The sequence below is a fragment of the Geomicrobium halophilum genome (assembly GCF_014207655.1).
Taxonomy (GTDB): Bacteria; Bacillota; Bacilli; order Bacillales; family Marinococcaceae; genus Geomicrobium; species Geomicrobium halophilum.
In genome coordinates, this window is record NZ_JACHHJ010000004.1 from 173014 (window position 1) to 230684 (window position 57671).

The 57671-nt window shown below is 43.1% G+C and carries 58 protein-coding genes, 1 tRNA gene and 1 riboswitch (2 of these 60 only partly in view); of the genes, 12 read left to right on the forward strand and 47 right to left on the reverse strand.

Going from position 1 to position 57671, the window contains the following annotated elements; translation table 11 throughout:
• A protein-coding gene (locus tag HNR44_RS13645; protein WP_343069513.1) for an adenine deaminase C-terminal domain-containing protein crosses the window boundary here: on the reverse strand, nucleotides 1-784 show its 5' portion. 881 nt of this gene lie to the left of the window's left edge; only the first 784 of its 1665 coding nucleotides appear in the window; it begins with the start codon at nucleotides 782-784; its stop codon lies beyond the left edge, outside the window.
• Nucleotides 785-1184: 400 nt separating this feature from the next.
• Between HNR44_RS13645 and HNR44_RS13650 the strand changes: the two genes are divergently transcribed.
• The 4 genes from HNR44_RS13650 to HNR44_RS13665 all read left to right on the forward strand — a co-directional run bounded on the left by HNR44_RS13650 (nucleotide 1185) and on the right by HNR44_RS13665 (nucleotide 5699).
• Complete coding sequence (locus HNR44_RS13650) at nucleotides 1185-1388, forward strand: YgaP-like transmembrane domain (protein ID WP_281381425.1); 204 nt, start codon at nucleotides 1185-1187, stop codon at nucleotides 1386-1388.
• A 65-nt stretch (nucleotides 1389-1453) separates the two neighbouring features.
• Entirely contained in the window at nucleotides 1454-2248 is a 795-nt protein-coding gene (locus HNR44_RS13655; RefSeq protein WP_343069514.1) for an ABC transporter ATP-binding protein, read from the forward strand.
• Entirely contained in the window at nucleotides 2248-3933 is a 1686-nt protein-coding gene (locus HNR44_RS13660; protein ID WP_184404877.1) for a putative ABC transporter permease subunit, read from the forward strand. Before HNR44_RS13655 ends, HNR44_RS13660 begins: the two co-directional genes overlap by 1 nt.
• Nucleotides 3934-4286: 353 nt before the next feature.
• Nucleotides 4287-5699, forward strand: coding sequence for a hypothetical protein (locus tag HNR44_RS13665; protein ID WP_221434311.1), 1413 nt, complete (start codon nucleotides 4287-4289; stop codon nucleotides 5697-5699).
• A gap of 32 nt (nucleotides 5700-5731) precedes the next feature.
• Here the strand turns inward: HNR44_RS13665 and HNR44_RS13670 are convergent, their stop codons facing one another.
• The 10 genes from HNR44_RS13670 to HNR44_RS13710 form a co-directional block, all read right to left on the reverse strand.
• Nucleotides 5732-6175, reverse strand: coding sequence for a pyridoxamine 5'-phosphate oxidase family protein (locus tag HNR44_RS13670; protein ID WP_184404880.1), 444 nt, complete (start codon nucleotides 6173-6175; stop codon nucleotides 5732-5734).
• 90 nt (nucleotides 6176-6265) lie between these two features.
• Nucleotides 6266-7627, reverse strand: a complete 1362-nt coding sequence (locus HNR44_RS13675; RefSeq protein WP_184404881.1) for an amidohydrolase family protein — start codon at nucleotides 7625-7627, stop codon at nucleotides 6266-6268.
• Nucleotides 7628-7959: 332 nt separating this feature from the next.
• Nucleotides 7960-8595, reverse strand: coding sequence for an HD domain-containing protein (locus HNR44_RS13680; protein WP_184404882.1), 636 nt, complete (start codon nucleotides 8593-8595; stop codon nucleotides 7960-7962).
• Nucleotides 8596-8883: 288 nt separating this feature from the next.
• Entirely contained in the window at nucleotides 8884-9033 is a 150-nt protein-coding gene (locus tag HNR44_RS17860; protein WP_281381436.1) for a tyrosine-type recombinase/integrase, read from the reverse strand.
• 43 nt (nucleotides 9034-9076) lie between these two features.
• A complete protein-coding gene (locus HNR44_RS13685) occupies nucleotides 9077-9886 on the reverse strand; it encodes a tyrosine-type recombinase/integrase (protein ID WP_281381426.1) in 810 nt (269 codons plus the stop codon).
• 352 nt (nucleotides 9887-10238) lie between these two features.
• The gene (locus HNR44_RS13690) at nucleotides 10239-10745 is read right to left on the reverse strand and encodes a replication initiation factor domain-containing protein (protein WP_184404883.1); all 507 of its coding nucleotides are present in this window, start codon (nucleotides 10743-10745) and stop codon (nucleotides 10239-10241) included.
• A complete protein-coding gene (locus HNR44_RS13695; RefSeq protein WP_075037435.1) occupies nucleotides 10742-10936 on the reverse strand; it encodes a hypothetical protein in 195 nt (64 codons plus the stop codon). Before HNR44_RS13695 ends, HNR44_RS13690 begins: the two co-directional genes overlap by 4 nt.
• Nucleotides 10923-11414 (reverse strand): hypothetical protein, encoded by a 492-nt coding sequence (locus HNR44_RS13700; RefSeq protein ID WP_184404884.1) that lies wholly within the window; start codon nucleotides 11412-11414, stop codon nucleotides 10923-10925. Before HNR44_RS13700 ends, HNR44_RS13695 begins: the two co-directional genes overlap by 14 nt.
• Nucleotides 11415-11640: 226 nt before the next feature.
• Nucleotides 11641-12945 carry an FtsK/SpoIIIE domain-containing protein gene (locus HNR44_RS13705; protein ID WP_184404886.1) on the reverse strand — a complete coding sequence of 435 codons (1305 nt, stop codon included), beginning with the start codon at nucleotides 12943-12945 and terminating at the stop codon, nucleotides 11641-11643.
• Nucleotides 12946-13051: 106 nt separating this feature from the next.
• Nucleotides 13052-13402: a hypothetical protein gene (locus HNR44_RS13710; protein ID WP_221434312.1), complete on the reverse strand. Its 351-nt coding sequence runs from the start codon at nucleotides 13400-13402 to the stop codon at nucleotides 13052-13054.
• A gap of 182 nt (nucleotides 13403-13584) precedes the next feature.
• On the opposite strand from HNR44_RS13710, the gene HNR44_RS13715 reads away from it, so the two are divergent.
• The 3 genes from HNR44_RS13715 (at nucleotide 13585) to HNR44_RS13725 (ending at nucleotide 16589) form a co-directional block, all read left to right on the forward strand.
• Nucleotides 13585-14175 carry a hypothetical protein gene (locus HNR44_RS13715; RefSeq protein WP_184404887.1) on the forward strand — a complete coding sequence of 197 codons (591 nt, stop codon included), beginning with the start codon at nucleotides 13585-13587 and terminating at the stop codon, nucleotides 14173-14175.
• Between the two features lie 233 nt (nucleotides 14176-14408).
• A complete protein-coding gene (locus HNR44_RS13720; protein WP_184404888.1) occupies nucleotides 14409-16271 on the forward strand; it encodes a DEAD/DEAH box helicase in 1863 nt (620 codons plus the stop codon).
• A gap of 6 nt (nucleotides 16272-16277) precedes the next feature.
• On the forward strand, nucleotides 16278-16589 hold the full coding sequence (locus HNR44_RS13725; protein ID WP_184404889.1) for a hypothetical protein: 312 nt from the start codon (nucleotides 16278-16280) through the stop codon (nucleotides 16587-16589).
• 515 nt (nucleotides 16590-17104) lie between these two features.
• Here the strand turns inward: HNR44_RS13725 and HNR44_RS13730 are convergent.
• From HNR44_RS13730 to HNR44_RS13815, 18 genes are all read right to left on the reverse strand, one after another.
• Nucleotides 17105-17500, reverse strand: a complete 396-nt coding sequence (locus tag HNR44_RS13730) for a VOC family protein (RefSeq protein WP_184404890.1) — start codon at nucleotides 17498-17500, stop codon at nucleotides 17105-17107.
• Nucleotides 17501-17673: 173 nt separating this feature from the next.
• Complete coding sequence (locus tag HNR44_RS13735; protein WP_184404891.1) at nucleotides 17674-19146, reverse strand: protein adenylyltransferase SelO; 1473 nt, start codon at nucleotides 19144-19146, stop codon at nucleotides 17674-17676.
• A 1188-nt stretch (nucleotides 19147-20334) separates the two neighbouring features.
• Nucleotides 20335-20829 (reverse strand): CBO0543 family protein, encoded by a 495-nt coding sequence (locus tag HNR44_RS13740; RefSeq protein WP_184404893.1) that lies wholly within the window; start codon nucleotides 20827-20829, stop codon nucleotides 20335-20337.
• 469 nt (nucleotides 20830-21298) lie between these two features.
• Entirely contained in the window at nucleotides 21299-22558 is a 1260-nt protein-coding gene (gene purD, locus HNR44_RS13745) for a phosphoribosylamine--glycine ligase (protein WP_184404894.1), read from the reverse strand.
• A 24-nt stretch (nucleotides 22559-22582) separates the two neighbouring features.
• Nucleotides 22583-24121, reverse strand: coding sequence for a bifunctional phosphoribosylaminoimidazolecarboxamide formyltransferase/IMP cyclohydrolase (gene purH / locus HNR44_RS13750; protein WP_246407493.1), 1539 nt, complete (start codon nucleotides 24119-24121; stop codon nucleotides 22583-22585).
• A gap of 344 nt (nucleotides 24122-24465) precedes the next feature.
• Nucleotides 24466-25041, reverse strand: a complete 576-nt coding sequence (purN, locus tag HNR44_RS13755; RefSeq protein WP_184404896.1) for a phosphoribosylglycinamide formyltransferase — start codon at nucleotides 25039-25041, stop codon at nucleotides 24466-24468.
• On the reverse strand, nucleotides 25038-26060 hold the full coding sequence (gene purM, locus HNR44_RS13760; RefSeq protein WP_184404897.1) for a phosphoribosylformylglycinamidine cyclo-ligase: 1023 nt from the start codon (nucleotides 26058-26060) through the stop codon (nucleotides 25038-25040). The genes purN and purM overlap by 4 nt, the downstream gene beginning before the upstream one ends.
• Before the next feature lie 11 nt (nucleotides 26061-26071).
• Nucleotides 26072-27490: an amidophosphoribosyltransferase gene (gene purF, locus HNR44_RS13765; protein ID WP_184404898.1), complete on the reverse strand. Its 1419-nt coding sequence runs from the start codon at nucleotides 27488-27490 to the stop codon at nucleotides 26072-26074.
• Nucleotides 27466-29691 (reverse strand): phosphoribosylformylglycinamidine synthase subunit PurL, encoded by a 2226-nt coding sequence (gene purL, locus HNR44_RS13770; RefSeq protein ID WP_184404899.1) that lies wholly within the window; start codon nucleotides 29689-29691, stop codon nucleotides 27466-27468. Before purL ends, purF begins: the two co-directional genes overlap by 25 nt.
• Nucleotides 29675-30361 (reverse strand): phosphoribosylformylglycinamidine synthase subunit PurQ, encoded by a 687-nt coding sequence (purQ, locus tag HNR44_RS13775; protein WP_184404900.1) that lies wholly within the window; start codon nucleotides 30359-30361, stop codon nucleotides 29675-29677. The genes purL and purQ overlap by 17 nt, the downstream gene beginning before the upstream one ends.
• On the reverse strand, nucleotides 30358-30609 hold the full coding sequence (gene purS / locus HNR44_RS13780; RefSeq protein WP_184404901.1) for a phosphoribosylformylglycinamidine synthase subunit PurS: 252 nt from the start codon (nucleotides 30607-30609) through the stop codon (nucleotides 30358-30360). The genes purQ and purS overlap by 4 nt, the downstream gene beginning before the upstream one ends.
• Nucleotides 30602-31312, reverse strand: coding sequence for a phosphoribosylaminoimidazolesuccinocarboxamide synthase (gene purC, locus HNR44_RS13785; protein ID WP_184404902.1), 711 nt, complete (start codon nucleotides 31310-31312; stop codon nucleotides 30602-30604). The genes purS and purC overlap by 8 nt, the downstream gene beginning before the upstream one ends.
• 19 nt (nucleotides 31313-31331) lie before the next feature.
• Complete coding sequence (purB, locus tag HNR44_RS13790) at nucleotides 31332-32630, reverse strand: adenylosuccinate lyase (RefSeq protein ID WP_184405086.1); 1299 nt, start codon at nucleotides 32628-32630, stop codon at nucleotides 31332-31334.
• Between the two features lie 18 nt (nucleotides 32631-32648).
• Complete coding sequence (purK, locus tag HNR44_RS13795; protein WP_184404903.1) at nucleotides 32649-33764, reverse strand: 5-(carboxyamino)imidazole ribonucleotide synthase; 1116 nt, start codon at nucleotides 33762-33764, stop codon at nucleotides 32649-32651.
• Complete coding sequence (purE, locus tag HNR44_RS13800) at nucleotides 33761-34252, reverse strand: 5-(carboxyamino)imidazole ribonucleotide mutase (RefSeq protein WP_184404904.1); 492 nt, start codon at nucleotides 34250-34252, stop codon at nucleotides 33761-33763. Before purE ends, purK begins: the two co-directional genes overlap by 4 nt.
• Nucleotides 34253-34340: 88 nt before the next feature.
• Nucleotides 34341-34442, reverse strand: a riboswitch (purine riboswitch).
• A gap of 173 nt (nucleotides 34443-34615) precedes the next feature.
• A complete protein-coding gene (locus HNR44_RS13805; RefSeq protein WP_184404906.1) occupies nucleotides 34616-35254 on the reverse strand; it encodes a class D sortase in 639 nt (212 codons plus the stop codon).
• A gap of 60 nt (nucleotides 35255-35314) precedes the next feature.
• Complete coding sequence (locus HNR44_RS13810) at nucleotides 35315-36259, reverse strand: DUF6612 family protein (RefSeq protein ID WP_184404907.1); 945 nt, start codon at nucleotides 36257-36259, stop codon at nucleotides 35315-35317.
• Nucleotides 36260-36837: 578 nt separating this feature from the next.
• The gene (locus HNR44_RS13815; protein ID WP_184404908.1) at nucleotides 36838-37269 is read right to left on the reverse strand and encodes an Rrf2 family transcriptional regulator; all 432 of its coding nucleotides are present in this window, start codon (nucleotides 37267-37269) and stop codon (nucleotides 36838-36840) included.
• A gap of 125 nt (nucleotides 37270-37394) precedes the next feature.
• Between HNR44_RS13815 and hmpA the strand changes: the two genes are divergently transcribed.
• Nucleotides 37395-38570 (forward strand): NO-inducible flavohemoprotein, encoded by a 1176-nt coding sequence (hmpA, locus tag HNR44_RS13820; protein ID WP_184404909.1) that lies wholly within the window; start codon nucleotides 37395-37397, stop codon nucleotides 38568-38570.
• A gap of 53 nt (nucleotides 38571-38623) precedes the next feature.
• Here hmpA and HNR44_RS13825 read toward each other — a convergent pair whose 3' ends face one another.
• The 6 genes from HNR44_RS13825 to HNR44_RS13850 form a co-directional block, all read right to left on the reverse strand.
• Entirely contained in the window at nucleotides 38624-38803 is a 180-nt protein-coding gene (locus HNR44_RS13825) for an NETI motif-containing protein (protein WP_184404910.1), read from the reverse strand.
• Entirely contained in the window at nucleotides 38804-39343 is a 540-nt protein-coding gene (locus HNR44_RS13830) for a DUF2179 domain-containing protein (protein ID WP_184404911.1), read from the reverse strand. It lies immediately after the preceding gene.
• 99 nt (nucleotides 39344-39442) lie between these two features.
• On the reverse strand, nucleotides 39443-39961 hold the full coding sequence (locus HNR44_RS13835; RefSeq protein ID WP_184404913.1) for an isoprenylcysteine carboxyl methyltransferase family protein: 519 nt from the start codon (nucleotides 39959-39961) through the stop codon (nucleotides 39443-39445).
• 4 nt (nucleotides 39962-39965) lie between these two features.
• A complete protein-coding gene (locus tag HNR44_RS13840) occupies nucleotides 39966-41027 on the reverse strand; it encodes a type III polyketide synthase (RefSeq protein ID WP_184404914.1) in 1062 nt (353 codons plus the stop codon).
• 308 nt (nucleotides 41028-41335) lie between these two features.
• Nucleotides 41336-42862, reverse strand: coding sequence for a BCCT family transporter (locus tag HNR44_RS13845; protein WP_221434314.1), 1527 nt, complete (start codon nucleotides 42860-42862; stop codon nucleotides 41336-41338).
• A 237-nt stretch (nucleotides 42863-43099) separates the two neighbouring features.
• Complete coding sequence (locus HNR44_RS13850) at nucleotides 43100-43876, reverse strand: putative hydro-lyase (protein ID WP_184404915.1); 777 nt, start codon at nucleotides 43874-43876, stop codon at nucleotides 43100-43102.
• Nucleotides 43877-44140: 264 nt separating this feature from the next.
• Between HNR44_RS13850 and HNR44_RS13855 the strand changes: the two genes are divergently transcribed.
• Nucleotides 44141-45124 (forward strand): aldo/keto reductase, encoded by a 984-nt coding sequence (locus HNR44_RS13855; protein WP_184404916.1) that lies wholly within the window; start codon nucleotides 44141-44143, stop codon nucleotides 45122-45124.
• A gap of 549 nt (nucleotides 45125-45673) precedes the next feature.
• A complete protein-coding gene (locus HNR44_RS13860) occupies nucleotides 45674-46207 on the forward strand; it encodes a GNAT family N-acetyltransferase (protein WP_184404917.1) in 534 nt (177 codons plus the stop codon).
• A 62-nt stretch (nucleotides 46208-46269) separates the two neighbouring features.
• Here the strand turns inward: HNR44_RS13860 and queF are convergent, their stop codons facing one another.
• The 6 genes from queF to HNR44_RS13890 all read right to left on the reverse strand — a co-directional run bounded on the left by queF (nucleotide 46270) and on the right by HNR44_RS13890 (nucleotide 49952).
• Complete coding sequence (gene queF / locus HNR44_RS13865) at nucleotides 46270-46758, reverse strand: preQ(1) synthase (protein ID WP_184404918.1); 489 nt, start codon at nucleotides 46756-46758, stop codon at nucleotides 46270-46272.
• Nucleotides 46759-46770: 12 nt separating this feature from the next.
• Complete coding sequence (queE, locus tag HNR44_RS13870; RefSeq protein WP_184404919.1) at nucleotides 46771-47493, reverse strand: 7-carboxy-7-deazaguanine synthase QueE; 723 nt, start codon at nucleotides 47491-47493, stop codon at nucleotides 46771-46773.
• Nucleotides 47490-47915, reverse strand: a complete 426-nt coding sequence (gene queD / locus HNR44_RS13875) for a 6-carboxytetrahydropterin synthase QueD (protein ID WP_184404920.1) — start codon at nucleotides 47913-47915, stop codon at nucleotides 47490-47492. The genes queE and queD overlap by 4 nt, the downstream gene beginning before the upstream one ends.
• Nucleotides 47915-48577, reverse strand: a complete 663-nt coding sequence (gene queC / locus HNR44_RS13880; protein WP_184404922.1) for a 7-cyano-7-deazaguanine synthase QueC — start codon at nucleotides 48575-48577, stop codon at nucleotides 47915-47917. Before queC ends, queD begins: the two co-directional genes overlap by 1 nt.
• A 179-nt stretch (nucleotides 48578-48756) precedes the next feature.
• Complete coding sequence (locus HNR44_RS13885; protein ID WP_184404923.1) at nucleotides 48757-49143, reverse strand: hypothetical protein; 387 nt, start codon at nucleotides 49141-49143, stop codon at nucleotides 48757-48759.
• 221 nt (nucleotides 49144-49364) lie between these two features.
• The gene (locus HNR44_RS13890) at nucleotides 49365-49952 is read right to left on the reverse strand and encodes an LOG family protein (RefSeq protein ID WP_184404924.1); all 588 of its coding nucleotides are present in this window, start codon (nucleotides 49950-49952) and stop codon (nucleotides 49365-49367) included.
• A 103-nt stretch (nucleotides 49953-50055) separates the two neighbouring features.
• On the opposite strand from HNR44_RS13890, the gene HNR44_RS13895 reads away from it, so the two are divergent.
• A complete protein-coding gene (locus HNR44_RS13895) occupies nucleotides 50056-50841 on the forward strand; it encodes a class I SAM-dependent methyltransferase (RefSeq protein WP_184404925.1) in 786 nt (261 codons plus the stop codon).
• Nucleotides 50842-51115: 274 nt separating this feature from the next.
• Nucleotides 51116-51191, forward strand: a tRNA-Ala gene (locus HNR44_RS13900).
• A 330-nt stretch (nucleotides 51192-51521) separates the two neighbouring features.
• On the opposite strand, the gene HNR44_RS13905 is transcribed toward HNR44_RS13900, so the two are convergent.
• The 6 genes from HNR44_RS13905 to HNR44_RS13930 form a co-directional block, all read right to left on the reverse strand.
• Nucleotides 51522-53162 (reverse strand): sigma-54 interaction domain-containing protein, encoded by a 1641-nt coding sequence (locus HNR44_RS13905; RefSeq protein WP_184404926.1) that lies wholly within the window; start codon nucleotides 53160-53162, stop codon nucleotides 51522-51524.
• Between the two features lie 439 nt (nucleotides 53163-53601).
• Nucleotides 53602-54669 (reverse strand): dual-specificity RNA methyltransferase RlmN, encoded by a 1068-nt coding sequence (gene rlmN / locus HNR44_RS13910; protein ID WP_184404928.1) that lies wholly within the window; start codon nucleotides 54667-54669, stop codon nucleotides 53602-53604.
• Nucleotides 54670-54798: 129 nt separating this feature from the next.
• Complete coding sequence (locus tag HNR44_RS13915; protein WP_184404929.1) at nucleotides 54799-55785, reverse strand: NADPH:quinone oxidoreductase family protein; 987 nt, start codon at nucleotides 55783-55785, stop codon at nucleotides 54799-54801.
• A 17-nt stretch (nucleotides 55786-55802) separates the two neighbouring features.
• Nucleotides 55803-56558, reverse strand: coding sequence for a glucose 1-dehydrogenase (locus tag HNR44_RS13920; protein WP_184404931.1), 756 nt, complete (start codon nucleotides 56556-56558; stop codon nucleotides 55803-55805).
• Between the two features lie 12 nt (nucleotides 56559-56570).
• Nucleotides 56571-57314 (reverse strand): 2-phosphosulfolactate phosphatase, encoded by a 744-nt coding sequence (locus HNR44_RS13925; protein ID WP_184404932.1) that lies wholly within the window; start codon nucleotides 57312-57314, stop codon nucleotides 56571-56573.
• Between the two features lie 248 nt (nucleotides 57315-57562).
• Nucleotides 57563-57671: the 3' portion of a MaoC/PaaZ C-terminal domain-containing protein gene (locus HNR44_RS13930; RefSeq protein WP_184404933.1), read on the reverse strand. Its footprint extends 296 nt past the window's final position; the window shows 109 of its 405 coding nt (coding positions 297-405); its start codon lies off the right edge, out of view — the gene reads right to left on this strand; the stop codon is at nucleotides 57563-57565.

Consider the following 57671-nt stretch of genomic DNA (forward strand, 5'->3'; position numbering starts at 1 on the left):
AAAAGCCTGGATTTCCTCCGTCGGTCGTAAGCAAGAATCGGCTGTAATCTTCAATGCCGGCCTCTTTCAGCTCCTTGATCAGGTATGGCAAGTCAGGCCGTAATGATGAATGCCGCAAGGTGGTCGTATACCCGGCATCGAGTCTGCGCACAATTTCCTCACCAGTAATCGCTTCGTGATCGCTTGTTACCCCGATTAAAGCGAGTTGCGCCAATGTCTTTTCCGATGCCCCCGGCAAGTGCCCTTCAATCGGTTTATTCGCCTTTTGCACCTTTTCCATCCAATGTAACATGGAATCATCACCGGCAATAACCTTCGGCCAGCCGCTTAATTCGCCCCCCTGAACTACGAGCGGATGATTGATCCAATCATTGATCGATTGCGGAGTGAATAAACGATTTTCTTCCTTCGTCTCCGTTTGAGCATCTAATCGGCTTGCCCAATACATGGATGAAGGGCCTTTGTTTAAGTCTTCAATTAATGACAGCGCTTTCTTTTTTTTCAAATGCATGAGGAAAATCAGATTATCATTGAAGATGGTACTTGTTCCTCGTTTCAACGCATAATCCGAAAATGCACGGGGATGATATAACATGAATGGATGGGCATGATGTTCGATATATCCAGGTACGACATATTGATCTTTAGCATCATACCACTTCGTCCCTGTCGTCTCTGTTGGCAAGCTCTCCCCCACGTACACAATTCGGTCGTTATAAATCCAAATGTTCGCTTTCGTCCATTGTTTACGTCCACTATTCAAGTACGTCGCATTTGTGATCACAAGAGTCGGAGCCTGTTCACCACGTACAACACTGATTTGGTTCCGTTTCGTATCTTTATTCCATAATGACAATGAAGGATGGATGATGGATCACCTGCTTTTCAAATTGTTTTAAGAGGTTGTTCAAAAGACCCGGGAAAAATAGCTTTCGTTTCTCTTCGTCGTCTTGCTTCTGCGCTCCTCACGTATAAAATCATACGCTCCGGTGCTCGAAGCTACGTCTTCTCGGCCTACTCGTCTCTTATTGTCCTCCTTTTTGAACACCCACTTTAACGCTTTCCGATTCCTTTTAATACTATCGTAACATATGTTCACTACTTTTATTATAAAAGTGAGTGACATCCTTGTAACAATGTTCGGCAGAAATTCTTCCACGAAAATTATCAGAGAGGTGATGACGATGAATATTAGTAGAATGAATGGAATTATAAGGGTGGCTTGCGGGTGTACGCTCGTTGCTTGCGCTGCAGCGAAACTGAGTCGAAAACCTATGTGCTTCACCGGTTTGTTGTTCGCCATGTGCGGGGGCACAAAGATTGGGTCCGGTCTTCTGCGATATTGCCCGATTACCGCTCGTTTTTCTAAGAAAAAATACAACAGATAATTGACTTTAAAATTCACCTTTGGTTACGATGAATGGACCAAAGGTTTTCTATTTGCGGTGATATAGTGTCAGAAAACAAGCTTGTCTTACATAACTTATCGAAATCGTTTAGCTCTGCTACTGTCGTAAAAGACCTTAATCTTACGGTTAAACAAGGAGAATTATATGGATTCCTAGGTCCAAATGGATCTGGGAAAACAACGACAATGAAAATGATCTGCGGGCTTCTAGAACCGAGTAGAGGATCGGTGGAAGTCGCGGGTTTTGACGTTTGGAAACATCCTTTGGAAGCAAAAAAACGTCTCGCTTACGTCCCAGATCAGCCTCTTCTTTACGAAAAATTAAGCGGAGAGGAATACTTATCTTTTATCGCAAGTGTTTTTCACATCCATCAAGATGAATTCCAAGAAAGAAAAGATAAATATGTCGAATGGTTTGATCTTCAAGGTCAACTCTCTCAATGGATTGAATCATACTCACATGGAATGAAGCAGAAGTTAAGCTTAGTCGCTGCACTCATTCATCAGCCAGACATTATTTTTTTGGATGAGCCAACGGTTGGTCTTGACCCCAAGGCTGCCCGAGTAATGAAAAATTTGTTAAGAGAACTGTGTGATAATGATGGCTTAACGGTTTTTATGAGCACCCATATCCTGGAGATTGCTGAACAAATGTGTGATCGAATTGGTATCATCCGCAACGGTGAATGGATTGCTGAAGGGACGATGGAACAACTGCGTTCCAAGGAAGGGGCTCAAGATTCTTCCCTGGAAGAACTATTTTTATCTCTTACAAGTCAAGAGGCTGGCGTCCAGTCCATGATCAATGAAATGAAGCAAGGAGAAGAAGGACCCTCGTAATGATGCTAAGAACGCTTATCCGATTATTTACAAAAATGGCCATATATGACATAAAGTATTCCTCTTCAAAACAGCAAGCGTCACTGATCTTTGCCGGGGGGTTTTTAGGGCTTTTCGGAATTTTTGTATCCTCTTTGCTTGGAGCATCCTTTACAGTTATGGACGACCATCTTATCGTTTTCATGATGACAAGCCTGGTGATTTCCATCATTGCTGGAACGATCATCTTTAGTGTGCCCCACGTTTTTCAACGTCTCTACAGCTCAACTGACCTAGAGTTGCTCTTTTCCTTACCGATTCCGACACAAACGTTATTCATCGCCAAGTTTTATCAACATCTTCTCTCCGTTCCTCTCCTGATTTTCATTGTTGGTGTTGGGTTAGGGACGATTACAGGGGTAACAGGAGGCGCTCATTGGAGCTTCTATCCGCTCTTATTGATCAACTTCTTCCTATTCATACTCTTTGCCCTTGCAATCGTTTATTTTCTTAATTTACTATTGGCTCAGTTTATTCCTGGGTCTCGATCTAAAGAGTTAATGACCGTGATGAGCGCGCTCGGAGGACTCGTATTTATTTTGATGATCCAGATCCCCCATTTATTCATGCCGCAAGTAGACGATATGGAGGTAGGGTTTACATATCCCGGATGGCTCCCATTTACATGGATCGGTGAAAGTTGGGCAGCCTCCTTTACCGGAACATTCTCGGGTTGGAATGTCGTGCAAGTGATTGGTTTTTCATCCGTCACAGCGGCTCTGCTCATCCTTTCGTCCCTGCTCGTAGAACGTGGTTTCCGTCGCGGCTGGGTTCAAATGCAAAGCGAGAAAAAGACGAGAAAAAAGCCTGGGACAAAAAGAAACTCGTCGATTCGCACCCCCGTGGTTGCGGTTCTTGGCAAGGAGTTCCGCTCCTTAAAACGCGATATGCGGGAATGGCTGCATTTTATGCAATTTCTTTTTGTGCCTTTACTGGCTTATGTTTTTCTTTCAGGGCCCGCTTGGGAAACGATTCAAATGCATCCGGAAATCTCCTGGTTTGCCATTCAGATCACAATCTTTTTTCCATTACTTCTTGTTAGCGGTCAATTCTCCTCCACATCTGTGGCACGGGAAGGGCGATCCCTTGACCTTCTACATGTATTACCCATCCGTGGGATCCATATTGCCTCGGGGAAGTTGCTGTTTCATTGGTTAACGATCATCGCGATCATCAGCATCACCCAAATCATTTGCTTTATACTATTTGGATGGTCGATCACCCATACGATCACCGGCATCTTTTGGCAAAGTATAGCCATTGCTGGGATCTGCGGAATTGGTTTATATATCGGCACGCAGTTTGCACGCTTAAACGAGAAAAATCCTCAGCAACGGATCGATGTTGCAGGAACCTTTACCTTGTTGGCAATGGTTACCCTCTATTTTCTCGTTTCGTTATTTCCATTAGGGCTAACCATTGCCCCTGTTGAAATCGTTTCTGTCGTAGACGACATCGAAACGAGCGGATGGATCCTTAACTCCTTGAGTACCATTATCGATATTCGTACCCGTTTAGGAGCTATGGGTGTTGGAATTGCTGCAACCATTATTACGGCTTTCTCCTTCACAATCATGATCCTCACCTTACGGATGAGCGGCCGCAGCTTTGACAAAGGGATCTCCATCGATCACGTACGGAAGTAAGCAGCCTTCTAAGGGGAAGGTTGCTTTTTTTATCCTCTTCACAGTGATTGGGGTGACGTATTACAAATTCGGCGTGGGGGAAGGGTTTTTCGGCGGTTCAGCACGTTTATTCGGCGCACAACCTCGAGAATTCGGCGCGGGGGAAGGGTTTTTCGGCGCAGCAACACATTTATTCGGCGCACAACCTCGAGGATTCGGCGCGGAAGAAGGCTTCTTCCTCGTATGTTTCAGCCGGTCTCTATCCCTTGCTTATTCTATAACTCCAACAAATGCCTAACACATCCAATCTCCGCTTTCATAACGTATGGTATAGAGGCGGACACAAAGACCGTCTGATGGAAGCGGGGGTTGTCATGGAGTTTACACATCTGTTTTTTCTACTGGTAATCGTCACTGTTTTCATCTTCATCTTGTGGCGGAAAAACGTTGTATTCCCGGTGATGCTTGGAACGTTTTTACTCGCCTTCTTTTTCTACACAGATCTTGCACTATTAGACCGGTTGATTTCTTCAGCGCAGGCCGTATTTCTCGCTTTCTTAAACGCAGGCGTTGAACTTTTTGATATTATGCTTGTGATTACGTTGATGGTTGCGATGTTACAAGCGATGCGGGCTATTGGGGCTGCGGAATTAATGTTCTCACCGCTGAAAAAGTTAATGGTGAATCCAACCACAGCTTTTTTTGTGCTTGGGGTTACGATGTATATCGCCTCTCTTTTCTTCTGGCCGACCCCAGCGATTGCACTCGTGGGCACTGTTTTAATTCCGATTGCTGTAAAAGCTGGCCTCCCTGCCATTGGTGCCGCTGTCGCAGTGAATCTGTTCGGCCACGGGATGGCGTTATCGGGCGACCTTGTGGTTCAGGGCGCTGGACGTTTAACTGCTGCCGCTGCCGGCCTGGACATCTCTGAAATTTTGCCATATACAGCCTTATTTTCTTTAGTTGTTGGCCTTATTGCCATTACGGTTGCTTTCTTTTCAATTAAAAGAGGTATGAAAAAAGGAAAGTGGGTCGCCGATGAGACAGTTCTAGATACACAGGATTCTTCTGATACGCATCAATCTCATCCAAAGACTTCAAAATCGATGGCCATATTTGTGCCCCTCATGTTACTTGCCATCGTTGGTCTTATGCTTTACCGTGCCATTTTTCAACCGGAAGCAGCGATTCAAGGCCAAGATGCAACCGCCCTCCTCGGGGGAACCGCCGTCTTGCTTATGATGGTAACGACCTTCGTTAAAAGCGGCGTTCAAGGCATGAGCAATGTTGTAGAATACTTGAAAGAGGGGTTCTTTTTCTCTCTGAAAATCTTTGCACCGATTATTCCATTAGCTGGTTTCTTTTTCCTCGGTCATCCAGAACACGCAGAAGCGGTACTCGGTGAAGGGGCACCAGGGTTTTTATTCGAACTTGGTGAAACATTTGCGCAATACATTGATGGCAATCCGATCATGCTCGTCATTGGTCTCGTGATCATTTCGATCCTCGCCGGTTTAGATGGAGCTGGATTTTCAGGATTACCTCTGGTAGGAAGCTTGTCAGCAGCGCTCGGGCAGGCGGTAGGCGTCGATGTCGCCATTCTCGCTGCATTAGGGCAAGTGGTTACTATTTTTGTTGGAGGTGGAACACTAGCCGTATGGGCTTTCGGTGTAGCGGCAGACGCGGGGATCGCTGGGGTGAAACCAGCGGAACTTGTGAGACAGAACCTCATCCCTGTATTGATTGGTATTGTCTGCGCTTCAATATTGGCGATCTTGTTACTTTAACAGGTAACAGATCGCCGATGTTTTGCCAGGAATTATATACTTGGTACAAAGGACTGGTCACGAACCACCACTGTTTCTGGAACAAAACGAACGAAAATATTGCTATCCCCTAAATTTCTGAACCTGGGGTCCCAATTCTCTTCTTCAGGACCAAGATAGCGCGATAGCAGGCGTTTTGCAATTCCTTGATCAAAAGGTTCTACTGTTGCTTGACCTCTAAATCCTGCGTGCAAAACCTTTCCTGTGGTATGATCCAGCTCGACGATACCAATAGCACATCTAGGTTTTTCTTTTATCCTTCCTGGAAAGCTATCTGAAGAAGTACCGATGATCCAAATACATTCATTGTCCCAATAAAACCACACAGGTGATTCTCTCGGGCGCTCATCCTTTGTTATCGTGGAGAGATGAGCAAATAAAGGTCTCTTTAAAAACTCATTCAAGTCGAAACTATTGCTCCCCCGTATGATTTCCATAGCAAACACCCTTTCGAAATTATTGGACAAAAGCATCAGTATGTCTTCTTCATCAAAAAATGACTCGATAGATTCAAGAACTAGAATATTTTAATGATTACTAACCGGATTACCATATATGTTAAATATGTGATCTCTGGCTTCATTCGCAAGTTTGCGAACCCTTTTTAAATCTGTATTCAGCATTCTTCCATGTCGTTTGACAGCATTCCCGGCTACATAAACAGAGTCAACATTTCCTGTGTGTGTACATTGAGTTACGGTTCCAACAGGATCATTCACAGGAACAATATTTAAATCTGTCGCTCGTATCATAATCATATCTGCATCTTTTCCTGGGGTTAATGTACCAATCTTATCTTCTAGCATTAAGGCTTTGGCGCCTTCAATGGTCGCAGATTCCAGTATCTCTTCAGCAGAAATATGTAATTCAGGCCCTGGCATTATTCCTTCTGATAAAGTCTTCTGGTTCACCCGTGCTCGTTCAGCTTGGAGGGCAAATTTCATTTGTGTAAACATATCCCCGCCCGTAGAAGTAACTACGTCAACTCCTAAGGTTGGTTTTACCCCGTTCTCGATTGATAAACCCGTTGCCGGATACCCGTGCCCCATCATCATTTCAACTTCTGGAGTCACAGAGATGCTCCCACCTTTTGCAGCTAACATTTGCATTTCTTCAGGGCTTATTGCATTAGCATGGGTGAAATTCAAGTCTCTCCCTAACAATCCCGCTTGATCTAACTTTTCAATAGACCGTTCAGTAGACCCCCAAGTACCAAATCCAAGATGCATGCTGCAAACTGCATCTAATTCCCGAGCTACTTCAATTTCCTTTACAGTCGTTTTCCATGAGCTAAATTCAGGACCTCGAATAGCCATCCCCATCGTAAGAAGTTGATCTCTGGATGAAAAATGTTTTTCTTTTATACGACGTGCTTCATCTGTATTATCGATTTCGCTTGCTTGATCCCAATACTCAGCATCTCCAGGAGAACCATGGGCGAAAACAGCGCGGACCCCTGATTCTTTTAAACCTCGGATCATTTCTTCCGTATGATCAGGTGAAATGATCATGGTCCAGTCAAGTAATGTAGTTACCCCTGACTCAAGCGCTTCAAGTGCTCCGAGTAAATTGCCAACGTAATCATCTTGCGGCCGTCTTTGAGAACCAATGTTTCCATAATAAATGCTCCCAAGATATGTTTGCAGCGACCAGTCTGCCCCTACGTTTCGAATAATGGACTCCCATGTATGTCTGTGAGAATCAACTAGACCAGGCATCACAATCATGTTAGAAGCGTCAATAATTTCACAATCATCGAACCCTATTTCTATATTCGGTTTTACTTCAACAATTTTTGAACCCTCAACCAGGACATCAGCCTTATTAAAATTGCCGATCTCTTTATCAAGCGTAATTACAATCCCATCTTTAAACAATTTTTTTGCCAATTTCATACCCCTTTCTAAATGTAAATACATTTTTAATTTCATAGATAGCAAGATTTCAGCTCATGATACGATTGAAATCCCTTTTATAGTGCGTGTTCAAAAAGGAGGACAAAAAGAGCCGAGTCGTTCAAGAACACGTACTTATAAGAATATAACGAAAACATTTATGATTAAAATCTTCACACCGTCACTAATATTGAGCGATTTGATTCCCTTTTTACTGATCTTTCATAAATGCCCACATCGGGCATTTATGTAGGCATAGCAACTTGGCCGTTTTAAAATCTTCAGAGTTGTGGTTTTATCTGAGGCGGATTGCTCATTCTTAGCGATTATTCTGACCACGGAGAATGAAGGATGCATTGACAGAAGTTTTTCTGTTGATAATTCGGGTCCATATAATGCACAACATCTGTTTTGACGTTGCCAAAGGTCGTTTCCGGCTTATGTTTAAAGCCTTCGTAAAATGCGGGAATAATTCGTTGTTTGAAATCATTACGTGGGAAAGCCTTTACGATTTCGTCACGTGAATCAGCAGGGAACTCCTCAAATCCATCTCCCATTACATCTAATCCGACACCTGAATAGAGGAGTGCCACTTCAGGCTCTTTATGCTCAGCAACTCCGAGCGTTGTATGCAACGCAATCGCATCCCACACCCGACGAATTGATTCATCTGGAATCTGATATTGCTGCAAAAAACTTCTTGCTGCATTTGCACCATCCACTTCAAAACGTAAATCCGGGCTGCTGTATTCTTTTGTTAGTCCAAGATCGTGAAATAAAGCACTCACATACAGAAGCTCCAGATCATAATTCTGCTCTAATTTTTGGCCATTGATCGCGCTAAACAGAAAGACGCGATTGGAGTGATTCCATAACAAATCATCCCCATGATCACGCAAAATATCAGCTGCATCTTTTGCTAATTGAGAATCTGGGACTTTAATTCCTGCTACTTCCTGCATTCACAGACTCCTCCTAGAAATTTCATTTATTTTTCTATTTCCCTTATTATTCGATTTTAATCATTGGAATCAAAATCAGGCATCGACGGTTTCTTATGTTACTCGTTCCAAAGATTGAGGAAGAAAACTTCATCATCATCCGCTATTCTCCACTTTTTAATTTCATTCGTTTTCATGAAGTGTCAAAAAGCCTGGTATAACAGGTTTTTGACACTTTTTTTATTTCAGCGGATTTCATCAAATTTCATTTAAGCGTAGTCAAAAACGTAGTCAAATTGAAGTCATTTTTTATAAATCTATATAGCTTGAAAATTTTTGTATTGCCTGTTCTTGGGCTTTGTCAGTAACGTGTGTGTATATATTCATAGTGGTTTTTATGTCACTATGCCCAAGCCGATCTTGTACTTCTTTTAAAGTAGCACCAGCTTCAAATAACAGTGAACAATGCGTATGCCGTAAACCATGTTACTCTCATTAAATGTTACTTCTCTTGCACGTATATAATCCAATCATGAGTTTTGTTAGGTTGTAGTAGTTCATTCTCTGTATTGCTGAAAACAAGTTGAGTTGGCTCAGAGGTATTGAAACCCAGTTTAAAGTATTCATCTTTCTGTTTCTTTTTCCACATTTTTAATACGCTCATTGTTTGTTCATCCATCTTAATCGATCTGGCTTCATTCGTTTTTGTTGTCTTAACGTAAAGTTTATTGGCTTGTCCCCGAGAAATGGCTTTATTTATCCTTATTTCATTAGTATTAAATCTTATGTCATTCCAGGTAAGCGTAAAGGCCTCCCCTTTTCTCATTCCACTAAATGCGAGTAAACGGAAAAATACGTGTGCTTTGACGTTTGTTTCGTTTTCAAGGCATGAAAGAAATTCAATAAGCTGTTCCCGGGTGTAGAAGTTCTTCTCGTCTGTTTCATCCGGTTGTTTGTTCTTTTTCCTTGGGACTTCAACTAAATCAAATGGGTTTTTTTGAATATAATCACGTTTTATAGCGAAGTTAAATACTCGCGATGTGTATGCCTTAACTTTGCTGATGTTTTTGATTTTTTCCGCCCAGTTGACAGCTTTTTGACACCTATCAATTTTTTTCACTCTTTTAATACCGTCAATTTCAGCAACTTTCAAACCCAATGTGCGGAATTTAATAAATGTGTTATAGGATATGTTTGCGTATTTTGCGGCAGATTTCAGGTCAAGCCATTCCTGTTGCTCGTTTATATAATTAAAGTATTTTTCGAATTGTGCTTTGATCGTTTTTAAAATATCATGCTCACCTGGTTGCATCGCCTATTTCACTCCTTGGTTTTATACATCCATATTTTCATTGATGAATATATTGCAGTATCAATTTTGGGTACTCCAGAATGTATAATGCATTATTTTTAAGGTGGCCTCTGTCGGCCTCTGTCAAATTAGAGAGGTTTCCTTTATTTGGATTCCCTTTTCCTTTCTTTATCTAATTCAAGCTGTAGATTTGTGTATCGGTCATTGAACAGCCTGAACTGGTAATTTACCATATTAAATAACTCCATCGTCGGACAGTGTGAAATTATCAACTCGTCCAAGATTTGCATAAATGTATGCCTCAATAGTGTCCATGTTTGCTTTAAGCTCTTTTAAATCGTGTGAAATATGGTTAATTCGCATGTGTATCATCCTTTCCCCAAGGCATTCCTTGAGTTAAATAATATGGTTTATATTTATTTATCCACGAGATATGATCATCGTTAGGCTCAAACCCCTCAAAATATTGGGTGTACAAAAACTCTATTAAATCTTGCGCTGTATTATTGCCCCATATTTGTTGAACTTTCCACAATGTGGGGAGAAGGCCAGAACCTTTAATTAAATGTTCTATTGATTGTTCTAACAGATTGTTACGTGGAGATGGTGACTCAAAATGGAAATCTTTTTTATCTAGCAAATCAAGCATCAACCTAGTTATCTTATGAGGTCGATTAGAATTAGTATAAAAGAACATATAGCGATCAATTAGAGAACTAATAATGATATTTTTTAATTCTTCATCGCAGTTACATTCTTTAATTACATCTGTTAATTGATGTGCGTATTCACCAGAAAATTCTGCTTCGACACGTGTCCAGTCATCGACTTGCTTGGCAATATGGCGCATATGCTTCATGATAGTTGTTCCTCTTTTTTATCATAAATACGTAAATGGACTTTAGTGTTTCGCCCTTTTGCCCCTATATACAAAGTTTGTGCTTGGAAGTCTTTGGATACATCGGACAATTTTGAGTTGTTCTTCTTATAAGGTTTTTCTTTGTTATCTTCAATAACTTTTTGTAGATAGCTTTTATTAATATTTCCCATAACGCAATTCAGTCCTTCCTTCCTCTATGGAACGTTTTAATTTAGCAATGTCAATGTTCTCATTTAAAAAGTCACAGCACATGTCGATTCGTGAAAGTCTAAACTCATAATCATCTGATTCAATCATCTGGAAGAAGTTGTGTAAATGAATTGGCTCATTAAATTTCTCCGCATATCGCTTTCGATACTCGTGCCATGCGTATGCACTGAATTTAACAATCACGCCCATTTTAGAAAATGCTTCATGGTATGCGATACAAAAGTAAAAAGGTGCATTAATTAGTGAATAGCCTACAGTGTAGCCTTCTGGCAGTTTAGTGTCGGATTCACCTAATTCGTCGAATAGCATATGCATTTTAGAGTTTATTAAGAATGTACTGACTATGTTTTTTGCAACCCATTCACGCCAATCATCAAAGTCGAATACATCCGTTGTTTGTAGCACGAGTGTAAATTGATCAATGTCTGGTTTAATCATGTACTTTTCACTCCTTAATATATAAAACTTTCGGAAAAGTTTTATAAGGTTCATAGCCTATTAGGACAGGCTTGGTTATGGTTTTTGCTCCTAACTGGAGCTGGGGTGATTACCTGCACCCCAGCTCTCCTAAAGGTTGTAAAGCACGGGCGGAACCTTCCCCGCCTAAACGGCGGGGAAGGTTCCGCTCTCTGTGCCGGTATTCCTTAAGGAAAAGCTAGGTTCCCTAATTCAAAAAGCTACAGTATGGTACTGTCAACAACCGTGGTTTGTCTGTGCCGGCTAACCCTGGGTAGCTATAAATCCCTTGACCAGCAACAAACAGAACTGGCGGTACATCTACACCAGAAGAAAACAGAGTTCTATATGTTTGCTCATCACTATCACCTAAAGCAATCTTTAAAACGAGCTGTTCTCTAATCGCTGTTGGCATCGTCTGTGCATTCATTTGTTGCGTAGCGACCCATAGAATACACCCTAGTTGACGGCCCATGAAAGCAACGTCAGACAGTATGCTATCGACTTTATCACGTTCCTTTTTTGCTAAAGTCTTCCATGACTCTCTTAAGGCACCGAACTCATCAATAAGCATGAATAAGGCAGGTAAGCCAGCATCCTTGTAAGTTTTGTTACGGTTTGATTTGAAATACTCTTGTAACTCATTTTGTCGTTTTTTCATTCGGTCATGAAATTGTTTAATCAAATTAATAGAGTTGGTTTTGTCGGCAGTACGATCACTACCAATGGTGCATTTAGCCATTTGGTAAACGTCTGTGCGCTTCGGATCAATAATGAATAACTCATGATTTACATTTTTTGAAAGTACTTGTTCAACTAGCATTTGGATAAAAAACGATTTACCACTACCTGTTTGCCCGACTAATCCCATATGATGAAACGGTACAGTTGCACGTTCATCTAAGCGTAAGGCATAGTCGTCTGATGTCTTGTTTGACCATTCAATCAATGTCTTTGCTGACTTAATCTCAAGTTGTTTCTGCGCTCCAATAGAATAGAACTCGTACACATACCAATTGCGATCTTGTGATAAATATTGACGTTCGCTAACGAATCCTTTTAATGCTGCATCAATTCGCATATCCTCAAGCTTTTTATCGAAGTTAATAGAATTCTGTATTAGCACTTTTCCAGTTGTCCTAATTCGATTATCATCGAATACAATCTTTATCTTTGGTAATCTCACTAAACGATTGTCAAATTCCCGTTCATCCTCAAATCGTGCATCTTTTATTTGCCTTCTTACCCTTTTAGTTATTGAGTAATAGCTGATGGCAAAAGACAGGCCTTTCCAGCATTTATTACGAATTCCCCAGCAAATAAGTAAGCAGCATGTTACTGATCCAGCGAGTGCTAAGAAAATGTTTGATTCAACGGTCGGTAATTGGATGATTGTAATTCGCTCAACGAATAATGGATAATATTTATTAAAGAACAGCCAAAAGATTAGGGAAATGATTATGATTGAAAACGAGAAAATACCGCGTTGCATCCTATATGTTTTCTTTTTCATCTAATTTCACTCCACTATACTTCCATTCCGTCTTCGCTTCGCTACGGCGGTCACAATCAATAACGAAGTATTGACAAAGGAACAGGGGCTAGTTGCCCCTGTTTTTCTATGGTTGAATATCGATATCATCAGCCTTGACTGAGAGTTCAGACATAAAAGTTCCATATACACTTGCAGTTGGGTTAACAAACTTAATTTTGCTAAATTTCTTATACTTTTTCGGTTGCTGTGGTACTTTAATTATAATTTGTTCTCCAGCATTCAAATCGGGCTCGACATCTTTACCTTCGTATTTGGTATTGTCTGTAGCGATAACACATTTATATTTCGTACCCAGTTGCTTTGTAACCTTTCCGTCCTCATAATCGCTCCAAGGTTCATGAGCCATCACACGAACGTCTTTTTCTTTGAAAAAAGCATTGCAATCAAAAACATTAAAGCTCCTTAATTTCTTCATTTTAATCTTCACTCCTTTTCTGGACACTATTATTTTTTATTGAAAAATAATCCTGCAGGAATTACTTTCAAATCCTATTTTACGGGCTTTATAAGCGTTCAACAATGGTCGAGTAATGGGTGGGTTTTTTGGACACTTTCCGATAATTGTGCTAGTTTGTTTAATGAAAGGAGGGGGAAATAGTGGATAAAACTATGATTAATATAGAAGAAGTATTGTGGTTGGTTAATTCTGAAATGGGATATGGTACAGATAGTTACTCACTTAACGTTTTTAAGACATTAGATAAAAAAGACGAAAAAAAGTATTTAGTGCCTGCTAAAGCTATAAAGCGCTATATAAGAAGTTATATTGAGAGAAAATTTAAAGAAAGAAATAACAAACCTCCTGTTACTTACGAAGATTTTGACTCGATTATAAAAATCGTAGGGGATGGTAAGGGGAGAAAGTACGAGAAAGATGGTATCCTCCGTATGTTAGAAGATGAAAGAATAAATGAATTGATAACAGGTAGGTTATACGAAAAAGCTTACCTGTTTGAAAACGGGAACGGTAAACGTATGATAGTTCCTAATTTCGTTTGGGAATATTACAATGAAGAAACAAATATGAAGTTTGAAGATATTGAGCAAGCGCAACATTATGTTGATATTAAGGATGATACGACAAATACATTAAAAATGAAGTTGCACATTATTCAACAAGAAATTGAGAACAGGAAAAAGTTTGAGAACATGATTGAGAATACAATACAGAGACAAACGGATGCATGAGTTCCTAATAATAAAAAGTGCTCATGCTTTTAATTTTGTGAAGATTTGTATTAGGTACTCTGATTGATGAAGTGTTAGATGAAAGAATTTTAAATGGGTACTTGGAAATGGGAGTTTGTATGAAAAAATGGTAAAATATTGTACAATTAAATTGCTAGATTCCACCACCTCTTTTATTAAATATGGTTAATAATACATGGGGGTATCTAGTATTTATATAGGGGGGTATTAAAATGGGGAAATACTTTAAAGAAACAAAAACGTTTATTTCAAATAATATTTCACTTAGGAAACCACAAAGGTTAGCTCATAAGAAATTAAAGGATAGCTTCGAGGGAGAAAATTACACACACAAAATTATTGTCCTTCCAACTGGGGCGGGGAAAACAGGAGTAATTGGATTAGCGCCGTACGAGATTAGCGAGGGTAAAGTCCTTATAATAACGCCTAGCTTAGTGATTAGAGAAGGAATCTCCGATGATTTCGATACTCGTACTCAGTATAATTTTTGGACGGAAAGAAATGTTATTCTAAATGATGAGAATTTACCTTCAGTATATAGGTTTGCTGGGTATAATACACCCGGCGATAAAAAAAGGGTTACAAGGTATTTGGATAATGCTGATATTGTGATTGCAAACATTCACAAGGTATATAGCTCAAACTCTAAAAAGACTCTTAGAGATATTTTGGACGAAGATTATTTTGATATGATTATTATCGATGAGGCTCATCATTCTGCAGCTAATTCATGGTTGAAAACATTAGAACACTTCTCTGCAAAAAAGATAGTTAAACTAACTGCTACTCCATTTAGGTCAGATGAAAAAGAATTAGATGGAGAAATAATATATGAGTATTCTATGGCAGATGCAATAAATAATGACTACATAAAAAATGTGGTCTCTGAGGACTACACTAATGAAGAATTAAAATTTATTGTGGATGAAGAAACAGTGGATAAGGAAACCGCCTTAGATGTCATGGATAAAAGCTGGGTGACCCGATCAGTTGCATACTCAAGAGAATGTAGTAAAACAATTGTAGATATGAGTGAGCAAACACTGAAAGATAAGAGAGCGAATGGAAATGCTCATCACCAAATTATTGCAGTAGCATGTGGTATTCAGCATGCTAAACAAATAAAGGAGCTTTATGAGGAGACAGGTCTTAGTGCGGAGTATGTAACTAGTGAAAGTCCAGAAGAAGCTGAAAAATCTATAATTGAATTTAAAAAAGGGCAATTAGATGTGTTAGTTAATGTTAATATGCTTGGAGAGGGTTTCGATCACCCAAATATTAGCATTGCTGCTATCTTTAGACCATTCAGAACATTACCTCCATATGCTCAGTTCATAGGTAGAGCTTTACGTAGAATTAACGAACCAAATACAATAGATGACATAGACAATGTTGCGCACGTGGTATACCATAAAGAGCTTGATTTAGACGAACTATGGGATTATTATACTGGACAAAAAGAAAAAGCAGAACGAAAAAAAGGTATTTTAAGAGAATATGATGAATCTATCTATGAAAAAGATTCTAGTGTCGGGCAGGTAAAAGCTGACGGTGGAGTAGTTAAAACAACAAAAGAATTTTTAAGTGACGGTGTAGGTAACCAGTACAGGAAAGCTTTAGAAGATGTAATTAGAGAGAGAGATGCGGAACTTAAATCAACTTCCGAAAAAATGAAAGCCGCTGGAATTTCTGAAGAAGAAATAGAAGACTTTATTCATCAACAAAGAAGGAAGTTAGAACAAGACATTGATGCTAAAGCTAACAAATTACGTGATGAATTAATAAGAGAAGAGCTTCATGAAATACACAAAGAAGATATAGCTAATCAAGTTGAGCTTTTATTTGAGAGAGCAGATGTTGATCCAAAAGGGGACGATCTTCCATCTAAATCTGCTAACCCAATTTATTCTTCAGCGAAAACTAATGACGCTTATGTTATGATGTACATTAATTATAATTTAAAACAAAAGTTAAAACGAGGCATTGACGAATGGGAAACTTATGACTTTGATGAAGCGAGGAAATTACTTCCTGATTTGATTGATCGGTTATATAAAAAACTTATCGAGAGGTAGATGAATATGAACAGTCTAAAAAAAGCTGCAGAATATTTAATGTATAAAGGTCCAACTCTTAATGAGTTGATCTTTGAGGCGGAGAATAAACATGCTGAATACATTATCAACAATTTGGAAGATGGTAAAATTCTAAAAGTTAAATCAAAAACCTCATACAATTTAGAAATAATTGACAAATATTGGTTTAATGTTGACGGTGAGTTATATAAACAAACATTAGTTATGAGAAATAAAGAGAAAATTGTTTTTGATAAATATCGAGAAGCATATGCTTTATTAGAAAAGATCGAACCTAAGGATTGTATGGTATCATAACCTTTAACAAATCGACTGTCTTTACCATGGTAAGAAATTTTAAAAATCAAGTACTGAATAAAAAGTAAACGTAGTCAAACACGTAGTCAAAAATATCAAATGCCCCCGCAAATATTAATAATATAGTGTTTTCGGATGGTTCAGTTCGAGCCCGCTATTCTCGAAATGCCTGGTTGTTTAAGGGAGGGAGAATAAAACCTTCAAAGTGAATTGTTTACAATATGAAAATCAAGGAAAAAAGTGATAGTGTTTGCAGTCATTTTAGGTGGTTTGTTGCTTATTGGATTAAATGGACAACAAATCTAAAGATTAGATCGAGTTAGAGGCATTCAGGAAAAAAATCAGTTCCGAAGGGTGCCTTCTATTTTCAAAGGCTAACTCTCGTTTAATACTATGCACCGTAAAAGCTTATGGCTGAAAAGCAAGGCGAGGAAGAGATACGAAAGCTATTATGAACAACCCTATAAGACTTCTAACTGTCAAATCCTCTTGCTTTATCAGCCATCCATTGTCTCTTATTTTGTAAAGTTCAGCTCCCATGAGATTCCATTTCTGTCCGTAACGATCGCGTGCTTGGCACCCCAAAACGTATCCTGCAGTTCCATTTTAATCTCTCCGTCTTTTGATAACTCGTCGTAGATCCTGGTGATCTCTTCTTCGCTGTCTAGGTCAGGACCAAGAAGGATGTTAGTGCCTTGAAGAATCTTCTCATCAAATACATCAGCCATATATAAGGTGCAATGATCGTTGATATGTAATTCTGCGTGAATGTACTTTCCCTCATGACCTTTAAACATTTCAATGCCGTCCGATAGCTGGGTATTCTTAATTTCTCCACCGAAAATCTTCTGATAGTACTCTATTTGTTCCTTGCAATTCTCGATCCTGAGATGAGGTACAATTTTTTTCATGTGTTTTTTCTCTCCTTTAAAAGTCTGTTTGATGGTTACTTGATATTATACATGATCGATCTATTTTTTGTTGATGGATTGTCATAAACTTTCAATAGAACACTGGTTTCCTTAAAAAAAACAGAGAGGACACCACCTGTACGAGTTGGTGCATGCCTTCTCGATCACTTACGTTAAGTCCCACAATAAGTTCGATAAGGCCGACTCGATGGTTCAGGTGGTTCCGCGTATTCATCTTGTTTAGAAGTATGCGCGTAAGGATTTGAAAGAACCTCCATCAACCGTTCCATCACGCTATAGTCTCCTTTTAGAGCAGCTTCGAGTGCCTCTTCTACCCGGTGGTTACGAGGGATGATTGCAGGATTATTGTTTTTCATCAACTGCTGAACCTCATCTTTCGATTCTTGTTGTCTGCTTAGCCTTTCCTGCCATGAATTATACCATTGATCAAATGTTTTCGTTCCGGACAGTGCCGTATCTTCCGGTTGATCAAACGTTAATGCACGGAACGTATTCGTGTAATCGGCACGTTGCTCCTCCATCATATGAAGGAGATCTTCAATCAGGTCTCCATCCTCTTCCTCTTCCCCAAATATGCCTAATTTTTTTCTCATGCCGGCCAGCATGTTACGTTGATACAAATCTTCAAAAACGGAAATCGCATTCTGGGCAAGGTCCACAGCCTGTTCTTGATCATCATCAAGTAGTGGCACGAGCGTTTCTGCAAATCTTGCAAGATTCCAATTGGCGATATACGGCTGATTGCCATACGCATAACGGCCTTGGGTATCTATCGAACTGAATACCGTTTTAGGGTTATACGTATCCATGAATGCACAAGGCCCATAATCAATCGTTTCGCCACTGATCGCCATATTGTCAGTATTCATTACTCCATGAATAAACCCAACAAGCTGCCAATGGGCAATTAACGCTGCCTGTCGCTTGATGACTTCCTCCAGCAAATAAAGGTAACGGTTCGGCGCAGTCTCGGCCTCCGGGAAGTGTCTTTCCAGCGTATAATCAGCCAACGCTCGCAGTTGCTCAACATCACCTAAGCCAGATGCATATTGAAAGGTGCCGACGCGCAAGTGGCTCGCAGCCACGCGAGTCAAAATCGCCCCGGATAAGGCTGTTTCTCGATATACCGGCTCCCCCGTAGTGACGACGGATAAACTACGCGTCGTAGGAATACCGAGCGCATGCATCGCTTCGCTTATGATGTATTCGCGCAGCATGGGGCCAAGTGCCGCTCGACCATCACCCCCGCGGGAGAAAGGGGTTCTACCTGAACCTTTAAGCTGAATATCCATTCGCTCACTTCCAGGAGTGATTTGCTCCCCGATTAAGAGTGCCCTGCCATCCCCTAACATCGTAAAATTCCCGAATTGATGCCCCGCATATGCTTGAGCAAGGGGAAAAGCTCCTTCAGGAACCCGACTGCCGGCGAGCACCTCTACGCCTTTCTGATTTTTCAGCATTTCGACATCCAACCCGAGGGCTGCCGCTAATTCAGAATTAAAAATAACCATTTCCGGTGATTCTACAGGATCTATATCAATATTGCTGTAAAATACTTCGGGTAGATGAGCATAACTGTTTCCCAAGTTCCACCCAGCTTCGTTTATTCCTTTTGGATTTGGCATAGTATCTCCTTTCTATTTTGTCTTTGACAGTCTTTGCTATCACCTTCGTTCACTCCGAACGACCACTACTGAACTCTCCTCTGTATCATATCATGTCTTTATCTCATTCCTTCGGACACTGAGAAGCTTTACCACGAACTTATCCGAGAAAAACTTTTCAAACGTTTCAATGAAGATCATCCATTTCCTGTCTTTACTTATGGACTTATCCTTCACCCTCATTCGTGTTTGCATTCTCGATCGGGTATAATTCATACTCCCAAGAATGGAAACATTCTTGGAGCAATGTAGTAGCTCAAAGGAACCTCCACAACCTCTGAGCACTGCTGAGAAGGAATCCCTCCTTGCCCTTCATTTTGCACATCAATCCAAGTATGTACCGACGGTTCATCCTACCGTAAAATAAGGTGATACCCGTCAATTCTTATTTCAGCACCATCTACCTGATTGAAAGCTCAATGAATGCTTTCAGATCTTCTTCCGTCTCTTGTTCACCAGATATTGGGTTTTGAACTCGTTCTTCGCCACGTTCCGTCGGAAAGACGACCGTACCATCTCATCTGGCAACCAACGAGCATCACCTACGCCTAAAATATCCATAACATCTATATGATCGACTGTACCAGAAATCGAAAACATAATGCCCAGAGGTTCATCATTAACTCGCTTTCCGAAAATAACATAATCATGATAGAAATTATACGTTCTCTCTCCAAGACCCGGTGCTCAATCCGATCGAAAGGCGTCTACCGCAAGAACGACAGCATTTCAAATTACCGGAATCAAATACCCCCGTCGGCTTCCATAATAAGATGTAATAGTCTGTGAATGAAGAATGAATAGAAAAATATCGAAAAGCAATAGAACAATCAAAATGATTTAATTATTGCTCAACTGCCATCCTCTTTCTAAAATGATTACATTGCGCTTCGTATTAGCGTTTACGATCGGGAACAGGTAGGTTTCTTTTTGTTACAGGATGATATTTATCCAGCCATCAATCCTGTTCGAACCTATAGCTGAGCGAAAAATAAAGCGAAGCAGTTGATAGATAGATCTTGCTCACATGCCCCCAAAACATTGAGGTTTGTTGATTAATCTAAAGATATGAGCCCTTATTCCATTCTCTCGCACGAGGGGAAGATTAATAACCTAAAATGAAAGTACCCAAATGAGATATTTGAATGGTTACTCGTTCCGTTTATCACTTACTTTTCTTACAAACCCAACGAGAACTCTTGTTGTTATAGACTTAAAGGTCATGGTTACAAAAGTATGATACCATTTCCACCTCTTACTCCATTTGATTAAATTTGTTTTCTTTTCCATTAAATATTCCAAAACCGTCATAGGGGCTGTAAAAGCAAGTATTTTAAAAAGGATTGTCTTTGGCTGATCTTTTTCCGTCATTTGATTGATAAGAATAGTAACTGTAGGATATACAATATAGTCAAATAGCACATTTATTGGAAATACATTTGGAAAAAACCGAACGGGATACTGAACGAATTTGTATGAAGCAACGAAGGTATCTATCATTCCATTGGTCAGGCCATTCCATAAATAAGCCAATACCCAATCTTTTATTGACGATTTTTTCCTTAGTAATAAAATTGTTAAGCTGAACAATGTGAAAATCAAAGTACCTCGCAAAATGAAGTGATCGACTTTATTCTTTTTCATGAAGCACCTTACCTTTCAACTCACTTACCTATACCATGCTTCCAGAAAAAAGAATTATTCATCGATGCTTTCTAATTGCGGATTTATGCTGAAAATGAGATGGGTAGTTAAAAAACAATTTTTGTATGAAAATGAAACAGAGGTCTAATTTCAGTATGGGATGGGCAACCTATCGGATGTATGGGGACATTTTATGCATAACTTTGATATATCAAACGTTTATCCAATGTGGACAGAGTAAAAGAGCCACTTATTCATAGGAGTACATTTGTGGATAAATAACCTTCTACCTGTAAATAACCCTCTTGGTATGACAAAGCGCGGCGTTCCATTTCTTTTGTAATTAGCCAAGTAAAAGCTGGAGCTAACCTGTCGAAGATGAATCTGACTCTATAAGCAAATGTAGCACAACTCTTATCCATCCTAGTGGAAAGGCCGAACGACTTTCATCGCCCGGCCTCTCCTCCATTTATTCTCCAACCCCGCCGTTTCCAATATCCTTGCGATAATGATAACCCTCGAGGTTCATGGATCTCATTCGTTTGTATACATTCTTTTGGGCTTTCGTAATCGTCTTCCCGAACGATGCGACAAGGAAGACTCGACCGCCGCTGCTTCTGAGATTATCCGTTTCTCCACCCACGCCGGCGTAAAAGATCATACTTTCCTCAGCATGGAACGTTTCGTTACTCGGCACGAGCAACCCTTTCTGATAGTTACCTGGATAACCTTCAGCTGCCGCTACAACACCGATCAATGTTTCCGGCTTCCAGGTGAGTTTCGGTGTGCGATCATTAAGCACTTCCAAAATCAATTCGGCCAGATCATCTTGCAAACGGGGCAATATCACCTGCGCTTCCGGATCGCCGAACCTCGCGTTGAATTCAATCGCTTTCGGGCCGGATTCTGTCAGCATTAAGCCTGCGTATAAGACACCCGTAAAGGGGGTTCCTTCAGTAACCATCGCAGCGGCGACAGGGTTTAAAATCGCGTCGATGGCTTCTTCAATCACGTCTTTTCCAATATGGGGGACTGGAGAATAGGCTCCCATCCCACCGGTGTTTGGTCCCTCATCATGATCAAACGCACGTTTATGGTCCTGAGATTCGGTTAACGGAAGGACCGTGTCCCCATGTACAAGGCCCATTAACGAAATCTCTTCCCCCTCTAAATATTCCTCAAGAACAACTTTTGCCCCTGTACCAAAGGTATCATCTTTCAAAATATCAATGAGAGCGGCTTCTGCTTCTTGCAACGTTTTGGCAACCGTTACCCCTTTTCCTGCGGCTAAACCGTCGGCTTTTACAACAATCGGGGTACCCTTTTCAACTAGATACTCTTTCGCCTCATCGAAATCGGTGAAAACCGCGTATTCTGCTGTAGGGATTCCGTACCGTTTCATCACATCTTTTGCAAATGCTTTGCTTCCTTCAATGCGAGCGGCTGCTTTTCGCGGACCAAAAACTTTTAGTCCTTCCCTCTCAAAAATATCTGCCACACCAGCGAGTAACGCCGCTTCCGGACCAATGACGGTAAGATCGACGTCATATTTTTTCGCAGCCGCCGCCAATGCTTCTCCGTCGTCGCCAGCGATCGGTAACCGCTCCGCCACATGATCCATTCCTGGATTCCCAGGTGCAACATACACCTGATCCACTTGTGGACTGACGCTTAGTTTCCAGGCAAGGGCATGTTCCCTTCCTCCACTGCCAATCACCAGTACATTCATGCTACCGACTCCCCATTTTTAGCCTTACGCGTGTCTGAAATGGCGCATTCCTGTGAATATCATCGTTATTCCTGCTGCATCTGCAGCATCGATCGATTCTTGATCACGTTTCGATCCCCCCGGTTGAATAATTGCAGTCACACCTGCTTCTACCGCAGTCTCTACCGTATCTCTCATTGGGAAAAATGCATCCGAGCCAAGCGCACTTCCTTTCGCATCCGCCTGCGCCTGATGGACCGCGATCTCTGCTGCTCCAACACGATTCATCTGACCAGCGCCCACACCAACCGTCCGATTTCCTTTCGTTAGCACAATCGCGTTTGATTTCACATGTTTAACCACCCGCCAAGCAAGCTCGAGATTCGTCCATTCATCGGCAGAGGGCGCCCGTTTCGTTACGACTTCAACATCGGCGTTATCCAATCCTTTAACATCCTCATCTTGTACAAGGACCCCGCCCTTGACTGAAGAAACAACTTGAGAAGCATGCTGCCCCCCGTTCATATCTACTTTCAACAGGCGAATGTTTTTCTTCTTCTGCAAAATTGCAAGGGCATCCGCACTATAGTCCGGTGCAATCACCACTTCAAGAAAAATATTCGCACATTGTTCGGCCGTTTCAACGTCCACGGTTTCATTAAATGCGACAATACCACCGAAAATGGAAACAGGGTCAGCCGCGTAAGCTTGTGTATAAGCATCTAGCAGCCTCTTTCCGATACCAACCCCACACGGGTTTGTATGTTTTACCGCAACGGCCGCCGCAGTGTCGGTAAACTCTGACACGAGTGCCAATGCCGCATCAGCGTCATTAATATTATTATAGGAAAGGGGTTTTCCATGTAATTGCTCAGCCGCTGTTAACGAAGGCGTCGTTTGCAATGATGACTGATAAAATGCTGCACGTTGATGAGGATTTTCTCCGTAACGTAACGCTTGTTTTTTTTCATACGTAAGTGTTAATGCTTCCGGAAATTCTTCATTGTTTTCTTCTGTCAAATACGATGCAATCAATGCGTCATAGGCGGCTGTATGGCGAAAAACTTTCGCGGCTAGTCTCTTACGTGTCTCGGAAGGAATGCCTCCCCCGTGAATACCTTCCAAAATTTCGGTGTAGTCATTAGGGTCTGTAACCACAGCAACGGATTCATGATTTTTCGCCGCAGCTCGTAACATTGCAGGCCCGCCGATGTCGATATTTTCTATCGCCTCCTCATAGAAGACCTCTTCTTTGCTTATCGTTTCTTTAAATGGATACAAATTGACAACGACAAGATCAATCGGTTGAATTCCTTGCTCTTTCAACGCTTCCATATGTGCTTCATCGTCTTGTTTTGCCAATAGGCCGCTGTGAATCGCCGGATGTAAAGTTTTCACACGCCCTTCTAATATTTCCGGAAAATCGGTGACGTCAGAAATTCCGATGACGTTGACGCCTGCCTCATTCAACGTGCGCTTCGTCCCGCCCGTTGAAATGATCTCAAAACCTGCCTCCTGCAATTCTTTTGCAAAAGCAGCAACTCCTGTCTTGTCACTGACGCTCATCAATGCCCGTTTCATCAGGTTTTTGGCCCCTTTCTCAGTGATTGAAAAAGTTATGATAGAGGATGCTCAAAAAGACTGGGGAAAATAGCTTTCGTCTCACTTCATCGACTTGCTTCTAAAGTTCCTCGGCCTATTTGCGATATCCCTCCATGACACCTTTTGATCAATGATTCCTCTAAATGATGTCATAAACCCTTTATGTACCACTATTGTAAAAATATTCCTATCGCATATCGTCAAGCCATTTATTGAACCTACAAGGGGCCAACTTCAATGGTGACCTTTTATTTCAGACGCTTTTCACTAGCGATCCATCATAGCGTTTACGAGACGTCCTCGATAGCTGCGTTTTTCCGAACGACTCAACGCTTTTTGGCCTTTTTGAACATGCACTGTAATGTTTCTGGGTACATTCGATGTTCGATTTTCTGTACTTTTTTCGCCAAAGATTCTTTCGTTTCCCAAGCATCAATCGCCACTGTTTCCTGCCGTATGACCTGGCCGGTATCCATTCCTGCATCGACATAATGGACCGTAACCCCTGTCTGGTCAGCCTCTGCTTCCAGGGCCTGCCCAATCGCATCAATACCGGGAAAAGCCGGAAGGATCGATGGATGAATATTGACGATCCGGTTCTCATAAGGCTCAAGCAACGTTGGTCCGAGCAAACGCATGTAACCAGCGAGGATTACCCAATCTACTTGATTTTTTTCCAGCAATTTAAGAAGAGCTTCTTCATACCGCTGCTTATTGTCAAAGTCACGGGGACGAAATGAGTACGTTTGAACCTCGTAATTTTTCGCTTTCTCAAGAACCCTTGCATCCGACCGGTCGCTAAATACAAACACGGGATCTGCCTCGAGTTTTGTCTCCTGAACGGCTTGAAGAATCGCCTCTACGTTACTCCCCGTACCAGATGCAAACAGTGCAATTCTCATTCTAGCACTCCTTTGATCGACAGTTCCCCGCTATGATTGACCGTTCCTATCGGAAAACCTTTGTCTAGTACATCCAGAGCTTCTTGTTCATCTTCCGGCCTTACCGCAACCACGAAACCTACACCCATATTAAACGTTCCGTACATATCAAGGTCAGACAAATCCCCCTTTTGCTGTATAAAAGAAAAAATCGCGGGCGGTTCCCCACTCGTTAGATCGATCGTAGCCCCCAGACTTGCCGGCAACATTCGCGGAAGGTTCTCAATCAGACCACCGCCGGTAATATGTGCCATTCCATGAACCGTCATACGGGAAAGCAAGGCTTGAATCTCCTTCACATAAATCTTCGTGGGAGTGAGAAGTTCAGCTGCAAGGGGTTTTTCCATGGGGGCATATGTTTCTCGGTAATCTAGCATCTGCTCATCAATAATTTTGCGAACGAGAGAAAAGCCGTTGCTATGTACACCTGAAGATGGTAAGGCGATGAGACGATCGCCCGCTTGGACCCCTTCCCCGGTAACGATCTCTTCTTTTTCCACGACGCCGACGGCAAAACCAGCGACGTCGTATTCCTCATCCCCATACATGCCTGGCATTTCTGCCGTTTCCCCGCCAATGAGAGCGCATCCTGCTTTCTCACAACCGTTGCTGATTCCTGCTACAATCGCTTCCATACGTGCAGGGTCAGCTTTTCCCGCTGCAATATAATCGAGAAAATACAGCGGTTCAGCCCCTTGTGCAAGAATATCATTCACACACATAGCCACGGCATCTTCCCCAATGGTATCATGCCTCTCCGCCGTAAACGCGACCATCAGCTTCGTTCCAACCCCATCGGTTCCAGAAACAAGTACCGGCTGGTTGTAATCAAGGGAGGAAAGATCAAACATACCACCAAAACCGCCGACGCCCCCAAAAACTCCGGGACGCCTCGTCTTTGCTATATGTTTTTTCATCCTTGCAACCGATTCATACCCTGCTTCAACATCCACACCTGCTTTTTTATATGCATCAGACAAAGGAAGCCCTCCTATTCTCTCCCGGTAACGACAAGATCTTTATGCTCATTCGGAATCGCAGTTGGATACTGATCGGTAAAACAGCCAAGACACTGTCCGCAATTGGGCGTGGATGAATCTCTACCAATCCCTTCCTTCAAACCATCTAAAGATAAAAAGCTCAAGGAATCAGCGCCCATCATTTCACGCATTTCTTCCGTGGAATAATTCGCCGCGATTAATTCATCCGTCGATGATGTATCAATGCCATAAAAGCAAGGGCGAATGATTGGCGGCGAACTGATGAGAACGTGAACTTCGGCGGCACCGGCCTCTTTTAACAGACGTACGAGGCGTTTACTCGTCGTCCCGCGCACGATGGAATCATCCACCATCACCACCCGTTTCCCTTCCACAACACCGCGCACAGCCGAAAGCTTCATCTTCACACCTTGCTCCCTAAGGGCTTGTGAAGGCTGAATAAACGTCCTTCCGACATACCGGTTCTTAATCAACCCGAGCTCATAGGGAAGCTGGGCTTGTTCTGCGTAACCGATGGCCGCGGAAATGGATGAATCCGGCACCCCGGTAACGACATCCGCTTCCACCTTTGCCTCCTTCGCGAGCTGCTTGCCAAGTTGTTTTCGGGCTGTATGCACATTAATCTCGTCAAGATTGGAATCCGGCCGGGCAAGGTAGATATACTCCATGCTGCAGAGCGCACGGTCTTCGGCCTCCATAAAACGTTCTGAGTACATACCATTCTCGTTAAAAATTAATAATTCTCCAGGCTCAACTTCACGTACATGTTCAGCACCGATAATGTCAAACGCGCATGTTTCAGAAGCAATCACATAGGCACCGCCCAAGAGGCCCAGTGATAACGGACGCAACCCATGGGGATCCAGGGCAACGATTAACTCATCTTCTGTCATCACAGCAAAAGCATAGGCACCAATCAGTTTCGGCAGAGCACCGTGCAGCTGCTTACGTAATTGCTTTGAAGTTTCTCGCTTCAGGAGATGTGCCAACACTTCAGTGTCAGTCGTCGTTTGAAAAATACTTCCGGTCCGTTCAAGATCACCTTTCAACATCTGATAATTGACAAGATTCCCATTGTGAGCCATTGCCATGCTGCCATCTTCCGATTTAAAATGGAGCGGTTGAACATTATCGTACCCCCCACCGCCAGCAGTCGCATAACGGACATGACCAAGCGCCTGATTTCCCGGTAATTGCTCCAGATCTCCCGACTGAAAAGCTTCCGTAAGGAGCCCTGTTCCTTTATGAATATGAAGCTTCTCATTTTCGCTTGTCACAATTCCGGCACCTTCCTGCCCGCGGTGTTGCAAGCTATGCAAACCGTAATACGTCAATTGCGCAGCCTCAGGATGTCCCCAAATGGCAAAAAGTCCGCATTCCTCGTTTATACCTTTGATCTCACCAAACATGGAATCGCTCCCTTCCAAACGTGTGTCAAGGTATCGGTCGGCTGTAAAATCAATGTTTGCTCTTCCCTTGTCTTGATGCTTAACGCCTTTTCTTCCGTTACCGTTCCATAACGTCTAGCATCTGGAATCGCCTGTTCAAGCTCTTGTGCATGCTCCGGTGCAACACTAATCACATAACGAGACTGGGTTTCAGAAAATAATTCAGCAGCATTATTTTCCATCGTCATTGCAGCACCGAATTCAGTGTCCATCACACACTCAGCCACAGCAACCGCTAAACCGCCTTCCGAAATATCATGGGCCGACTGGATCAAGCCATCCCGAATAGCACCAAGGACCTGCTGCTGGCGTTTTTCTTCCAAATCAAGATCCATATGGGGTACTTTCCCACTGATTTCACCGTCTTCAAGGAGTTGCAATTCACTACCGCCCCAGGCAGACTCAGCCTCGCCGATGACATAAATGTAATCTCCGGCCTGTTTAAAATGTTGCGTCGTTACGTGTTCAAGATCTTTAACGAGCCCGACCATCCCGACAATCGGTGTTGGATGAATCGCTTCTCCATTCGTTTCATTATAAAGAGACACATTCCCGCTCACGACTGGCGTTTCAAAGGTGTTACAGGCCTGGCTCATACCTGCAGTGGACTGTTCTAGCTGCCAGTAGATATTCGGTTGTTCAGGGCTTCCATAATTCAGACAATCCGTCAACGCGAGTGGTTCTGCCCCAGAACATACAATGTTACGTGCCGCTTCAGCCACCGCTATCTTCCCACCAATATAGGGATCAAGGGCTATATAACGGCTATTTCCATCCATGGTCATCGCGAGCGCCTTTTTTGTACCGCGAATACGTAAAACCGCACTATCGGATCCTGGCATCACGAGCGTATTGGTCTGTACCATATGATCGTATTGATCATACACCCACTCTTTACTCGCAATCGTCGGCCGTTCCAGTAATTCGAGCAACGTCGCATTATGATCCTTACGCTTTGGCCTCCACGTTGGAAGCTGTTGATGCTCCTGATACGAAAACGGTTCTTCTGAAGGAACGTCATAGACAGGGGCTTCGTCGGTCAGTGCCGTAACCGGAACGTCAGCGACGACTTGGCCCTGAAACTCGAGGGTCAGCTGCTGATCTTCTTTCACTGTTCCAATCACTGCAGACTCAATGTCCCATTTTTGACAAATGGCTTCCATTTCTTTTTCCCGCCCCTTCTGGACGACGAGGAGCATTCGTTCTTGTGATTCTGAAAGCATCATTTCGTAAGGTGTCATCCCCTTTTCGCGCTGGGGAACAACGTCTAGATTCATATCAATGCCAGACCCCTCCTTGCTCGCCATTTCCGCTGCTGAGGATGTCAGCCCGGCAGCTCCCATGTCCTGAATACCGACGAGCGCATCGGACTTCACAAGTTCAAGGCAGGCTTCAAGCACTCGTTTTTCTGTAAACGGATCGCCGACTTGTACCGACGGGCGTTTCTCTGCTGACGATTCATTCAATTCTTCAGAGGCAAAAGTTGCACCGTGAATCCCATCCCGTCCGGTTGGGGCGCCAACATACATCACCGTATTGCCCACACCGGCTGCGATCCCTTTTTGCAGATGCTTTTGCTCAATAAGACCTACACACATGGCGTTCACAAGCGGGTTTCCAGCGTACGTCTCATCGAATTGTACTTCACCGCCAATCGTCGGGACTCCGACGCAATTGCCGTAGCCAGAAATACCGGCCACCACTTCTTCAAACAAATAGCGAACATGCGGGGTAGCAAGCGGGCCAAAACGTAAGGAATTCAGCAACGCGATCGGACGGGCGCCCATAGAAAATACATCACGTAGAATACCGCCAACACCGGTCGCCGCTCCTTGATACGGTTCAACGGCAGAAGGGTGGTTATGGCTTTCCACTTTAAAAACAACCGCCTGATCATCCCCGATATCCACAACACCAGCGCCTTCACCCGGTCCTTGTAATATATGAGTGCCTGAAGAAGGAAATTGTTTGAGCAGCGGCTTTGAATGTTTGTAACTGCAATGTTCGGACCAAAGCACCGAGAATAGACCTATTTCCGTATAATTCGGTTTTCTTCCTATCAATTGAACGATCCGTTTATACTCGTGATCTTTCACGCCCATATCCGTGTATAAACGTTGAGATTGAATCTCTTCAGCAGTAGGTTCAAGTTGTAACGACATGTGTGTCCCTCCAATGGTGGTATACACTCGTAAACAAGCCGCGCCCGTCTTCACTTCCAAGTAACGTCTCCATTGCCCTCTCCGGATGGGGCATCATGCCGAGCACATTTCCTGCTTCATTCGTAATCCCTGCAATTCGCCCTGTCGAGCCATTCACATCAGATTCATAGCTAAAAACGATACGATGATTCATTTTCAACGTTTCATAGGTCTGCTCATCGCATTCATAGTTTCCATCTCCGTGCGCAATGGGAATGCGCAAAACTTCTCCTTCCTCATAGTCGCTCGTAAAACGAGTCCCGCTATTTTCAACCTTCACGTTAACCGTCCGGCAAATGTATTTTAGATTCGTATTCCGCTTCATCGCCCCTGGAAGAAGCCCTGCTTCTAATAAAATTTGAAAACCATTGCAAATGCCAACCACCGTTTTCCCTTTCTTCGCCTCGGAAACTACACTTTCCATCACCGGGGCAAAACGAGCAATCGCTCCTGAACGCAAATAGTCTCCATATGAAAAGCCGCCCGGAAGAAAAATCGCATCATACCTATCCACCGACTCCGCGGTATGAGGGATCAAATCCACAGTCTTTACATCCGTAAAATCCTGAAGTGCATGAGCCATATCCCTATCGCAATTAGAGCCTGGAAATACGATCACCGCCGCTTTCATACCTGTGCCTCCCGTTCCACTTGATACGTGTAATTTTCAATGACAGGATTGGCAAGCAGCTGCTCGCACATACTTTCAATACGAGCGTCCAAATCCGAACCTTCAGCAACCTCAAGCTTGATCCACTTCCCGACCTTCACTTCTTCAACTCCTTCGTACCCAAGCGCAGTAAGTGAATGCTGCACCGCTTTTCCTTGCGGATCCAGCACCCCTTCTTTCAACGTAATGTACACGTGCACGTTAACCATGAACGACGCCCCCAATACGAGATAAAATCGTTTCATAACCGGATTGCAATGACCCGAGATCATAACGGTATACATCTTTATCCATCTTCTCCCCCGTCTCCTTATCCCAGAAACGACAAGTATCCGGAGATACTTCATCCGCAAGAATCAGCGTGCCGTCTTCGGCAAAACCAAATTCCAGTTTGAAATCAACGAGGAGGATGCCCGCCTTTTGACAAAGCTTTAGCAGTATTTTATTCACATGTAACGCCCGCATCCGCATTTCTTCCAGTTCCTCTGCCTTCACTACCTCTAAAGCTGCGATATGGGCCTCATTGACAAGCGGATCACCGATCGCATCGTCTTTGTAATACCACTCCACAATCGGTTCAGTCAGCTCCTTGCCTTCCGCCCAGCCAAGACGACGTGCTAAACTCCCAGCCGTAAGGTTACGAACCACAACTTCAAGGGGGATCATCTGCGTCGGACGCACGATCTGTTCCGTTTCACTGATCTTTGCTTTAAAATGCGTCGCTACCCCTTCTGCTTCCAGCACCTCGAAAAAAAGAGCGGAAATCGCATTATTCAACTTCCCTTTTCCTTCCAGCACATCATGCTTCTCACCATTAAAAGCCGTCGCATCATTTTTATAAACGAGCCGCAACTCATCGTCATTCTCCGTCGTAAACAACTGCTTCGCTTTTCCTTCATACAGAAGTGCCATGCTGACATCCCCTCACCTTTTATTCATCGAGACCCACTCTGGAAAATAAAACATCGACGTTTTGCAAATGGTGACGCTCATCGAAACAATCATTCAACGTTTCTTCATCAAGAACGTTTGTCATTTTCGGCTCAGCTTCTACGAGCGATCGGAAATGAACTTTCTTCTCCCAAGCTTCCATTGCCATTGGCTGGACGAGATCATAAGCTTCCTCTCTTGCCATCCCTTTGTCAATCAACGTAAGTAGAACACGCTGCGAGTAAATCAGACCAAACGTCTTTTCCATATTTTCTTTCATATTTTCCGGATATACCGTCAACTGATCGATGATGTTCGTAAAGCGGTTCAACATGTAGTTGAGCAAAATCGTACTGTCCGGAAAAATGATCCGCTCAGCAGAAGAATGGGAAATATCGCGCTCATGCCAGAGCGGGACGTTTTCAAAGGCAGTTTGCACGTGACCGCGAATGACACGAGATAACCCTGTCATATTTTCCGATCCGACCGGATTCCGTTTATGGGGCATTGCAGATGAACCTTTTTGGCCTTTAGCAAAGTATTCTTCGACTTCTCGGGTTTCGGTTTTCTGTAAGTTACGAATCTCAACTGCCATTTTTTCAATAGATGTCGCGATCAAGGCGAGTGTGGAGATGTAGTGGGCATGGCGATCGCGCTGTAACGTCTGCGTAGAAATAGGGGCGGAATTCAGTCCAAGCTTCTCGCACACGATGGCTTCGATTTCAGGAGGTATGTTGGCAAACGTGCCGACAGCCCCTGACATTTTTCCAACGCGCACCCCTTCAGATGCTGCTTCAAAGCGTTCGATGTTCCGCTCCACTTCCGCATACCAAAGGGCGAGTTTCAATCCAAACGTCGTCGGCTCCGCGTGTACACCATGGGTTCTGCCCATCATGAGCGTATACCGATGTTCTTTGGCTTTACTCGCCAGAACATCTTTAAAGCGGTATAAATCATTACGTAAAATATCATTGGCCTGAGTTAATAAGTAGGATTGTGCCGTATCGACCACATCGGTGGATGTTAATCCGTAATGTACCCACTTCCGTTCTTCACCAAGAGTTTCGGAAACGGCACGTGTAAAGGCAACGACATCATGCCGTGTGCTCGCTTCAATCTCATGAATACGCTCCACATCAAAGATTGCTCGTTCTCTGATTTTTGTAACATCCTCTTTTGGAATGTCGCCGTGTTCAGCCCAAGCCTCGCAGGCGGCGATTTCTACCTCCAACCAAGCTTGAAATCGGTTCTCTTCTGTCCAGATACGCCCCATTTCTGGGCGTGTATAACGTTCAATCATCATGAATCCCCTCTACTGTTAGGTTCGAATGGCCAGCTGCCTGACGTTTGCGAGTGTTTCTTCAAGTGTTTTTCCGGTTATGTTCACATGTCCCATTTTGCGGCTTATCCTTGCTTCGGCCTTGCCGTACAGATGGAGGAATGCGTTCTTATACGATGGGATTTTTTCAATGGCGTCCTCTACGTGTTCACCAAGAATATTATCCATCACCACTGGTGTATTTAATTCAGGTGTAACGAGAGGCCAGCCACAAATCGCACGGACATGCAAATGAAATTGCGATACGTTACAGGCGTCCAACGTATAGTGCCCGGAATTATGCGGACGCGGGGCAAGCTCATTCACATACACTCTTCCGTCTTCGTGATAAAACATTTCCATTGCAAGTGTCCCTACGAGTGAAATGCTGTCGGCAAATGTTTTCGCCATTTGAACAGCGGATCGTTCAGCCTGGCCGCCAATACGTGCAGGGACAATGGTTCGTTTTAATATGTTATCTTCATGGTCGTTCTCTGCAACTGGAAACGTGGTCATTTCACCTTTTTCTGTTCTCGTTACAATCACTGATATCTCTTTATCAAAAGGGATCCATTGTTCCAACACCAGATCCCCTGACCCTTGCAGCTCATTATAAGCGGGTACTAGGTCTTCTCCCGAACGAATGATCACTTGCCCTTTGCCATCATATCCACCGCGACAAGTTTTCAACACAGCTGGAGTACCAAGCCTCTCGATCCCCTCTTCTAACGTTTCAAGTGAAGTTACTGCAACGTAAGGAGCGACGTCCAGAGCTGCTTTAGAAAGTGCTTCTTTTTCCCGCAGCCGATGTTGGCAAATCCTTAATAAATCAACGCCCTGGGGCAGCTTCCCTTCTTCTTCCAAAATCGCCGCTGTCCTCGTATCGACATTCTCAAACTCGAAAGTAACCACGTCGCTGGCCGCCGCTAATCTACGCACAGCCTCTTCATCATCGTAGGACGCAACGATTTCTTCATCTGCCACTTGCGCCGCCGGAGAGTTCGCTTTCGGTTCAAGCACAGCAATTGAATAACCCATCGCTTTCGCTTCCAGCGCCATCATCCGCCCGAGCTGACCGCCGCCAAGAATACCGATCGTATTTCCGGGTATAATCATGACTCTGTTCTCTCCCCCTGCGTAATAACTTCTCGAGCCTTCGCATCCCGGCGTTCATTTATTTTCCCCGCAAGTTCCTCATTGAAAGTGGATAAGATTTGCACTGCCAACAACCCAGCATTTTCAGCACCTGCATCCCCAATCGCCACCGTTGCTACTGGAACTCCTTTTGGCATTTGCACGATCGATAAAAGCGAATCCCAGCCGCTTAACGTCTTCGATTGGACAGGTACACCGATCACCGGCAGCGTCGTCTTTGCTGCGACCATCCCCGGAAGGTGAGCGGCTCCGCCCGCTCCGGCAATAATCACTTTCAGCCCCCGTTCACGCGCTTTCTCCGCGTACTGAAACATTAAATCAGGCGTTCGATGGGCAGATACAATTTTTTTCTCATAAGGGACCTCGAATTCCTCAAGAATTCCACAGGCATGATTCATTGTCACCTCATCGGATGTACTTCCCATAATGACACCAACTTCGACAACCATCTGTAACCTCCACTACATAAAAATAACCTGCTGTCCATCGCGTTTCTCAAAAAGAGGAGGCCGATTGACACAGCAGGACAAATTCTGCGCGCAAATACTACTTCCTCATAGACCAATCGTTTATGGCGATTAGGTAGAAACGTTCGAGCCTTATTCCCGAATTTATATGAGGTATTAATCGTTCATTTCTATATTTATCGTAGTATGTGTTAAAAAAAATGTCAATGCAAAGTCGAATGATTTTCTCTGGCATTAATTTTATCGTTCGGATATTACTTAATGATCTTTTATTAATGCGGATACAAAACGCATCGTAGTAAAAAATAAGCCAAAAGGCGAGTGCACCCTTCACCTCTTGACTTCTCAAATATCGAGCACTTGAACGAGTTCGGATTGTATGATGTAGCGTTCCGGAGCGTTTCCGATGTAGTCGAGGGGATAGCAAGTCGTTAATGTAAGTGTAGGAGTATCTTTGTCAACGATCACGGTCTGATCCTCCGGATCGGTGATCCATATATTCTCAACTTTATATTCGTAACGCTTCTCTCCAAATTCCACAACAATCGAATCGCCTTCATCCACCTCTCCAAGTTCAGTGAAAACCGTATCCCGGTGTCCGCTGAGTACCGTGTGACGTTTTTGATCCGGAGTGGTTGTCCATTCACTAACATACATTCCAACCCCTCGTTCCAACGTATCGTCATCAGCTCCCCAATACGTGGTGTATCCTTTTTCTAAGCCGGGAATAACAAGGCGCCCAACATCGTCCCCGGTGTCATATGTATCCCATTCATCACTCATTATAGCGGGGGAATCCGTTGACCATTCGTCTTGACGGACACTGCTCTCATTACTGACTGCTTCCGTTTCCTTTAGATTCCATTCCCTTGTTTCTTCAAGTGAAACCGTCTCTACAGCCTGAGAACTTTGCCACCACTGAATACCATAGTAGGCAGAGATCAAAAGACCGGCACACATTATCGTCAAAAGCAGTTTGTTCACATTTTCACCTCACCCTCAAAAGTAAAAAACCGCATACAGGATGCGGCTTTTTACAAAAACTTACGCTCTAACCACACGCTTTCGGAAAAAGAACAAACCGCCAGCAACAACCGCCATAGCTGCTCCTGCTAAAGCAAACAAAGGATGGGTAGATGCCGTATCAGGCAGTTCTCCCCCCTCTTCTTCTTCGATCATATCCTCCATCGGTGTAGCTTCATCCACCACATGATCTGGAACAGAAATTCCCTCGATACCGTTGAAATTATATACAGACATCTCCAAAGACTGAGTGGTATTCATACTTTCTCCATCCATATCGATATCCATATCTGTATCCATCACTAATCCGGTCATATAATACGTATCTTTATCAATCGTCATTTCATAGCTTAGGTCGTTAAAACTCACTTGATCCATAAACTCCTCAAGGAACATCGAAGAGTCTTCTCCGTTCATATCTGACCCTAGCAGCTCCTCGGTCTCTTGCAAGAGTTTTTCTCCATCTCCTTCATACGTTAACACGTATTCATCACCTGTATCCTCCACACTCATATCTTCACCAAGCGCTTCAGCTTGCGCCACATGATCGCTGGCCATAGCTGCCTCCATCATTTCATCGAAACCTGCACTAAGATCCTCTGGCATCTTCAGCCAGCCTTCCTCAGGATCCTCTGTAAAAAATCCTTCCTCCGTCCAATAGGATTCGATCGTAACCTCACCTTCTTCAGGCGTCGAAGTTGTCACGACCTGGTGCATAGCGAAAGGATCTAAAGTGATCTCATCCTCAGAGTGGGTCGTTATAGAAATCGACTCGCCATCCGTTAGGGGATCAGGCATCGTTTGTTCCATCGTTGTTTCACTAGCGTAACTCTCAAGCTCAAGCATTGCCTCATTGGACTGTTGTAAAATTTCTGACGCGCTCAACTCTTCCGCTGACACTTGCATGGAGGCTGTGCCTGACACAAGCAGAGCAGCCAGCGATAGGGGGACTGCTTTTTTCACCATATCCATCAACTCCTGCGATTTTTTTGAATAAATAGAAATGAACGTTCGTTTTATGTAAGTACATCATTGCTGAAGGAATGAAGCGCTTAAAATCTATTTATTACATTCTATATTTTATTATAATTTTCATTAAAATTAAATGTTTTCCGGTAATTTTTGGTTCATATTGGTATTAAAGGTCGATGGATTGCCGATAAGATGGATGGATCGATTGATCATTAAACATAAAAATGCTACCTTATCCAATATCCATTCGAACGGTGATTAACACAACAAACACGATTGAACGCACCATCAAGATCTCAAAAGCTTTAAAAACGATGAATCGCTTGCCTCATGAACACGGAGTGTAGTTTCGTATACTGTGAGATGTTTAAAGATCGATATGATTTTACCCTAGCGCCCCCATGGGCGACGCTAGGAAGAACGTACCCCTTAAACCTTTGCAGTTCCCTACATCCATTACACATAACGGTACTGTTTCCCTACCTAATAAAGTTCGATATTCACTCAGAAACATAACCTCTTACCTACCTCGAATGTTCATTACTTTTTCCACCAAAAAATTCAAAACTCCCTCAACTGCCCCGCAGAATACTCGCCAACTCATCTTTATTCACCAGTAAATCCGCTAACGTATAATCATCCAATACTTTCAAGAACGCCTCGTTCGCTTTATGCAAGACGCCTTTTAGACGACATACCGGGCTAATAGGGCAAGTGTGGTTTTCATTGAAACATTCAACTAACGCCATATCTTCCAGTTCCCTAACGAGCGTACCCACGTTTACTTTTTCCGGATCCATCCCGAGTTGAAGACCGCCATTTCGTCCACGAGTCGTTTCTATGTAGTTTTTCTTCCCAAGTTCATGCACGATTTTTTGCAAATGATTCGTAGAAAGGTGATAAGCTGTAGCAATTTCTTTTATAGAGGTACGGGAGCCTTCAGGAAGACTTCCGACATAAATGAGCGCACGCAGTGCGTAATCCGTATAAGATGTGAGTTGCACAGCAATCCCTCCAATCTTGTGAACTTTTATATAAAGATGCATTTAAAATATTGCTTTTTAACACAAAGAACGACTATGATAAAGATGTATTTAAAATACTACTTAATATTGGAGTGGCTTTCCTAATGTTATCCAACCATCATGTATCCATGATTAAAGAGAGTGCCCCAGTACTTGCTGAGAAAGGCGAATTCATTACAACACGCTTTTATGAGCAAATGTTTGAAGCGCACCCTGAATTGTTGAATATCTTTAATCATCGCAACCAAAAGCAAGGAACGCAACCAAAAGCACTTAGAAATACCCTTTATGCAGCTGCTTTGAACATTGAGCAACTGGAGACGCTCGTACCAGTGGTTAAGCAGATTGCCCACAAGCATCGAGCCTTGCAAGTTCTCCCTGAACATTATCCGATTGTCGGTCACTATTTACTAAAAGCGATGAAAGAAGAACTCGGTGAAGATGCAAGTGATGAATGGCTCGAAGCATGGCAGGAGGCTTATCAGGTTGTTGCAGATATTTTCATTGACGCGGAAAAAGCATTATATAAAGAAGTAAAGCAACAACCCGGCGGTTGGAGCGGCTTCCGGACGTTTGTTATCGATCAAAAACAAAAAGAAAGTAACGAGGTAACGTCTTTTTATTTGACACCTGAAGATGGCGGGGAAATCCCTACCTTTTTACCCGGTCAGTATCTGACTTTTCAAGTACAACTGCCGGGTGAGGAGCATACTCATATGCGCCACTACAGTTTGTCCGATTCGCCGGAGAAAACGTATTACCGTATTTCAATCAAACGCGAAGATGCATCGAATCAGGAGATGCCTGCTGGAAAAGTGTCAAATTATTTACATGATCATATAGAGGAAGGAGATCAATTGCAAGTGAGTGCACCTGCCGGGGTTTTCACTGTAGATCTTACTTCTGACGAGCCTATAGCCCTCCTCGGTGCGGGCATTGGGCAAACACCGCTCATGAGTATGGCAAAAGCCGCACTATCTGTAAATCCTGAGCGAAAAGTTAATTTTGTGTATACAGTAGAAAATGAGGAAAATCATGCCCTGCTTGAAGATATGAATCATTTGGATCGTGAGTATGAAAATTTCAATGCTTACATCCGTTATACCCATACCGAAGGTCGTATCAAGCAGGAGTTCCTAAGCTCGGTTGTCGATGGAAATACACAAAAATTTTATTTGTGCGGCCCTGTTTCTTTCACGACGGATATGAAAAACGACTTGCTTGAAAAAGGTGTTGCAGAGGAAAACATTGAACGTGAACAATTTAAACCATCTATATAATACGGATAAGGAAGCCGTGTCGCTTCAATGGTAACACGGCTTTCACTAAAAAATTATTTCTTTTTCACCTCAAACTCGATTCTCTGCCCCACGAATTCCACGTCGCTATCCCCTTCCTTAAAGACAGGTTTTTCGAGCCTTCGTACAGGTTGGTAACCATCGCGTTCGATTCGTTCCAAACAATCGGCAATGCTTTCATTATTAGCTACTTCGTACTTGATCTTTTTCCCCATTTAACGTCGTACCCCTTTAACCCAGAAACCGCCATTAAATTTTTTCGGTTCATGGGAAATAATAAACGCCTTTGGATCGAGCAAGCTTACGGTGTCGAACAAATCTTTTTCAGATTTTCGGGAGGTCAAAATTTCCATCATCATCCGTTCACCTTCTCGTCCGTACGTCACCCAGTTGGTCACCCCGTACCCTTTATCCCGTAAGCGGTTCGGGATATCAGGTTCATATTCTTTCGTAATCACATTAACAGTAATGTACCCTAAGGCAAGCTTTTCTTCAATTTTCATCCCTACAATGACCCCAATTCCAAAACCTAACGCATAGGCAACCACATGAAGAACAGAAGTCATATTATCGAGAACCAGCCCAAGTCCTGTAACATAGACCGTGATTTCAACCATGCCAACGACCGCGGCCCCATAGCGCACTCCCTTAAGCGTTAATATCATACGAAGCGTGAACAAACTAACGTACACAACGTTAATCATCAAAATGATGATCAAAAGCGTCCAGGCATTTTCTAGCAAAAAACTTCCCAAGGTAGCCAGCCCTCCAAAATCATGAACTTTTTCCGCAAAAATATATCATGAAAAATCGATTTCGGGAAGCATTATTTTTCGCCTTTTTCGACAAATTTTTTATTCTGTACGATCGTAGACTTTCAACGCTCTCTCTTCAATCGGGATTCGAACAAAAAAGAGCACACATGCATTCACGATCGTGAAAATGACCGCTGTAATATAGGCTTGAAATATAAGCGGAAGCAGTAAAATCTCCAGGGTCACAACAAGATAATTCGGGTGCTTTAACCAACGATAGGGGCCTTTCTGAATCACATTTTCACCCGGTAACACGATCACTTTCACATTCCAGAAACGTCCAAGCGACCCCAGTGCCCAAGCACGTAAGCCTTGCGTCCCTAAAAAAAGGATCAGTAAAATGGGCCACCCCGGTGACAAGGCAAAATCCCGAAAAAAAGCTTCAAACAAAAACGACAGCAAAAAAGCCGTATGCATGGCTACAATCCAAGGGTAGTGACCGCCGCCATACTCTTCGCCCCCTCTTGCTTTCATCCACGCTTCATTTTTTCTCGCCCACCATAATTCAACACAGCGAAAAACAATCACCCATAGATATAAGAGGATAAATAATACCATTTCCCTACCTCCATTCCAACCAAAGTAATTCGGAGCTAAAACCCGGCCCTAGGGCGGTGACAAGACCTTCATCGCCACGGGAATATCCTGATTCTATTATCTCTTTTAAAACATATAGAACCGTCGGTGATGACATATTCCCATGATTTTCGAGTACTTTGCGTGCATAGGCCGTTCGTTCAGGAGGAATCACCAGCGCTTTCTCGTAGGCTTCTAACACTTTCCTTCCCCCTGGATGAGCCACAAATGCTGTAATATCGTTATATTCTTTATCCAATCGCTGCAAAAATTGCTCGATGTTAGGACCCAGCCACTGAGATGCAATCGTAGGAATATCTCTGGAAAAGATAACGTGCAGACCGTTATCGCCCACATCCCAGCCCATCACCCGTTCGGAATCAGGCATTAACGTCGAAGCTGTATCAACAATATAAGGGCGGACACAAGAGCTGGATGGAACGTCATCTCCAACGATCAATGCACAAGCTACACCATCGGAAAATAAAGATGTGCCTACTAAATTACTCTTTGAACGATCTCCATGCTGGAAAGTTAGGCTGCATAATTCTATACAGAGAACAAGAACCCGCGCGTCTGGATAGGCTCGGCAAAATTCATAAGCCCGTGCCAATCCTGCTGCACCTCCACCACAGCCAAGCCCCCATAATGGAATACGTTTCATATGTACCGGCAATTTCAATTCATTCATGATCCTCACTTCAATGGAAGGGGTTGCTAACCCTGTGCTCGTGACGGAAATAATCGCTGTGATATCTTCGTGACTCGCTTCTGCTTTTTTTATACAGTCTTCCACAGCTTGAGATCCGAGCTGTACGGCATGCTCAACAAATGCTTGATTCTTTTCACCAAAACTGTGCGGTTCTTGATACCAATCCAAAGGTTTTACCAACTGCCTTTTATGGATTTGACTATGGTCAAACACTGTAAGCAGTCGATCAATATCGATGAAGTCTCCTGCAAACAGCGAGCGAACCATATGGGCGATATCCGTTTGCGTCACCTGATAAGGTGGAATTGCAGTTGTTACCGTTTCAATTGCAGGCATGACAGCCTCACCCCTTTATACTCTCGTCCACTGTAGCCTTTCCAATTACGTATGAAAAATGAGGCATTGCCCAAAAATTCCTTTTAAGGAAATAAAAATCCGCTGTGAGGAATACCCATCACAACGGATTTTAGTTACAAAAACTTTTTTCCCAATGCCGTCAATCAACTCGATTTCGGCGGACGGGATCTATTTTTCGGCGTAATTCTTCGGTATTCGGCGGAATCAACAGCGAATTCAGCGCACAAGTACGATTATTCGGCACTTCGGCCAAGGAATTCGGCGAAAGCGCAATTCCCGTTCCATCATCACGATGATGTCTTTTTCTTTATAATCCCTTGCTCTCGGGCCATGATTTTCGCTACCCGAGGAGCCAGCCATAAGGATGGTAGTAAAATTAAAGAGACTGGGACGGCAGTAACGACAATAAAGGATTGTAAGGCACCAATGCTTCCTTCCCCTAACATAATAAGGATCGATGCCATTGCCCCCATAATGATGGCCCAGAAAACACGCATTCCTTTTTGCGGATTATCCCTGCCTGTAATCGTGATCGAAATCGTATAAGACAACGTATCAGCTGTCGTTGCAACGAAAATAATAGCCACAATCAAAAAGCCTGTGGCGAGCCAAAAGCCACCGGGCAGCTGGGTAACGATCGCGTTAATCGCAGCAGGTAAGCCGCCGGCATCAAGAGGGGCGCTCACCGACCCTGGATGTTGAAGTTCATGGAATATTCCAGTGCCGCCAACAATCGTAAACCAAAAATTCATCACCAGTGGAGATATAATCAGAACGGCAAGGAATAACTCCCGCAAGGTTCTTCCATGAGAGATACGGCTGATAAAAATCGCCATTAGGGGCGCATAACCAATAAACCAACCCCAGAAGAACAGCGTCCATTGTGAAAGCCAACCATCATCTCCTCGATAAAATGCGAGCTTTAAAAAGTCCTGTACATAAACGCCAAATGCCCCAAGGAAGTTATCAACGATAAATTTACCCGGGCCAATGAGTAAAATGAGCACACTTAGAAATATGGCGAAGGCTATGTTAAAACGGCTGAGAAATTGGATCCCTTTATGAACCCCTGTCATTGCAGAAATAGCTGCAATTAAAACAAGGCCAAAAACGATGACTAACTGGGTGACCAGTGTATTAGGGACACCGAACAACTCATCCATCATATAGGCAACCTGTAATCCAAGAAACCCAATGGGACCGATGGTTCCAGCCGCAACAGCAACAATGGAAAAAGAATCCACCAATGTACCTAAGGTACTTTTTTCCATGATCTTTTCCCCAAAGATCGGATACAGTAAAATTCTAGGCTTCAGCGGCATACCTTTCGACTGTCCATACATCAACACAACCACTGCCAGCGTTCCATTCACGGCCCAAGCCAGGAATCCCCAATCCAGAAACGATTGCGCCAACGCTGGAAAGATGGTTGCTTCCTCAGCCGGAGGAGTGTCCCCATACATTGGAGGGGTTTCGAGAAAATGATACACAGGTTCAGCAGCTGCCCAAAATACACCACCTCCGGCCATTAATGTCGTAATAATCATTGCAATCCATTTAAAATTGCTCGTTTCAGGACGATCTGTAAGGCCTAAACGAATGTTTCCATACTTTGAAATCATTAAACCAAGCGCAACGGCAAAAATTGCCACCATTAACACTTGCCAAAAGGCACCAAAGTATGTCGTTGACCATCCAAATAATAGATCTACGATATCGGCCACAACATCCGCTTGAATCAGTGAGGCGAGCACAAAAAGTACTAGGATGCCACCGCTGATGGCGAACACAGGCCAATCTGTTTTTGCTTTCAATATCCAAACCTCCCAAGTTATAAAAACACGCAATTCCAGACATTATCACTATAAGTAACGCTATGCAACCATAAATTTGTGCAGATACGATCATCATAATGTTCCTGAAACCTTATATTTATAATGACTAAACTTGAGAGGTTTATTCGTTTTGCGCTTAAACCCTTACAAATCCTTGGTATGCTCCCTACTGCGTTCTCTCTTAATGTGCAATGTATCCTCCCCCACCTTGATTCCTTAAAGTATACCGAGCATTTCATTTTTGACGTCCGTAATGAACATGTGCCCGGGAGCATGCGTAATCATAAGGTCAGGTTTACTTGCCAGCGCGACTGATTGCGAAGTTACCCCACACGCCCAAAAAACCGGGACCTCGCCCTCTTGGATGCTCACAGCTTCACCATATTCCGGTTCGTCCATGTTTGAAATACCAATAAAATCAGGGTCGCCGATATGGACAGGTCCGCCATGCACATCCGGAAATCGCGATGTCACTTGCACCGCCCGTACAACTTGATCTTTCGCAATCGGTCTCATACTGACAACCATTGGCCCGTGAAAAATTCCAGCCGGCTCCGTTGGGATATTCGTTCGATACATGGGAACATTACAACCTTCTTCATTATGGCGAATCCCTATACCATTTGCGAGGAGCGCCTCCTCAAACGTAAAACTGCATCCCAAGAGGAATGCAACCATATCATCTTGCCAATGCTCAGTTATATCTGTGACTTCTTCGACGAATGTCCCACCTTTATATATATGATATTTGGGGATATCTGTACGTACATCTGCACCCGGCGCAAATTTACGAGCGAAAGCTGAGCCCACGTCAGTAACATCAAGCACTGGACATGATTTCGGATTCCGTTGGCAAAACAATAAAAAATCAAAGGCGAACGCTTTTTTCAAAATAACGAGATTTGCTTGCGTAAATCCGCTGGCAAGACCAGACGTTGGGGATTTCATCTCTCCGCATCGGATTTTTTCCATTAAAAGTTGTTTACTCTCCATTCTAGGGCCTCCCTCTACCATTTAGCATATAGTCGCTCATCACTTCTTTTAATTATAAAAAATCACCAAATTCTCTTCCCCCATCTAATTTCATCACTTCTCCATTCATAATCAAACAAATGTCTGAAGGAAGAGCAAATGCGGTAGAAGCCTTTCATCTAGAATAAATGGGGGGAGGGTTTTTGCAAAGGTTTATTTTATCCTAACAACGGTAATTTAATAAAGGTATGGATGATTTACAATCGTTGAGGAGGAAAGATAAATATGGACGAAGCGTCACTGGGGAAAATAGGGTTAGGAACAGCTCCTCTAGGAAATATGTATCGCGATATTCCGGAGAAGGAAGTCAAAGCAACCATTGATGCTGCCTGGGACCATGGCATTCGCTATTTCGATACAGCCCCCTTTTATGGAGCCGGCTTATCTGAAATACGAGTAGGAAATGCTTTATCCCAATATAATCGTGATGACTTTATGTTAAGCACAAAAGTAGGCCGTGTGATTTCGGACGAATGGGAAGAGAAAAATGGGCTGTTCGAATTTGGCCGTAAAAATAAAGTTATTACTGACTACAGCGAAGATGCAACTCTCCGGTCAATCGAACAGAGCCTGGAACGCTTAAAGACGGACCGATTAGATTTCGTCTATGCACATGATATTTCACCAGATTTCCATGGGGACGAATGGATTTCAAAGTTTGATACGGCCAGAAAAGGAGCATTCCGCGTACTAACGCGTCTCCGTGAAGAGGGGGTTATTAAATCCTGGGGCATTGGAGTGAATACGACGGAACCGATAGAACTGGCGTTGGAACTGGAAGAATCGAAGCCAGATTTGTGCTTGCAGGCTACCCACTATACTCTTTTGAATCATGAGCGTGCGCTGCAGCGATTAATGCCTGCCGCACAAGAAAAAGGTGTTGGCATTGTTGTCGGCGCTCCGTATAATTCAGGGGTCTTAGTCGGAGGTTCTCACTATAACTATCAAGAGGCGCCTTCAGAAATTACATCGAAAGTAGCACAAATAAAAGAGATCGCACAGCGCCACCAGGTAAGCCTAAAAGCCGCTGCTCTTCAATTCTCCACAGCGCATCCAGCAGTCGCCTCCGTGATCCCTGGTTCCAGCCGTCCCGAGAGAATTAATGAAGACATCACAGCAATAAAAGCTGAAATTCCATCAGCATTCTGGCAGGAAATGCGTGAACAAGAGCTGGTTTCACCGATGGCCCCGCTGCCTATTCATGAATAAGTTTTCACTAGAATGACTAAAAGTACAGGGGGAAATAAGAAGCCATCACTTGATTAAAGCTGTTGGCTTCTTTTCTCGTATAGATGAGGATTATTAAACCCTTTGTCATAGAGTCGGACCTAAAGTGTTGATGTCAAGACCTCTTGTTTTAAACTCAAATACTAAAGTATAGTGCCTTTATAACTAAAATATAAACGAATGGACCTTTCGTTTGTAAATGAGGGTCCGCAATGATCTTCAGAAGAAGGAACAGGGAAACCAATAAAATAAATGACAACTGAAACGCCTAGGAGATGTCTAAAATATTTTCGCCGAATTCCTTAGCCGTAGCGCCGAATAATCATTTCATGCGCCGAATTCTCGGATGATTGCGCCGAAAAACAAAGGATGGCGCCGAATTATTGGGTCCTACCGCCGAAAAGAAGGTTAGAAGCATCGAATGCAGAAGCTGCCCTTTTGGGGCAGCCCCTTTTTCGTTGACTTAATGGAGAAGTATAAGTTTGATAAAATATGGATCATAGGAAATAACATCAATGAGGAGATATGACGATGACCATATCCATTAGACAAGAACGACCCGAAGATTATAAAGATACTGAAAAAGTTATCATAAACGCATTCGCTGACGTAGCATTGAGTGATCAAAATGAACATGTATTGGTATCACGTATTAGAACATCCGACGCATTCATTCCATCGTTATCTGTAGTAGCGATAAATGGGGACAAAGAGGTTATTGGCCATATTCTGTTATCCAAAATAAAAATAGTTGATGACTATCAATCTACAGAATCACTTGCACTCGCCCCTGTTTCTGTCTTACCCGAGTATCAAAGTCAAGGCATTGGAAAACGTTTAATTCTTGAGTCATTAGAAAAAGCGAACGAACTTGGATACCATTCTGTAATTGTAATGGGGCACCCGAAATACTATCCAAAATTCGGCTTTAAAAAAGCATCTTTATGGGGAATAAAAGCCCCCTTCGAAATACCAGAAGAAACATTGATGGCACTAGAATTAAGAGAAAATAGTTTGCACCATGTTTCAGGAGTTGTGGAATACCCAAGCGTATTTTTTGAATGAAAGAATCCTTACCCGACACGTAATTAAAAAACAGGCTGGAGCTTCTCCATGCCTGCTATTCGTTACCGATTTGTAATTGTTTCAGGGTAAAGATCATGATATAACCGCCGCTGTTCAGCCATTTCTTCATACTTGCTGCCAGGTTTTCCATAATTCACATATGGATCAATGGAAATCCCGCCACGTGGCGTAAATTTCCCCCAGACCTCAAGATATCTTGGTGCCAACGCTTCAACAAGGTCATTCACGATGATATTCATCGCGTCTTCATGAAAATCCCCGTGGTTTCGAAAACTGAATAGATAAAGCTTCAACGCCTTACTTTCCACCATCTTCTCATCAGGAATGTAGCTAATATAAAGGGTAGCAAAATCCGGCTGTCCCGTCATCGGACAAAGCGTTGTAAATTCAGGCGTGTTAAACTTCACAAAATAATCCCGATAAGGATGCTGATTGTCAAAAGTTTCTAGTAGGCTAGGGTCGTATTCAAATTTGTACGTTGTCCCCTCGCTGCCGAGATGACTAAGTTCTTTTCCTTCTTGTTCAGCCATGTTTAATCTCCTTTAAACACCTTGTTTATTCCCCCACAAAAGAGCATGAATCTGGGGTAATACACGGACATGATTTAATTGTTCATCCTCCATGATCCGTTCGACAAGCCATTCATATTTTTCCAGAAGTTGATCTCGTAAATGAGCTGGATCCGGATTCTCCAAATCATCATTTCCAACTTGCAAATAAAAAGGCACACCTGGATAACGGTTGTGTACCTGCTTCGCATAGGTGATATCTTCTTCATTGAAAATAACGATTTTTAAACTATGGTTCCCCTTTTGGCGCTCAGACAACCGTGTCATGAAGGTATCCAACCGTGACCAATCGGTATTCATTTGCGAGCTTGGCGGTTTCGGAGAAATGGTAACATCATCGACGGCTAGCAGCCAATCTTGCCAAAATGAACCTTGCGTTTCCACCGCTGACTCGATGCCTTTATCCCGGAAAAGTTCGAGCAAATCAGCAATACCTGCATGAAGTGCTGGATTACCACCGGAAATGGTCACGTGGGAAAAACGATTTCCACCCTTTTCCTCAAGCTCCATCATAATTTCACTAGCTGCCATCGGGGTAGGCTTTTGACTTCCGTCCCAGGTAAAGGCGGAGTCACACCATGAACATCGATAATCGCAACCGCCAGTACGAACGAACATGGTTTTCTGACCGGCGACGATCCCCTCCCCTTGCACGGTAGGACCAAATATTTCCAAAACAGGAATTTTTCGACTCATCGATGATCGCCCCGCTTCGGACGATAGATCGCGTAACTCGTCGGCGTCTCTCGAACGATCACTTGCAGGCAATACGGACGGTTTTCCAGTACAGCCAACCGATTATCTACCTGTTCCCAGAACTGGCGGGCAACAACTTCTGTCGTCGGCAGCCCATCTTCAAATGAGGAATGATCGTTTAAAAGTGTATGATCGTACATTCCATGAATTTCATCTTTTAACACTTTAAAATTTACGAGAAACCCTGAGTCATCAAGGTTGTCTCCGGCGATTGTCAAATTTATAAAATACGTATGGCCATGCGTTTCCCGGCATTGGCCAGCGTCTTTATGATCAATAAAATGGGCAGCAGCGATTTGCATGTCTTTATTCAATTCATAACGAAAGTCATGAAAGACTTGCGGATAAAATTGTTGCAACATTACGCATCCCTGTCCTTGCTATTTAAATACTTGTCCAGTCCTTGTCCTCGTAGTTGACATGCTGGACATTCACCGCAGCCCTCGCCACGTACTCCATGATAACAGGTGAGGGTGTAGTTTTGGACGTAATCCAGTTTTCCTAACTCATCCGCCAGCTCCCAAGTTTCGGCTTTATCTAACCACATGAGGGGAGTGTGCAGAACAAAGGTCTCATCAATCGCCAAGTCAAGCGTGACATTCAATGATTTCACAAAACTGTCCCTACAATCGGGATACCCGCTATAATCGGTTTCACACACACCTGTCACGACATGATAGGCGTCTCGCTGCTGTCCAAAAATGGCAGCAAATGATAGAAAAAGTAAATTACGCCCAGGTACAAATGTACTAGGCAACTCCCCGTCTTCACCATCGCTCACTTTAATGTCGCTTCGCGTCAGTGCATTTGGGGCCAATTGGTTCAGTAAACTCATATCGAGTACATCATGCTCTACACCTACATCCGCAGCAATTTCCTTGGCTACTTCAACTTCTTCATCATGACGCTGACCATAGGTGAAAGTGACCGCGTACACTTTCTCAAATCGCTCCAATGACCAAAATAAACAGGTCGTGCTATCTTGTCCGCCACTAAATACGACGACGGCTTTCCCTTGCTTCATCGTTTTCTCTCCTTAAAAGTACAGGACAAACTCATACGGCTTTCTATTCTAGCCAGTCTCCTTTATAATTTCAATCCCTATTATGATAAGGGATTTATCAATAAAAATAAAGATTTCTGCTTTATTTCTCGTTCGAGTTCAAAACGAGAAGACTTCGTTTAAATTCGGGGAGGCAAAAGCTATTGAATCCCATAATTATTATATACAACAGCAAACGTTCGTCGATCTTCTAGCGGTGTCACCTGTTCAACCGTACGATTGTCTTGTCCCACATGAATTAAGTAAAAACCTTCACCATTATGGGCAAGATAAAATTTTGGGTTTCCTCCGAAAGTGTACTTCGACCCTGTGCCCACATACTGATATAAAAACGTATCCCACTCCGTTTCCTCTTGGATACCAGATTCGAGCGTCTGCTGTTGACTTATATCTGCAAGATAACTGACTGAAAAAAAGATGGTTACTACTAAAATAGAAAAGAAGAGAGCAAAGATAGAAAGCTTTCGCTTCAATCTCTTTTGCTGCATCTCCTTGATCGTTTTTGCCCGAATGTCTCCTGCTAGCACAGCTGATCAGCCTCCTAGAGTACAAGAGTGAACCCTTCTCTAGTAAATCTATGAAGCATCAGCTGTGGATATTCATATGAAATGGACGAATCATGCTCCTACACCCATACCCTTTTCCTGCTAGGTTCATTTGCATCTAACAGCCAAAATGAAGAGCGTTTCCCTTAGCAGGCCATCTTTTAGAAAACTTGGCTTTTCGCCAAGCTATTATGCCGAAAGCCTTACTTGCTATCATTACTATATTGCCATTTCGATCGTAATTGCGGTCGTTGATAGGACGCCATCCTTTCTAATAGTGTTGCTGAAGATGGGGAGACGTTGAGCAATTCAAGATTATCTTCGTTAGAAAAGCCCTCTTGAACACTATATTGAATCATCTTTAAAAGAGGCTGAAAGTAACCGTCTACATCTAATAGACCGATGGGTTTGTCATGAATGCCGATTTGCGCCCAACTGTAGATCTCAAACAATTCCTCAAATGTTCCTGCTCCCCCAGGTAACGTGATAAAACCATCGGACAAGTCACTCATTTTCGCTTTCCGTTCATGCATGCCATCGACTTCAATTAATGAGGTTAACGATCGGTGAACAATCTCGCCGCGAAATAACCCTCGGGGCATAACGCCGATCACCTCACCCCCTGCCGCCAACACTTCATTGGCTACTTCACCCATTAAACCGACGCTTGACCCTCCATAAACGAGGCGGATATTTTTTTCTATCAGCAACCGACCAAGTGTCCTTGCTTCCTGCGCATAAGCTTCGTTCCGGCCTGGATTGGAGCCCGCAAAAACACAAATGGTATCCATCAGAAGCACCTCTTTCATTTTTCACAAGTTGATTTTTTGGCATCACTGCTGTAATTTCATTATAATAATAACAATCATCGCTCTTGAAAGGAGTCCTCTGAGCATGACAAACCAACAACAAATAGCGGCTAAAATTTGGGACCCTACCCTTTATGACAATACAGCCCAATACGTTTTGCACTATGGAGAAGACGTTCTTCACTGGCTAAATGCAAAAGAAGGCGAGACCATTATTGACCTTGGATGTGGCACCGGGCATCTGACTGCAAAAATTGCAGAATCCGGCGCCAAAGTAACAGGCCTTGATAACTCAGAAGCTATGATTCACGAAGCGAAGACGCATTATCCAAACCTTACTTTTAACATCGCCGATGGCACTGATTTTGAAGTAGATACACTGGTCGATGCCGTGTTTTCTAATGCTGCTTTGCACTGGATGACTGACCCTCAATCCGTCATCACTTCCGTTTCTAAAGCATTAAAGCCAGGTGGAAGATTTGTCGGAGAAATGGGCGCGAAAGAAAACATTGCCACCATTATCGCTTCGATTAACATGGCCTTCGTAGAAATCGGTCAAGAACCGATGCCAGCCGTATTCCCTTGGTACTTCCCAAGTCTAGCAGAGTACGCTGCGTTACTCGAAAAAAATGGTTTTACCGTTGAACAAGCTGCCCAGTTTCAGCGTCCCACAGCCTTGAACAATGGTCCTGAAGGACTCAAATCCTGGATGAAGAACTTTGCTGACCCTTTACTACAGCCGTTGAGTAAAGAAGACCAGGAATTTGTCCTAGAGCGCACGATCACCTACGCAGAACCAGCACTCGTTGATGATGATACATGGTTCGCTGACTATGTACGACTTCGTTTTGTAGCTGTAAAAGATGAATAAATTTAAGACAGGGCTGCCCCAAAAGGGTAGCTCCTTTCATTTGATGCTTCTTTCCTCCTTTTCGGCGGGAGGACCTAATATTTCGGCGAAACACCCGAGAATTCAGCGCACGACATGGTGATTCGGCGCTACAGCTAAGGAATTCGGCGAAAAGCCCTGTCTTCCTCTAAGCATTATAGAGAAAAAATATCGACATTATTCTCCTATTTTCCCGAAAATCCTTGACGCCCGTCTTTTACTCCTGTTATATTAATAATTGTTCAACCAGCGGAACGGGGCCATAGCTCAGCTGGGAGAGCGTCGCGCTGGCAGCGCGAAGGTCAGGGGTTCGAGTCCCCTTGGCTCCACCATATACATACTTGTGAACCCACGCAGTTCCCCACTAGGGGGGCTGCGTTTATTTATTTTCTAGGCACCAATAACATTTCTTAACGGCCGCCTACACATAAGATTGAATCATATGGTACTCCGTGCACCTGCGGCTCTGGGCATTATACTCTAATGTCTAGTATTCTTGTTATTCCTCATACATAATTTCCGTGCCCCACCCCTATTTGCTGAAGCAGCTGAATCGAAAGCCCTGCAGCAATTTTGTTGATTATCGAGGACGTAAGAGAAACAACCACTTCGACATTATCCATGAAAAGAGACCGGCTTCATATTATAACCGGCCTCAAATGCTAAGATAACTGGTATTTCTTCAACTTGCGTACAATGGTGGCCTGACTTGTCCCTAATACTTCAGCAATTTTGTACGTATTTTTATAACGTGTTAGAGCTTTTTTCAATAGAGCTTTTTCCGAACTTTCGGTAGCTTCTTGCAGAGTAGTCATCCCTTGTAGCGGCGATCCTTTTTCCGTATCTTCATAAAGGTCAGCGGGAAGGTCGCTCATATCAATCATCGTTGTAGGGATCGTAACGACCAATCTTTCCACTAAATTCGCAAGTTCCCTCACATTTCCCTGCCAATGCAACCGATAGAAAAAGTTTAAGATTTCTTCTGAAAATTGCTTGTTGACATCGTACTTTTGATTATATTTTTGCAAGTAAAAATCAATCATTGACAAAATATCTTCTCGTCTGTCCCTTAATGGCGGAATGTGAATAGGGATCACATTGATACGGTAATATAGGTCTTCTCTAAACTCTCCCTCTCTTACCATTTTCTTCAGATCCCTATTTGTAGCGACAATCACCCGTACATCAATCCACTTCGTTGTCGTACTGCCAATTCTTCGAAGTTCCCCTTCTTGCAGCACTCGTAATAACTTAACTTGGAGCTCTAACGGAAGTTCTCCAACTTCATCTAGGAAAAGCGTACCGTTATTGGCTAATTCAAACATACCGGCTTTACCATCTTTTTGAGCACCTGAAAAAGCACCTGCTTCATAACCAAATAATTCAGATTCCAACAAGGAAGCGGGAATTGCGCCACAATTGATTTTTATGAACTCCCCTTTTTCTGAACGCGGGCTATGCTCATGTACATGCTTAGCAAAAACATCTTTCCCGACTCCGGTTTCTCCAAGGACCAATATCGTTGCGTCGATATTAGCAACCCGCTCACCCGTTAGAAAAATGCTTTTCATTTCCTCGCTTTCACATACAACATCATTCGTAACATCAGGAGTCGCTTGTATGTTATTCAGCTGGGATTTATAAAACGAATTTAATTCTCTAATTTTCTGTAATTCATCTCTCAATTGCTTTAAGTCTGTCATATCCCGGATGTTTGTAATGACTTTTTCTACTTCGCCTTTTTCATTAAAAACCGGGCTCCCTGTAAGCATAATTTCGGTGTTCCCTTTTCCCCGCTGGTAAACCGTAACCGGCTTCTTCTCTTTTACGACCTTAAACGTAACTGGATCTTCCAAAATTCCTCGTTTAACAAGTTGATTCACATTTTTGCCAATATAATATTCCTTAGGAATATTCGTTATCCGCTCAATCGCATGATTGGTCTTAAGTGTCTTTCCCTCTGCATCTGTAATGTAGATCGCATCATAACTATTTTCTAGTAGACTATGCAACTCTCTTTCCATCTTTTCATACTGCTCACCATGATGAACCGCGGGGAAAAATAAATAGAAATAATAGTTCGCCATAGAATCGTGCTCATATTGTTCCACGATAAAATGATGGCCATCTATTTCAACCTTTTCCTCCTCGTTCTCGACTGCCTCTATCAACTGATCGAAACGGTTTTCAAACCTTTCTTTTGCTTGTGGGTTACTTGCAATCACCTGTCCCCGATCATCGACGAGCAGCATAGGAATTGGCAGATTGGACCATTCATTGGATGCTAACTCTCTTATCGTCAATTACACACACTTCCTCAAAGAGAATATATTTTTTGATTATATTTTATTATACAGAATAATCATCCAACTTCACAGTCCCCCCTCTGTCTATACTCCCCTAGTGGACGTTGGCTGAATCAGCCACTCACGCCAATGATTGTTACATCGACGATTATTCCTGTGTCATCATTTGGTAACTAATGCTGCGCGCCGCGCCGAAAAAGTTCCTCAAGCGCTGAATAAAACCCCAGTGCGTCGAATCCCATTTGCCTCACGCTCGATCACACCGTATCCTCAACAGTAACAAGGTGATAAGCTGGTACGTGACAGAAAAATATGACCGATACAAATAATACACAAGAGGTACACAGTCTCATACAAAAAAGCCTGAGTCCGAATCTGCGGAACTCAGGCTACTTCATATAGCTCTCTTATCATTTTACAATCGTTAGGCGCAAAATCACTGTCCTTGAGCTTCTTTCTTTTGTTGGCTCCGTAATTGACCGCAGGCAGCATCAATATCTTCGCCTTGTTCAAGGCGGATGCCACATTTAATGCCCTTTTGCTTCAAAGTGTCATAAAATGCTTGGATGGCCTCGTCGTCACTACGCTGGTATTGATCATGTTCACTTACCGGATTATATGGAATCAGATTTACATAAGTGAGACGTCGATTCTCCCCAATGAGTTCAGCAAGTTCACGTGCATGTTCCTCGTGGTCATTCACGTCTTTGAGCATAATATACTCATACGTAATTCTTCGATTTGTTTTCTCCATATAATATTTGACAGCATCGACAACTTTTTCAATCGGAAAGGCACGATTAATTTTCATAATTTGTGTACGCAATTCATTGTTCGGTGCATGGAGTGAAACGGCTAAATTAATCTGAAGCTGAAGATCAGCGAATTCATAAATTTTATGAGCCAATCCACTTGTCGATACGGTAATATGCCGACCGCCAATCGCAAGCCCCTTATGATCTTTAATCACATTAAGAAAGTCAACCATATTATCGAAATTATCAAATGGCTCGCCAATCCCCATTACGACAACATGACTGACTCTTTCATCGTTCCCTTCCTCATCTAAGTGATGTTGAACCCGCATAATTTGCTCTACAATTTCGCCACTCGACAAGTCTCGATCTTTCGTTAGAAGCCCACTCGCACAAAAACTGCAGCCAATGTTACAACCAACTTGTGTCGTCACACATACCGATTTGCCATATTTTTGATCCATTAAAACCGTTTCAATCAAGTCCCCATCTTCTAATTGAAACAAAAATTTAATTGTACCGTCTTCCGATTGCTGTTTTATATAATCACTTAAGGATCTAATCACAAAATGATCGGCTAATAATTCGAGGCAATCTTTGTTTACATTTGTCATATCATTAAAGTCTGTGACCCGTTTCCTATATAACCAATCCCATACCTGGGATGCACGAAACCTTTTATGACCACGATCCATCAACCATTCGGTTAATTGATCAAATGTTAATCCATAAATGGATTCTTTTTGCATGGTATACCCTCTTTTCAAACTTTGAAATCACCTCCATTCTACTTAAAAATGCCCGATAGGGCAAATGCTCATCTTTTAAAGCATATCTGTTAGAAGAGCAATAGCCTCCATCCATTCTTACCCCTTCATTTATCCCTCCATATTCACCACTAACTTCCCGTATGTTTTTCGTCCCCCTAGAAGTTCTAATGCATGAGGAACTTCTTCAAGCGAGAATTGTTGATAAATCAATGGTTTAATTTTTCCTTCATTATATAAAGAACAGAGTTGTTTGTGTATATTTCTCATTTCATCTTCATAAAGGCGGGCAAAATATCCCCAATGAACGCCGACGACAGAATAGTTCTTCACCAATGCATGGTTTGCAGGTGCTTCCGGAATCCGTCCTCCGGCAAAACCAATCACGAGCAGACGCCCCGCGAATGCAATACATTTCCGGGAGCGATCAAACGTGTCACCGCCTACCGGATCGAAAATCACATCGGCACCACGTCCTTCTGTTTCTTTTTTTACAATATCCACGAAATCTTCAGATAAGTAATCGATGGCTACATCTGCTCCTAGATCCTTGGATACCTGTACTTTCTCTGGGCCACCGGCGGTCGCGATAACTCGTGCCCCTATGGCTTTTCCGAGTTGAATGGCCGCTGACCCTACCCCACCGGAACCAGCATGGACAAGTAAGACCTCATTTTCCTTTATATTGCCGCGATCGTGTAATGCATAATAGGCGGTTTGGTACGTGATATACATGGCGGCCGCATCATCATACGGCATGGAATCGGGGACACTGAAAACGGAATTTTCAGGCACTGATACCCATTCTGCTAACCCGCCTGTAGGCAAATTGGGGCTGGCAAGCACCTTTTGGCCAGCATAAAATGAACTTCCCGCCCCGACAGCTTCTACCGTACCGGCAATTTCCGCCCCAGGTGTAAAAGGCAGCGGCGGTTTTTCCTGATATTTGCCCTGACACAACAAAATGTCAAAAAAATTTAATGCCGCTGCCTTTGTTCGAATGAGAACATGACCTTCTTCTTGAACCGGTTTTCTTCCTTCTTCTAAAGATAATGCCTGCCCAGGATCAGCGAGTTCTTTTACGTACCAAGCACGCATGTGTCTCATCCCCTCTCTTATCTTTTAAAAGCTGCTGCTCCATCATCAATGTAATGAATATGAGCATTCATAAACGATGCATCATCACTTGCCAAAAACGTGACAAGTTTAGCGACGTCTTCCGGTTTTCCGGCTTTACGTCTCATTTGTGCTTTTTCAATTTTGGCCCATATCTCCGGATCTTTCTTCCATTCTTGAACAATATCCGTTTCGATGAGTCCTGGTGCAATCCCCGTTACCCGAATATTATGGCGGGCTAAGTCTAGGGCCGCTGCCCGTGTCATGGAAACGACAGCTCCTTTGCTTGCATGATAGGCAAACCGGTTTCGATCTGCGATATATGCATAAATGGAGGCTGTGTTAATGATCACACCACCGTTTTCTTTCATTGCGTTAGAAGCAGCTTGAATTCCATAAAAGACCCCGTGTTGATTGACGTTTACGGTCTGATGATAGTCTTCAATTGGTGTATCCTTGACACTATGAGGCGCCATGTTAATTCCGGCATTGTTATGCATAATGTCCAGTTTTCCAAAGCGGTCCACGGCCTGGCTTACCAATGCTTCGACACTTTCGTACGATGTCACATCCACTTCTACAAATATTGCGGTTTTATTAAGCTTATTCATTTTCTCTACCGTTTCCTGGCCTGTTTGAACATTCCTGTCCGCAACGACGACGCTCGCCCCTTCTCTTGCAAATTCCAAAGCCGTCGCCCGTCCAATGCCGGAGCCTGCTCCCGTAATGATGGCAACCTTTCCTTTTAATTTCACCCTCTCACCCTCTCATTCCCATCTGAGTTTTTGAGGAATAAAACCCAACTCACCCTCCGATTGGATCCCTATATTAGACTCAGATGCACCGATATCTACCGTAAATTGAAATAGCTCTTCCATGCCTAATTTCATCAAATTGCGACCTACCCGTCCCTTTGCTAAAAGTTCAGCGATCGCTTCCTTTGAATTATAAGGATGGTTTAACGCAAACAAAGCAGCATCATTTAACTTAACATCCTCGATATTTAAACGTGATAAGATTAGATTCGCACAGACGTAATCCTCTAACGAGAAATGTCCTCCTGAACCAGCACAGATAATGATGACATCTTTTGTGGATGCATGGTTCAAGTAATCAGCAACCGTATTGACATTTCTTAAATTGCCCAAAATCAATTTCTGTGCTTGTTTTGCCTTGGAAATTGCACGTGTTCCATTTGAAGATAGAAAAATAATATCTTTGTCTTTCACAAGTTCAGGTGTATACTCATCCGGCAAATGCGCGCAATCAAACCCCTGTACAGCCTTTCCTCCCTGTTCTCCACCCGTAAGAATAGAAGAATGATTGAGCTTTGCTTTCAGCTGTTTGGCTTCTTCAACGTTTTCAACTGGAAAAATTCTCCTGGCACCGCGTTCCATAATGGTAACAAGCGTCGTTGTCGCAAGCAGCACATCGATGACGACTACAGTTGCGTCTTCAAGTCGTTCCGGCTTAATTTCTTCTGTCGTTAACCATAATTGACACCTATCCATTTCGGCATTTTTCACCTCCCGTAGAAGCGTTGAAAATAGGGGATACCTTAAAAATATATGCGCCGATGAATGTATTTTCGCCAAATTCCTTAGCCGTAGCGCCGAATCATCGTGTCGTGCGCTGAATTCTCGGGTGATTCCGCCGAAAAACACGGATTGCGTGCGCCAAAATATTGGGGCCTCCCTCCGAAAGGGAGGAAAGAAGCATCGAATGCAGAAGCTGCCCTTTGTGGACAGCCCCCTCTCTATTACTCATAAACAGCAAACACGGCTTCTCCTCGCAAGACGTCTTCTCCCGTTTCCTTACGAGCCCTTACATCAAACGTGATTTTGTCTTCACTTTGCTCCTTGACTTCG

Coding starts and splice junctions, on each gene's coding strand:
- HNR44_RS13895 (WP_184404925.1), top strand. CDS start 50,056: ATGACAAACCAACAACAAATAGCGGCTAAAATTTGGGACCCTACCCTT.
- HNR44_RS13665 (WP_221434311.1), top strand. CDS start 4,287: ATGGAGTTTACACATCTGTTTTTTCTACTGGTAATCGTCACTGTTTTC.
- HNR44_RS13835 (WP_184404913.1), bottom strand. CDS start 39,961: ATGGTATTATTTATCCTCTTATATCTATGGGTGATTGTTTTTCGCTGT.
- HNR44_RS13860 (WP_184404917.1), top strand. CDS start 45,674: ATGACCATATCCATTAGACAAGAACGACCCGAAGATTATAAAGATACT.
- queC (WP_184404922.1), bottom strand. CDS start 48,577: ATGAAGCAAGGGAAAGCCGTCGTCGTATTTAGTGGCGGACAAGATAGC.
- HNR44_RS13710 (WP_221434312.1), bottom strand. CDS start 13,402: ATGAAGAAATTAAGGAGCTTTAATGTTTTTGATTGCAATGCTTTTTTC.
- HNR44_RS13695 (WP_075037435.1), bottom strand. CDS start 10,936: ATGGGAAATATTAATAAAAGCTATCTACAAAAAGTTATTGAAGATAAC.
- HNR44_RS13840 (WP_184404914.1), bottom strand. CDS start 41,027: ATGCCTGCAATTGAAACGGTAACAACTGCAATTCCACCTTATCAGGTG.
- HNR44_RS13720 (WP_184404888.1), top strand. CDS start 14,409: ATGGGGAAATACTTTAAAGAAACAAAAACGTTTATTTCAAATAATATT.
- purF (WP_184404898.1), bottom strand. CDS start 27,490: ATGTTTGGTGAGATCAAAGGTATAAACGAGGAATGCGGACTTTTTGCC.
- hmpA (WP_184404909.1), top strand. CDS start 37,395: ATGTTATCCAACCATCATGTATCCATGATTAAAGAGAGTGCCCCAGTA.
- HNR44_RS13740 (WP_184404893.1), bottom strand. CDS start 20,829: ATGAAAAAGAATAAAGTCGATCACTTCATTTTGCGAGGTACTTTGATT.
- purB (WP_184405086.1), bottom strand. CDS start 32,630: ATGATTGAACGTTATACACGCCCAGAAATGGGGCGTATCTGGACAGAA.
- HNR44_RS13850 (WP_184404915.1), bottom strand. CDS start 43,876: ATGGAGAGTAAACAACTTTTAATGGAAAAAATCCGATGCGGAGAGATG.
- purD (WP_184404894.1), bottom strand. CDS start 22,558: ATGAATGTACTGGTGATTGGCAGTGGAGGAAGGGAACATGCCCTTGCC.
- HNR44_RS13725 (WP_184404889.1), top strand. CDS start 16,278: ATGAACAGTCTAAAAAAAGCTGCAGAATATTTAATGTATAAAGGTCCA.
- HNR44_RS13735 (WP_184404891.1), bottom strand. CDS start 19,146: ATGCCAAATCCAAAAGGAATAAACGAAGCTGGGTGGAACTTGGGAAAC.
- purE (WP_184404904.1), bottom strand. CDS start 34,252: ATGGTTGTCGAAGTTGGTGTCATTATGGGAAGTACATCCGATGAGGTG.
- queE (WP_184404919.1), bottom strand. CDS start 47,493: ATGAGTCGAAAAATTCCTGTTTTGGAAATATTTGGTCCTACCGTGCAA.
- HNR44_RS13825 (WP_184404910.1), bottom strand. CDS start 38,803: ATGGGGAAAAAGATCAAGTACGAAGTAGCTAATAATGAAAGCATTGCC.
- HNR44_RS13705 (WP_184404886.1), bottom strand. CDS start 12,945: ATGAAAAAGAAAACATATAGGATGCAACGCGGTATTTTCTCGTTTTCA.
- queD (WP_184404920.1), bottom strand. CDS start 47,915: ATGTTGCAACAATTTTATCCGCAAGTCTTTCATGACTTTCGTTATGAA.
- HNR44_RS13915 (WP_184404929.1), bottom strand. CDS start 55,785: ATGCGTGCTTGGTACGTAAAAGAACTCGCTGATCCTGGGCAGGCATTA.
- HNR44_RS13925 (WP_184404932.1), bottom strand. CDS start 57,314: ATGGATAGGTGTCAATTATGGTTAACGACAGAAGAAATTAAGCCGGAA.
- rlmN (WP_184404928.1), bottom strand. CDS start 54,669: ATGCAAAAAGAATCCATTTATGGATTAACATTTGATCAATTAACCGAA.
- HNR44_RS13690 (WP_184404883.1), bottom strand. CDS start 10,745: ATGAAGCATATGCGCCATATTGCCAAGCAAGTCGATGACTGGACACGT.
- HNR44_RS13685 (WP_281381426.1), bottom strand. CDS start 9,886: ATGCAACCAGGTGAGCATGATATTTTAAAAACGATCAAAGCACAATTC.
- HNR44_RS13660 (WP_184404877.1), top strand. CDS start 2,248: ATGATGCTAAGAACGCTTATCCGATTATTTACAAAAATGGCCATATAT.
- purL (WP_184404899.1), bottom strand. CDS start 29,691: ATGTCGTTACAACTTGAACCTACTGCTGAAGAGATTCAATCTCAACGT.
- purC (WP_184404902.1), bottom strand. CDS start 31,312: ATGGCACTTCTGTATGAAGGAAAAGCGAAGCAGTTGTTTACGACGGAG.
- purS (WP_184404901.1), bottom strand. CDS start 30,609: ATGGTTAACGTGCACGTGTACATTACGTTGAAAGAAGGGGTGCTGGAT.
- HNR44_RS13680 (WP_184404882.1), bottom strand. CDS start 8,595: ATGCAGGAAGTAGCAGGAATTAAAGTCCCAGATTCTCAATTAGCAAAA.
- HNR44_RS13650 (WP_281381425.1), top strand. CDS start 1,185: ATGAATATTAGTAGAATGAATGGAATTATAAGGGTGGCTTGCGGGTGT.
- HNR44_RS13670 (WP_184404880.1), bottom strand. CDS start 6,175: ATGGAAATCATACGGGGGAGCAATAGTTTCGACTTGAATGAGTTTTTA.
- HNR44_RS13700 (WP_184404884.1), bottom strand. CDS start 11,414: ATGATTAAACCAGACATTGATCAATTTACACTCGTGCTACAAACAACG.
- queF (WP_184404918.1), bottom strand. CDS start 46,758: ATGGCTGAACAAGAAGGAAAAGAACTTAGTCATCTCGGCAGCGAGGGG.
- purQ (WP_184404900.1), bottom strand. CDS start 30,361: ATGAAAGCGGCGGTGATCGTATTTCCAGGCTCTAATTGCGATAGGGAT.
- purN (WP_184404896.1), bottom strand. CDS start 25,041: ATGAGAATTGCACTGTTTGCATCTGGTACGGGGAGTAACGTAGAGGCG.
- HNR44_RS13730 (WP_184404890.1), bottom strand. CDS start 17,500: ATGAAAAAAATTGTACCTCATCTCAGGATCGAGAATTGCAAGGAACAA.
- purK (WP_184404903.1), bottom strand. CDS start 33,764: ATGATTATACCCGGAAATACGATCGGTATTCTTGGCGGCGGTCAGCTC.
- HNR44_RS13855 (WP_184404916.1), top strand. CDS start 44,141: ATGGACGAAGCGTCACTGGGGAAAATAGGGTTAGGAACAGCTCCTCTA.
- HNR44_RS13810 (WP_184404907.1), bottom strand. CDS start 36,259: ATGGTGAAAAAAGCAGTCCCCCTATCGCTGGCTGCTCTGCTTGTGTCA.
- HNR44_RS13890 (WP_184404924.1), bottom strand. CDS start 49,952: ATGGATACCATTTGTGTTTTTGCGGGCTCCAATCCAGGCCGGAACGAA.